Source organism: Arenibacter troitsensis (genome assembly GCF_900177645.1).
Lineage (GTDB): Bacteria > Bacteroidota > Bacteroidia > Flavobacteriales > Flavobacteriaceae > Arenibacter > Arenibacter troitsensis.
Window position 1 is genome coordinate 159716 of the sequence record NZ_FXAO01000007.1, and the last position, 57671, is coordinate 217386.

General features: G+C 39.9%; 50 protein-coding genes (1 of these 50 cut by a window edge). 30 read left to right on the forward strand and 20 right to left on the reverse strand.

Annotation, left to right across the window (positions count from 1 at the left end; genetic code table 11):
• Positions 1-11 precede the first annotated feature (11 nt).
• The 5 genes from B9Y87_RS16155 to hemA form a co-directional block, all read right to left on the reverse strand.
• Positions 12-761, reverse strand: a complete 750-nt coding sequence (locus B9Y87_RS16155; protein ID WP_085500010.1) for an EI24 domain-containing protein — start codon at positions 759-761, stop codon at positions 12-14.
• A 173-nt stretch (positions 762-934) separates the two neighbouring features.
• Entirely contained in the window at positions 935-1966 is a 1032-nt protein-coding gene (hemE, locus tag B9Y87_RS16160; protein ID WP_085500011.1) for a uroporphyrinogen decarboxylase, read from the reverse strand.
• An 84-nt stretch (positions 1967-2050) separates the two neighbouring features.
• Positions 2051-2728 (reverse strand): uroporphyrinogen-III synthase, encoded by a 678-nt coding sequence (locus tag B9Y87_RS16165; RefSeq protein ID WP_245808727.1) that lies wholly within the window; start codon positions 2726-2728, stop codon positions 2051-2053.
• Positions 2729-2759: 31 nt separating this feature from the next.
• Positions 2760-3671, reverse strand: a complete 912-nt coding sequence (gene hemC / locus B9Y87_RS16170) for a hydroxymethylbilane synthase (protein WP_085500013.1) — start codon at positions 3669-3671, stop codon at positions 2760-2762.
• Positions 3668-4924, reverse strand: a complete 1257-nt coding sequence (gene hemA / locus B9Y87_RS16175) for a glutamyl-tRNA reductase (RefSeq protein WP_085500014.1) — start codon at positions 4922-4924, stop codon at positions 3668-3670. The genes hemC and hemA overlap by 4 nt, the downstream gene beginning before the upstream one ends.
• Before the next feature lie 204 nt (positions 4925-5128).
• Here hemA and B9Y87_RS16180 point away from each other — a divergent pair, with 204 nt between their 5' ends.
• The 4 genes from B9Y87_RS16180 (at position 5129) to B9Y87_RS16195 (ending at position 9251) form a co-directional block, all read left to right on the forward strand.
• Positions 5129-6019: a helix-turn-helix domain-containing protein gene (locus B9Y87_RS16180; protein WP_085500015.1), complete on the forward strand. Its 891-nt coding sequence runs from the start codon at positions 5129-5131 to the stop codon at positions 6017-6019.
• Between the two features lie 218 nt (positions 6020-6237).
• Positions 6238-7047, forward strand: coding sequence for a ThuA domain-containing protein (locus B9Y87_RS16185; RefSeq protein ID WP_085500016.1), 810 nt, complete (start codon positions 6238-6240; stop codon positions 7045-7047).
• Between the two features lie 903 nt (positions 7048-7950).
• Complete coding sequence (locus B9Y87_RS16190) at positions 7951-8733, forward strand: glycoside hydrolase family 16 protein (RefSeq protein WP_085500017.1); 783 nt, start codon at positions 7951-7953, stop codon at positions 8731-8733.
• Between the two features lie 71 nt (positions 8734-8804).
• Complete coding sequence (locus B9Y87_RS16195) at positions 8805-9251, forward strand: GNAT family N-acetyltransferase (RefSeq protein WP_085500018.1); 447 nt, start codon at positions 8805-8807, stop codon at positions 9249-9251.
• Positions 9252-9267: 16 nt separating this feature from the next.
• Here the strand turns inward: B9Y87_RS16195 and B9Y87_RS22330 are convergent, their stop codons facing one another.
• A complete protein-coding gene (locus tag B9Y87_RS22330) occupies positions 9268-9396 on the reverse strand; it encodes a hypothetical protein (protein WP_262483186.1) in 129 nt (42 codons plus the stop codon).
• A 481-nt stretch (positions 9397-9877) separates the two neighbouring features.
• Between B9Y87_RS22330 and B9Y87_RS16205 the strand changes: the two genes are divergently transcribed.
• From B9Y87_RS16205 to B9Y87_RS16225, 4 genes are all read left to right on the forward strand, one after another.
• Positions 9878-11344 (forward strand): Gfo/Idh/MocA family protein, encoded by a 1467-nt coding sequence (locus B9Y87_RS16205; RefSeq protein ID WP_085500020.1) that lies wholly within the window; start codon positions 9878-9880, stop codon positions 11342-11344.
• Positions 11345-11501: 157 nt separating this feature from the next.
• Positions 11502-11951, forward strand: coding sequence for an FKBP-type peptidyl-prolyl cis-trans isomerase (locus B9Y87_RS16210; RefSeq protein WP_085500021.1), 450 nt, complete (start codon positions 11502-11504; stop codon positions 11949-11951).
• Positions 11952-12543: 592 nt separating this feature from the next.
• Complete coding sequence (locus B9Y87_RS16220) at positions 12544-13047, forward strand: GyrI-like domain-containing protein (RefSeq protein ID WP_085500023.1); 504 nt, start codon at positions 12544-12546, stop codon at positions 13045-13047.
• 6 nt (positions 13048-13053) lie between these two features.
• Positions 13054-14841 carry an SGNH/GDSL hydrolase family protein gene (locus B9Y87_RS16225; RefSeq protein WP_085500024.1) on the forward strand — a complete coding sequence of 596 codons (1788 nt, stop codon included), beginning with the start codon at positions 13054-13056 and terminating at the stop codon, positions 14839-14841.
• 123 nt (positions 14842-14964) lie between these two features.
• Here the strand turns inward: B9Y87_RS16225 and B9Y87_RS16230 are convergent, their stop codons facing one another.
• The 3 genes from B9Y87_RS16230 to B9Y87_RS16240 all read right to left on the reverse strand — a co-directional run bounded on the left by B9Y87_RS16230 (position 14965) and on the right by B9Y87_RS16240 (position 20761).
• Positions 14965-15807 (reverse strand): N-acetylmuramoyl-L-alanine amidase-like domain-containing protein, encoded by an 843-nt coding sequence (locus B9Y87_RS16230; RefSeq protein WP_085500025.1) that lies wholly within the window; start codon positions 15805-15807, stop codon positions 14965-14967.
• 223 nt (positions 15808-16030) lie between these two features.
• Complete coding sequence (locus B9Y87_RS16235) at positions 16031-19564, reverse strand: TraB/GumN family protein (protein ID WP_085500026.1); 3534 nt, start codon at positions 19562-19564, stop codon at positions 16031-16033.
• Between the two features lie 123 nt (positions 19565-19687).
• Positions 19688-20761 (reverse strand): mechanosensitive ion channel family protein, encoded by a 1074-nt coding sequence (locus B9Y87_RS16240; RefSeq protein WP_085500027.1) that lies wholly within the window; start codon positions 20759-20761, stop codon positions 19688-19690.
• Positions 20762-21078: 317 nt separating this feature from the next.
• Between B9Y87_RS16240 and hemH the strand changes: the two genes are divergently transcribed.
• The 6 genes from hemH to B9Y87_RS16270 all read left to right on the forward strand — a co-directional run bounded on the left by hemH (position 21079) and on the right by B9Y87_RS16270 (position 28131).
• Positions 21079-22110, forward strand: coding sequence for a ferrochelatase (gene hemH / locus B9Y87_RS16245; RefSeq protein WP_085500028.1), 1032 nt, complete (start codon positions 21079-21081; stop codon positions 22108-22110).
• Positions 22110-23504: an MATE family efflux transporter gene (locus B9Y87_RS16250; RefSeq protein WP_085500029.1), complete on the forward strand. Its 1395-nt coding sequence runs from the start codon at positions 22110-22112 to the stop codon at positions 23502-23504. Before hemH ends, B9Y87_RS16250 begins: the two co-directional genes overlap by 1 nt.
• Positions 23505-23599: 95 nt before the next feature.
• A complete protein-coding gene (locus B9Y87_RS16255) occupies positions 23600-24151 on the forward strand; it encodes a CopD family protein (protein WP_085500030.1) in 552 nt (183 codons plus the stop codon).
• A gap of 116 nt (positions 24152-24267) precedes the next feature.
• Positions 24268-25692 carry a sensor histidine kinase gene (locus tag B9Y87_RS16260; RefSeq protein WP_085500031.1) on the forward strand — a complete coding sequence of 475 codons (1425 nt, stop codon included), beginning with the start codon at positions 24268-24270 and terminating at the stop codon, positions 25690-25692.
• Between the two features lie 67 nt (positions 25693-25759).
• Entirely contained in the window at positions 25760-26542 is a 783-nt protein-coding gene (locus tag B9Y87_RS16265) for an enoyl-CoA hydratase/isomerase family protein (protein ID WP_085500032.1), read from the forward strand.
• Positions 26543-26565: 23 nt separating this feature from the next.
• A complete protein-coding gene (locus B9Y87_RS16270) occupies positions 26566-28131 on the forward strand; it encodes a hypothetical protein (protein WP_085500033.1) in 1566 nt (521 codons plus the stop codon).
• A gap of 39 nt (positions 28132-28170) precedes the next feature.
• Here the strand turns inward: B9Y87_RS16270 and B9Y87_RS16275 are convergent, their stop codons facing one another.
• On the reverse strand, positions 28171-28689 hold the full coding sequence (locus B9Y87_RS16275) for a hypothetical protein (RefSeq protein WP_085500034.1): 519 nt from the start codon (positions 28687-28689) through the stop codon (positions 28171-28173).
• A 152-nt stretch (positions 28690-28841) separates the two neighbouring features.
• Here B9Y87_RS16275 and B9Y87_RS16280 point away from each other — a divergent pair, with 152 nt between their 5' ends.
• The gene (locus B9Y87_RS16280) at positions 28842-29915 is read left to right on the forward strand and encodes a PA0069 family radical SAM protein (protein ID WP_085500169.1); all 1074 of its coding nucleotides are present in this window, start codon (positions 28842-28844) and stop codon (positions 29913-29915) included.
• 110 nt (positions 29916-30025) lie between these two features.
• Here B9Y87_RS16280 and B9Y87_RS16285 read toward each other — a convergent pair whose 3' ends face one another.
• The 3 genes from B9Y87_RS16285 to B9Y87_RS16295 all read right to left on the reverse strand — a co-directional run bounded on the left by B9Y87_RS16285 (position 30026) and on the right by B9Y87_RS16295 (position 32002).
• A complete protein-coding gene (locus B9Y87_RS16285; protein WP_085500035.1) occupies positions 30026-30682 on the reverse strand; it encodes an HD domain-containing protein in 657 nt (218 codons plus the stop codon).
• The gene (locus tag B9Y87_RS16290; RefSeq protein ID WP_085500036.1) at positions 30679-31416 is read right to left on the reverse strand and encodes a lysophospholipid acyltransferase family protein; all 738 of its coding nucleotides are present in this window, start codon (positions 31414-31416) and stop codon (positions 30679-30681) included. Before B9Y87_RS16290 ends, B9Y87_RS16285 begins: the two co-directional genes overlap by 4 nt.
• A gap of 175 nt (positions 31417-31591) precedes the next feature.
• On the reverse strand, positions 31592-32002 hold the full coding sequence (locus B9Y87_RS16295; protein ID WP_085500170.1) for a BrxA/BrxB family bacilliredoxin: 411 nt from the start codon (positions 32000-32002) through the stop codon (positions 31592-31594).
• 137 nt (positions 32003-32139) lie between these two features.
• On the opposite strand from B9Y87_RS16295, the gene B9Y87_RS16300 reads away from it, so the two are divergent.
• The 4 genes from B9Y87_RS16300 to B9Y87_RS16315 all read left to right on the forward strand — a co-directional run bounded on the left by B9Y87_RS16300 (position 32140) and on the right by B9Y87_RS16315 (position 35782).
• Positions 32140-32877, forward strand: a complete 738-nt coding sequence (locus B9Y87_RS16300) for a tellurite resistance TerB family protein (protein ID WP_085500037.1) — start codon at positions 32140-32142, stop codon at positions 32875-32877.
• A 35-nt stretch (positions 32878-32912) separates the two neighbouring features.
• Positions 32913-33497, forward strand: coding sequence for a HupE/UreJ family protein (locus B9Y87_RS16305; RefSeq protein WP_085500038.1), 585 nt, complete (start codon positions 32913-32915; stop codon positions 33495-33497).
• A 209-nt stretch (positions 33498-33706) separates the two neighbouring features.
• A complete protein-coding gene (locus B9Y87_RS16310) occupies positions 33707-34141 on the forward strand; it encodes a deoxycytidylate deaminase (RefSeq protein ID WP_085500039.1) in 435 nt (144 codons plus the stop codon).
• 15 nt (positions 34142-34156) lie between these two features.
• Complete coding sequence (locus B9Y87_RS16315) at positions 34157-35782, forward strand: S41 family peptidase (RefSeq protein ID WP_085500040.1); 1626 nt, start codon at positions 34157-34159, stop codon at positions 35780-35782.
• Here B9Y87_RS16315 and B9Y87_RS16320 read toward each other — a convergent pair.
• Complete coding sequence (locus tag B9Y87_RS16320) at positions 35779-35982, reverse strand: hypothetical protein (RefSeq protein ID WP_085500041.1); 204 nt, start codon at positions 35980-35982, stop codon at positions 35779-35781. The two genes, B9Y87_RS16315 and B9Y87_RS16320, sit on opposite strands and share 4 nt — an antisense overlap.
• A gap of 20 nt (positions 35983-36002) precedes the next feature.
• The gene (locus B9Y87_RS16325) at positions 36003-36581 is read right to left on the reverse strand and encodes a MarC family protein (protein WP_085500042.1); all 579 of its coding nucleotides are present in this window, start codon (positions 36579-36581) and stop codon (positions 36003-36005) included.
• A gap of 147 nt (positions 36582-36728) precedes the next feature.
• On the opposite strand from B9Y87_RS16325, the gene B9Y87_RS16330 reads away from it, so the two are divergent.
• Complete coding sequence (locus B9Y87_RS16330) at positions 36729-37301, forward strand: DUF3109 family protein (RefSeq protein WP_085500043.1); 573 nt, start codon at positions 36729-36731, stop codon at positions 37299-37301.
• Here B9Y87_RS16330 and B9Y87_RS16335 read toward each other — a convergent pair.
• Together B9Y87_RS16335 and B9Y87_RS16340 are read right to left on the reverse strand one after the other, a co-directional pair.
• Entirely contained in the window at positions 37291-39270 is a 1980-nt protein-coding gene (locus B9Y87_RS16335) for a tetratricopeptide repeat protein (protein ID WP_085500044.1), read from the reverse strand. The genes B9Y87_RS16330 and B9Y87_RS16335 overlap by 11 nt on opposite strands.
• A 9-nt stretch (positions 39271-39279) precedes the next feature.
• Positions 39280-40014: a LytR/AlgR family response regulator transcription factor gene (locus B9Y87_RS16340; RefSeq protein ID WP_072859978.1), complete on the reverse strand. Its 735-nt coding sequence runs from the start codon at positions 40012-40014 to the stop codon at positions 39280-39282.
• Between the two features lie 305 nt (positions 40015-40319).
• Between B9Y87_RS16340 and B9Y87_RS21980 the strand changes: the two genes are divergently transcribed.
• The 6 genes from B9Y87_RS21980 to B9Y87_RS16365 all read left to right on the forward strand — a co-directional run bounded on the left by B9Y87_RS21980 (position 40320) and on the right by B9Y87_RS16365 (position 50140).
• A complete protein-coding gene (locus B9Y87_RS21980) occupies positions 40320-40493 on the forward strand; it encodes a hypothetical protein (RefSeq protein ID WP_176225650.1) in 174 nt (57 codons plus the stop codon).
• Between the two features lie 442 nt (positions 40494-40935).
• The gene (locus B9Y87_RS16345) at positions 40936-44988 is read left to right on the forward strand and encodes a two-component regulator propeller domain-containing protein (protein WP_085500045.1); all 4053 of its coding nucleotides are present in this window, start codon (positions 40936-40938) and stop codon (positions 44986-44988) included.
• A 318-nt stretch (positions 44989-45306) separates the two neighbouring features.
• On the forward strand, positions 45307-45429 hold the full coding sequence (locus B9Y87_RS22335; RefSeq protein ID WP_262483187.1) for a hypothetical protein: 123 nt from the start codon (positions 45307-45309) through the stop codon (positions 45427-45429).
• Between the two features lie 3 nt (positions 45430-45432).
• Positions 45433-45708, forward strand: coding sequence for a hypothetical protein (locus B9Y87_RS16355; protein WP_085500047.1), 276 nt, complete (start codon positions 45433-45435; stop codon positions 45706-45708).
• An 846-nt stretch (positions 45709-46554) separates the two neighbouring features.
• Entirely contained in the window at positions 46555-47541 is a 987-nt protein-coding gene (locus B9Y87_RS16360) for a ribonucleotide-diphosphate reductase subunit beta (RefSeq protein ID WP_085500171.1), read from the forward strand.
• Between the two features lie 136 nt (positions 47542-47677).
• A complete protein-coding gene (locus tag B9Y87_RS16365; protein ID WP_085500048.1) occupies positions 47678-50140 on the forward strand; it encodes a ribonucleoside-diphosphate reductase subunit alpha in 2463 nt (820 codons plus the stop codon).
• Between the two features lie 489 nt (positions 50141-50629).
• Here the strand turns inward: B9Y87_RS16365 and B9Y87_RS16370 are convergent, their stop codons facing one another.
• From B9Y87_RS16370 to B9Y87_RS16380, 3 genes are all read right to left on the reverse strand, one after another.
• On the reverse strand, positions 50630-51544 hold the full coding sequence (locus B9Y87_RS16370; RefSeq protein WP_085500049.1) for a hydroxypyruvate isomerase family protein: 915 nt from the start codon (positions 51542-51544) through the stop codon (positions 50630-50632).
• A 107-nt stretch (positions 51545-51651) separates the two neighbouring features.
• Positions 51652-52299, reverse strand: coding sequence for a gluconate 2-dehydrogenase subunit 3 family protein (locus tag B9Y87_RS16375; protein ID WP_085500050.1), 648 nt, complete (start codon positions 52297-52299; stop codon positions 51652-51654).
• Complete coding sequence (locus B9Y87_RS16380; protein ID WP_085500051.1) at positions 52299-54011, reverse strand: GMC oxidoreductase; 1713 nt, start codon at positions 54009-54011, stop codon at positions 52299-52301. The genes B9Y87_RS16375 and B9Y87_RS16380 overlap by 1 nt, the downstream gene beginning before the upstream one ends.
• A gap of 136 nt (positions 54012-54147) precedes the next feature.
• Here B9Y87_RS16380 and B9Y87_RS16385 point away from each other — a divergent pair, with 136 nt between their 5' ends.
• The 4 genes in view from B9Y87_RS16385 to B9Y87_RS16400 are tightly spaced (at most 18 nt apart) and all read left to right on the forward strand, a layout consistent with a single transcriptional unit that may run on beyond the window.
• Entirely contained in the window at positions 54148-55137 is a 990-nt protein-coding gene (locus B9Y87_RS16385) for a sugar phosphate isomerase/epimerase family protein (protein WP_085500052.1), read from the forward strand.
• A gap of 11 nt (positions 55138-55148) precedes the next feature.
• The gene (locus tag B9Y87_RS16390) at positions 55149-55592 is read left to right on the forward strand and encodes a DinB family protein (RefSeq protein WP_085500053.1); all 444 of its coding nucleotides are present in this window, start codon (positions 55149-55151) and stop codon (positions 55590-55592) included.
• A 15-nt stretch (positions 55593-55607) separates the two neighbouring features.
• Positions 55608-56837 (forward strand): nucleoside permease, encoded by a 1230-nt coding sequence (locus B9Y87_RS16395; protein WP_085500054.1) that lies wholly within the window; start codon positions 55608-55610, stop codon positions 56835-56837.
• An 18-nt stretch (positions 56838-56855) separates the two neighbouring features.
• Positions 56856-57671: the 5' portion of a Gfo/Idh/MocA family protein gene (locus B9Y87_RS16400; protein ID WP_085500055.1), read on the forward strand. Its footprint extends 321 nt past the window's final position; only the first 816 of its 1137 coding nucleotides appear in the window; its start codon is at positions 56856-56858; its stop codon lies off the right edge, out of view.

Sequence of the window (57671 nt, forward strand, 5' to 3'; positions counted from 1 at the left end):
CAGGTCCTATGCTATCCAATTTCTTTTTCCACTTTCAATAGTTCTACTGTCCTTATGGTCGCAGCGGTAACCGATAGTGGCAGCACTAGAATTACACCAATTACCGGAATAAAAAGAAAGAACATAAAGACAATTCCGTTGCCTATGGCAATGCCTTTGTTCTTTCGAACAAAATTTAGACTTTCAGTGTATTTAAAATGTCGCTCCAAGGTATAGTCCATATTGCCAAAACCGGCATAATAGGCCTGTATTAAAAATATAAGCACAGTTGAAACCAATCCGATTACCGGAATCAAACCAATTAACAAAATTGGGATGGTCAACAAAATTTCCATCATCAGGTTTCTTAGATTGATGCGGATGCCACGCCAAAGTTGTTCCGTGAAATTAGTATCTCTATGGTCTACGTGCGTTTTTCCTAATAAGTGGGCTTCTATTTTTTCTGAAACAGGGCTCATAAAGGGTGCTGAGAGCGCCATGACAATATGTTTGTACAGCATAAAGCCAAATGCAATTATTAGAAGCCCGCCAAAGATTTCGCTGATCAGAATCACTGTTTGCTTTCCCCAGTCCCAAGTCCACCATTGTGAAAGAAATCCGCCAATATTGTCTGAAAGTCCATAAGCAGAGGTAAAAATTAAGACGGCGCTTACTACACTGATCAATATGGGAATCCAAAAATACCGCCAAAGCCCCAATTGGGAAATGATTTTAAAGGTGCCAAAATAGGCCTTAATACCGCTCAGTATATCTTTGGTCATACTTTTGGTTTTGCGTAAGCGATTGCAGTGACATCCTTTTATTTTTTGGAATTCTGTGTGCTGTGCCGTTTGTTTTTTAGATAATCAAGGCAACAGTTCCATAAAAATAAAAGATATAACGGAAAGCGCGACCCTTTTTTTCCGCTTTTCAAGGAAAAAAGGGATACGCCCTTCTAATTCTGTCGGTACTCCTTTACCGCATCTACAAAAGCTTTGGCGTTGTCCAGGGGTACATTGGGCAAAATACCGTGACCTAGGTTGACTACATATTTATCCTTTCCAAATTCATTGATCATTTGGGTGACCATTTTTTTGATTACCGCTGGGGGCGATAGCAATCTTGCAGGATCAAAATTACCCTGAAGGGTTATATTGCCCCCAGAAAGGTAGCGTGCATTTCTTGCAGAACAGGTCCAGTCCACTCCAAGGGCAGCAGCTCCAGATTTGGCCATATCGCCCAAGGCGAACCAGCATCCTTTACCAAAAACGATTACGGGAGCCTCGTCCTTAAGGGCATCTATAATCTGTTGTATATATTGGAACGAAAATTCTTGGTAATCCACTGGCGACAACATACCTCCCCAAGAATCGAAAACCTGAACGGCATTTACGCCTGCCTTTACTTTGGCTTTTAGATAGGCTATGGTTGTATCGGTGATTTTTTGAAGCAGTTGATGGGCCGCTACCGGATTGGTAAAACAAAACTCCTTGGCCTTATCAAAGGTCTTGCTGCCCTGTCCTTGCACCACATAGCAAAGAATGGTCCATGGGGAACCCGCAAATCCGATCAAGGGGATATCGTTATTCAACAGCTCCTTAGTGGCTTTTATGGCCTGCATAACATAATCCAGTTCTACGTTTACGTCAGGGACTATAACTTCATCCACTCCTTTTTGATCGTGTACAGGGTTTGGAAGATAGGGCCCAAAATTGGGTTTCATTTGTACCTCTATATTCATGGCTTGGGGAATCACCAAAATATCGCTAAACAGAATAGCGGCATCCATACCATACCTGCGTATGGGCTGTACCGTAATTTCACTGGCCAGTTCAGGGGTCCTACAACGGGTAAAGAAGTCATATTTCTCCCGAATGGCCATAAATTCCGGTAAATATCTTCCTGCTTGGCGCATCATCCAAACTGGGGGACGCTCTACGGTTTCTCCTTTTAATGCTCTTAAGAATAAATCGTTTTTAATACTCATAGTTTATAGCTGTATTATTGCCTAATTAGTTCATCGCATTCCCAACAATCAATTCGGCAGGGATGTCCGTTAAAGAGGCCATATTTAGTTCATTATTGTATTTCTATATTCTACCACCTTATCCAAGACACTTTCTATTGTAGGTTTTTCAGCAATGATAATCCTTTTGCTGTGCTTTTGCGCTTCGGTGGCGGTGGTGGTGCCAATGCAAAAAGCAACGCTATTTCTTATTGTATTCCGGGCTATAAAGCTAGCTATACCGCTGGGGCTAAAAAACAATACGCCATCAAAATCGGAGGTAAAGGTAATGGGATTTGGACTATTTTGATATACTATCTGTTCCTTAAAGACTACTTTATGTTTTGTTAGCCATGAGGGAATTTCATTCCGTCTTTTATCACCGCACAGGAATAAAAAAGATTCAGTTGGGTATTTATTTACCAATATCTTCGCCAATTCTGCTCCATAATGTGTCATTTCCATGACATTTATGGCATTTAATTCTAAAAGCGACTTTGTTTTTTCACCGACGCAAAAGGCTGTGTATTTATTGGTTGCAAGGTTTTGGGCCCCTACCATCTGTAGAAAAGCCTTTACGGTATTCTGGCTGGTGAAAATGATATTTTGGAAATTCTGGTCTATTTGGGTGGTTAGGTAGTCTATCTTGATGGCGTCATAATCTTCAACCGTGATGTTGGCCTTGGTTAGAATGGACTTTTGGGAGGAAGTCAGAATTTTGGTGGATAGAATGGTCATGCTCATTGTACTTTGGGTTCTAGTTGCCGAGCAGGGGTTACCCCAGTTTCTTTTTTATCTTTATCATCATTTCCTTGCCTCCGTCATTTAAAATTTCCTGGGCGCACAATTTTCCGAAGTCGGTATAATTTTGGGGGGAAATTGATTTTGTGATGGATAATTTTTGTGTCCCGTCCAAGGACAACAAAATTCCTTCAAAATGGAGCCTGTCCTTGTCTATTTTGGCCAAGGCGCCTATGGGTGCGGTGCATCCGCCTTCCAATACCTGCAAAAATTCCCTTTCCACATGGGTGCATATATCTGTATCGGAATCGTTCAGCTGGCGAACTGCATCCGTTGAAAACGTATCGTTTTCCATACTAACAACTACCATAGCACCTTGGGCCGGGGCCGGAACCATCCAATCCAAGTCTATATGGTTCTGGGGAAGTACTTCTATGCGTTCCAAACCTGCCTTTGCGAAAATAGCACCGTTCCAAGGATTGTCCTGAAGTTTTTGAAGTCGGGTGTTTACGTTGCCCCTAAGGTCTACCACCTTATGGGTAGGGTACTTATTTAACCACTGTGCCTGTCTACGTAAGCTTCCGGTGGCAATGGTACCGTTGGATTTTAAAAATTCCAAATCTTTATAGACCAAAATATCATGGGTATTGGCTCTTGGCAGAACAGCGCTTTGAACAATTCCCTTGGGAAGACGGGTGGGCACATCTTTCATGGAATGTACGGCAATGTCAACGGTGCCATTGATCATGGCTATATCCAAGGTTTTGGTAAATATTCCAGTGATGCCCAATTCGTATAAAGGCTTGTCCAAGAGTAGGTCCCCGGTAGATTTTACGGAAATTATTTCGGTTTTATAGCCAAGGGATTCCAATTGGTCCCGAACAGTATGTGCTTGCCAGAGGGCCAACTGACTATCACGGGTACCAATGCGTATTATTTTACTCATTTAGTCTCCAATTCTAGTTGAAAAACTCGTTGTATAAGCTCTAAACTGGTATCGGAATCTATTTCGGTATCTTTAAGGTGATTGGCGAATTGTTTGGTGATTTTCTGAATGATTCGCTCGGAGATAATATCGGCCTGTACGGAATTGAAATCTACAAGTTTCTTGCTTTGGAAATCCAATTCCTCATCCTTCATGGTCTTCAATTTCTTCTTAAGCGCCTTGATTACGGGAGCAAACTTTCTAGTTTCCAACCATTTTATAAATTCGTCCTTTACTTCTTCAATAATTGCTTCGGCCTGGGGTACGGATTCCTTCCTTTTCTCCAAGGTATCATCCGTCATTTGGGATAGATGATCTAGATGGATTACGGTAACATTCTCCAAATCCGTTACATTGTCGGATACATTTTTTGGAATGGAAAGATCCAAGATCAGCAAAGGCTTCTTGGTGTAGATCAATTCTTTGGAAATAGTGGGCGAGTGCGCACCGGTAGCTACGATAAGCACGTCGGTGTTTCTGATTTCGGTCTGTAAGTCCCCGTAATTTTTGACTATCAGATTAAATTTACCTGCTATTCGCTCAGCTTTGTCCTTGGTACGGTTGATAAGGGTGATGTGCGAATTTTTGGTATGCTTGATTAAATTTTCACAGGTATTTCTACCTATTTTTCCCGTACCGAACAACAATATGTTTTTTTCGGATATGTCGGGAATGTTATTTATGATATACTGTACCGAGGCAAAGGCTACCGATGTGGCGCCTGAAGAAATATCGGTTTCGTTTTTTATTCTTTTGCTGGCTTGGATTACGGAATTGCACAAACGCTCCAGGAATGGATTGGCCATTTGCTGCTTTTTTGAACGATTGAAGCTCTGACGTAATTGACTAATAATTTCAAAATCGCCTAAAATTTGACTATCCAATCCAGTACCCATCCTGAATAGATGATTAATGGAGTCGTTATTCTTATACACATAGGCTACCTCCTGGAACTCCTCTACGGTGCCATGAGTATTATCGCACAATAATTTTATTAACTGGTAGGGGTGCTGTGCAAATCCATGCAATTCGGTACGGTTACAGGTAGAAGTTACCAAGAGACCGTCCAGGCCTATCAGTTTGGCCTGTTCCAGTATGCGTTCTATGGCATGCTCATCCAGGCTAAATTTACCACGCACTTCGGCATCCGCCTTTTTGTAGTTAAGGCCAATGGTATAAAATGAATTATGTTTGGAAATATGATAATCTTTCATATGTACTCTTGAGAGCGCCACAAAAATAAGGGCATCAAACTTATAAAAATAACGCTAGAGGAACAATTAGTATCGTTTGTGGTTTTTTTACGCTGTTTTAGGTGTTAAAACTCTGGAAATAGTATATTTTAGCAGTGTTAAGGGAATTCTTGTCAATTGTAATTTAGAACGTTTCTAAATAGATATATTTAATTTAATGTCGACATGGAGGAAGAAAATATCGCTCAAGGGTCATTCGAGGAAGTGTTAATTGAAGACGGGTTCTACGTATTAAAAATCCAAAACGATGGTATTCATAACCAGACGGTTACCCGGGAAATTGACAGTTCCTTTATTCAGTTTCATTTCTGTCTGAAGGGCAGTGCCAAGTTTGTATTTAATGAAGGAAGGTATGTTCTGGAGGTCAATGAGGATAACTCCCTCCTCCTGTACAATACCCAGGTAGATTTACCGCTAAATTTGGTTTTGAATGCCAATTCCTGGATGGTCTCTATAATAATGACCATCCGGAAATTCCATTCCCTATTTTCCAAGGAGGCCGATTATATACCTTTTTTAAGTCCGGATAACAAAGATAAAAAGTACTATTCGCAAGAGGCCGTATCCCCTGCCATAGCAGTTGTTTTGAGTCAGGTAATGAATTATAACCTTCATCGTTCCATAAAGGGGCTGTATATAAAGGGGAAGGTATATGAATTAATTTCACTCTATTTTAATAAGAGTCAGGATGCCGATGTGGAACAATGCCCTTTTTTAGTGGACGAGGATAACGTTAAACGCATTAGGAAGGCCAAGGAAATAATTATTTCTAGAATGGCAGAACCACCTAGTTTACAGGACCTATCGGAAGAAATTGGGCTTAGCCTTAAGAAGTTGAAGGAAGGATTTAAGCAGATATATGGGGATTCTGTATATAGTTTTTTATTCGATTACAAAATGGAATATGCCCGTAAAATGTTGGAATCGGGCAAACACAATGTAAATGAGGTTGGACTAAAGGTGGGTTATAGCACTTCAAGTCATTTTATTGCGGCCTTCAAGAAAAAGTACAGTACCACACCAAAAAAATACCTCATGTCACTGGCCAGCGGATAGGTTGTATTGATGTTCGGTTTATTTTTTTCAGAATATTATTGGTTTTTTGATTTTGTGCCGTTCCCTCTGCTGCCTTTAAAGTTGGGGATTTTTATTTCTAACAAGAAGGAGTATAATTGTGAGAACTCTGGTATATTTTGGAAATAATGATAAATTTTGTGTTTTGTTGCCTTAAATTTTAGATATTTAGAACTTCAAATTGATAATCGAAAATTTTTATGCGCTTATTTAGATGTACTATTGCTTTGATTGCGCTAGTAACGGTGATTGGATGCGGTAGCACCAAAATACAGGAGGAAGTGACGCTAAACCCAAACCTTCACAATACGCCTGTTCAAATTCCAGAAAAAATAATATCTGCCAATGTATTGGCCAAAGATAGGGTTTTGGTTTTTTCCAAAACCAATGGTTTTCGCCATAAATCCATTGAAAAAGGGGTAGCTACCTTCGTAAAATTGGGCGTTGCCAATAATTTTGCCGTTTCCCATACCGAGGATTCCCTTCAATTTAATAGCGAAAATCTGAAAAAGTTTAAATTGGTGGTTTTTTTAAGCACTACTATGGACGTTTTGGGAGACGAGCAACAAGCGGCTTTTGAAAAATATATACAAGACGGCGGAAGTTTTATGGGGGTTCATGCTGCGGCGGATACAGAATATGAATGGCCTTGGTATAACAAATTGGTTGGGGCCTATTTTTTAAGTCACCCCAAACAACAAACGGCTACAATAAACGTAGTGGACCATAACCATCCAGCAACCAAACACTTGGCCGATATCTGGACCCATTTTGATGAATGGTACAATTACAAAAATATTAATCCAGACGTTAATGTACTCATGAAACTGGATGAAAGCTCATATGAAGGAGGTAAAAATGGTGATAACCACCCTATTGCCTGGTACCATGAGTATGATGGCGGACGCGCCTTTTACACTGGCTTGGGACATACGGAGGAAGCTTTTGACGACCTTAATTTCCGTCAGCATTTGGTGGGCGGAATCGAATATTGCCTGAAGAGGAATTAACCCATAGGCATGTACTAAACAAAGTTGACTGCCAATACTTTGTAATTTTAATAACCACCAACCTTTACTGTAGTCCTGCAAGGTTCTATCGACATCCAATCAACCAATACTAAAATTTATTTAGTGTGTCGGTAACAATCTCGCAGGACTTTTTTTATTTAATTCTATCTGGACCCTTTTTAATGTATGATTTTAGTTGCAGGGCATATGCCAATATAACATCCAAGCTGTTGAATATGCCGCCCAATGTGGTTTAAATTATATATTTATGGTAGTTAAATCTGTAGTATTTTAGGCCATAGATCAATTCTGAATTAAACTGTTTGGTCGGTTAGTTCTGTTTTAGGGCAATCAAACGATAAAATAGTCGTATTTCATAGATATTGTGGCGTTTTTTATCGAAGTATTATGTCTTATCGAGATGTCCGGACTTAACGGGAACCGACCAGTGGGTTGGATTGCCCAATTGTACTGTGTACTGGTGTGAGGGATAGCAGCGAAAAGCCCACAGGCCAGTAGCCGAGGACTTGAAGCGGAAAGCCCGGCCCGATAGGGACACACCCAAATACTTTACTTACAAACTGGGATTTGCATGTCCCGTAGCTTGCCCGAAATGTTAGCGGTGGCATTCTTCCGCTGTCTGGTGGGCATACATTTGTCCACAGAAAGGCATGTCCTTGGGTATTTGAATTAATGGTTAAAATTGTAGCAGTTTTTGATACAATCTGCCAGATAATCTTGCTTTAGGTGTGTTACCTTGCTATTGGTCCGAAGCGTAAACGAAATATTTTGTCCGCCAAAATTGGTCTTGTAAATTTTCCAAATAACTTGATTTGGCTTCAAGGTGCTATTAGCCAAAAATTTTTATATTGAACAAGCTCTGAAGTATACAAATCCATTCCTATGAAATTATCGCCTGTATTTTTATTCCTATTCGTTATAGGATTTGCCCTTGCACAACGCCCGGCCCAGGGACCTATGTCCAAAAAACGGTTTAATCCTGAAAAGCATGGTTATAAATTAGTGTGGGAAGATCAATTTAAGGGTAAAACTTTGGATACTTCTAAATGGGCAGTAAGAGGAGTGGGGCCTAGGGCCATAGCCTTTGTATCCGAGGAGGCTGTAAAAGTTGAAAATGGATATTTAAAATTATACGCCCTTAAAAAAGGAGATTCCCTTTTGGGCAGTGCCGTGGGTACCCAAGGTAAGTTTATGTCCAAATATGGTTATTATGAATGTAGGGCCAAATTACAGAAATCGCAGGGGGTATGGGCCGCATTTTGGCTGCAGTCGCCACAGATTAGCCAGGGGGAAGATCCGTCCAAATTTGGGGCTGAAATAGATATAATGGAGTTTTTTAAAAAATTGGGTACCGATAATGTATCCCATAATGTACATTGGGCCTACGGACCCAATCAACAATCTACGAAGGGAATGCAGAGTTACCGTAGAGGCGTAAGTTTAGGGTTTCATACTTTTGGATTGGAATGGTTTCCGGACAAATATATTTTTTATGTGGATGGTTATAAGTATTATGAGGTTACGGACGGTATATCCAATATAGAGGAGTATATGATTTTGAGTATGGAATATCCCAGCAACAAGGAAGAGATCTTAAAAACCATTTTCCCAGATGTTTTTATGGTCGACTATGTTAAGGTTTACCAAAAGAAGGAAGGATATTAAGCATGACCGAATAAGTTTAATTAAATTTGCAAATTAACATAACCCTAAGTTGGTAATATTAATAATAAGCCATGAAAATAGCCCTTCTGCAAGAGTCCCATATAAACGCTGATCTTGAGCAACAGTTGGCAGGATTGTTCCGCCAGTTGAATGCCGACATAAAGCAGATAAATCTTAAACAGGTGCTCGATCCGGAAAATCCTATTTGCCTGGTTTATTGTAAGGACGGTAACAAGGTGTTGGGAATGGCCTTAATGTGCACCTATACCGTAATATCCGGTGTTAAAGGCTGGGTTGAGGATGTGGTGGTAGATGTGGAACACCGTGGAAAGGGCATAGGGAGGAAACTAATGGAAAAATTGGTAGAATTGGGTAAGGATAAGGGCCTTACCGAAATCCTCCTTTTTAGCGCGGATAAGCGCATAGAAGCTATTAATCTATATAAAAGTTTGGGCTTTAAGGAAAAGGAAAGTCGCATTTATGTGCTTAAAACGGAAGCTCTGATTAAAAAGGACTAAACCTTTTAGCCATGCATTAATGTTGCGGCCTTACCTTTTGCTGCAGCTGAAATGGAATATCGTCGATTTCCTTTGCACTTGCCGATTCTGCCCGCTCAATTGTGAAGTATCCTGCCATTTCTGGATGTAAATTGGAAACTGGCATGGCAAATTTTACAATTGGATAGGGTTGGCCAGCTACTTAAGCAGTTTTTTTTAATTTCCTTACCTCTCCAGTCCAACATATACAAGGTTTTTTCCTAGGGTTAAAATTATAGTAGTTTTTGAGAGAATCTTAGACAAAATGTCTTTGAATATGTTTTATCTTGCTGTTTCCCAGTAGATTCTTAGAAGTGTTTAGTACAATTTGGAATGTTTGGTAGTTTGGTGCAATGTTGCTAAAGTTCGGCTTAAATCATAGGAAACTGTGGTAAGGGTTACTTGCCGAAAGAGAAATGGAGTTACAGAAGCCCTAGTAAGTCGTACACCAAAACTTTCGTTGGATTCTTTACCTTTAAAAGAATATTGTAATTGGGGAAGGTAGGTGTCAATACCTTTTATTTCGGCCTTTGGTGTACGTATGGGATGAAAGGGAATATACTTGCCTGGGAATGGATCAATAATGTAAACCGTAATAATCAACAACTATGAAGAAAAAAAAATCGAATAAATCTGTGGATTCACGCAGATCATTTATTAAGAAAGGGGCTTTGGCTTCCTCCATCTTTTTTGTGCCTAGGCATGTACTTGGAGGAGTTGGGTATACCGCTCCCAGTGACCGATTGAACATTGCGGCTATTGGTGCCGGGGGAAAAGGGGCCAGTGATATCCGTAATGCCTCTGTAGGAGGAAGGGAAAAAGTAGTAGCCTTGTGCGATGTGGATTTCTCCGGATCGGCTAAAAAATCAGTGGAACTCTTTCCAAAAGCAAAACTTTATGCAGATTTCAGGGAGATGTTGGACAAGGAAAAAGGGATCGATGCCGTTACCATTTCCACCCCTGATCACGTACATGGACCTGCCGCTGCCTATGCCATGGAACGCGGGGTACATGTATATGTGCAAAAACCAATGACACACAACATACGGGAGGCAAGAATGCTGACCGAGATGGCCAGAAGCAAGAAAATAGTGACCCAAATGGGGAACCAAGGAGGTTCCAATCCCTTATTGGGCATGGTTCAAAAATGGGTAGATTCTGGGGAACTTGGCAAGATATCAAAGGTGCAGGTATGGACCAATAGACCTGTTTGGCCTCAGGGTGGTGCGTTTCCCAAACCGGATCCAAGTGCAAAACCTAAGGACCTTAATTGGGACCTATGGTTAGGGCCATCGGAATTTAGACCTTATACTCCCAATTTGCACCCCTTTGGTTGGAGAGGTTGGTGGGAATACGGTACTGGGGCGTTGGGAGACGTAGGGTGTCACCTGATCGATATTCCTTTTAGGACCTTGGGACTTAAGTATCCTACAGATGCAGAATGTAGTGTAGGTGCAGTTTATACCAATATGTGGAATGCGGATTACCATCCGGAAGGTTGTCCGGCTTCATCATTCATCACCTTGCATTTTGGGGCTACGGATAAAAGTAAATCACCTATTGAGATGACTTGGAGCGATGGAGGTATAAGACCGGCCCATCCAGAAATTATCCCGGCAGATCACGAAATTGGTGGAAAAGGAAGTCAGAACGGGGTATTGATGATAGGGGAAAAGGGAATTATTTCAACCAATATCAACGATAGCTCCCCATTAATGCCAAAGTTGTATATGAACGATGGCTCAACGGATTTTGGTCCTGAAGTGGAACCCAATGATGAACCGGAATACGGACATCAACGCTTATGGATTGATGCCTGTAAGGCTGGGTTTGGTAGTAAGGAACACCTAGGACTAACTTCTTCCTTTGATTATGCCGGACCTATGACAGAAACTGTTCTTATGGGGAATCTTGCCATACGAAGCTATTTGTTGCAAAGAGAAAACGAGAAAGGAAAAATGGAGTTCTTTGCCCGTAAAAAATTACTTTGGGACGGGGAGAATATGCGCATTACCAATCTTGAGGAAGCAAATCAGTTTGTTACGAGAAATTACAGGCCAGGCTTTGTAGTCTAAAAATCTGGTAGATTTTAAAGCACCCTTAAAGGCTTTTTACTAAGTTTTTTAAGGGTGTTTTGTTTTAAACAATTAACTTAAATTTATTAGTCCACTGGAATTAAGGACTTAGTCTGCGTCGGGTATTTTGCTATATTTGGCGTTTAAAAAAATAAATATGAAGATTACAATTTTTGCAATGGCCTTTTTGCTTTTTATCTCTTGTGATACAGAGAAGGACATTGATTATGTTGCCAAGAACGAAGCGGATATCCAGGCATATGTTCAGGAGAACAATTTAACCGCCGTGCGGAGTAATTCGGGACTATATTATGTAATTGAAGAAGAAGGTTCGGGAACACAGGCAGAGGCCAATTCCAATGTAACGGTGGCCTATAAAGGATATTTTCTTAATGGATCGGTCTTCGATCAAAGTGATGCGGAAGGAATTACCTTTGGTTTAAACCAGGTTATAGCAGGTTGGACAGAGGGGATTACTTATTTTAAAGAAGGTGGGAGCGGAATATTATTGGTGCCCGCCCATCTGGGATATGGTAATAAGGATTATAACGGAATCCCTGGGGGGTCGGTACTTATTTTCGAGGTTTCTTTGCTTTCTGTGAATTAAGATCGCTTATCTTTTTTACTTGCCCTATGGCATTCGCCCAAAACTGAGAACAATCTCAAAAACCAACCACAAGGTTGGTTTTTACTTTTTGTCGAGTATGTAAAGTTGATAAAATATCGGATTTTGTGTTTTAATCGCCGACGAAGTGCTTTTTTACAAGCCTATATTTGGCCTAACAAGAAGTTCTACCGACCAACTAGTTTGAAAATAAATCATGGAATAGCAATACTTCTTTCTTAATTCGCTTCACAAAAGTGGAATCTTGCTTAAAATTCTTCTTCATAATACATCATGTCCTTATATTTAAGGTTTGGAAATAATTCCAGGAAAGTTATAGCCGTCCCAGTCTTAGTTGTTTGCCAAGGAGTGAAGCAGAAACAGAGAATGAAACAGATGATTTATCTGAATTTTATGAACCAGCCTTTTAGGTTCAATGCCTTTGGTTTCAGTTCCGCCTTTTTGTTGTGGGCCGTTCTGGGTTTGGTGGATGGATTTATTATTCCTTTATTTTTTGGCTCCGAGAATACCTTTTATTGGTTCCCAAATGGAAAATAATATCTAATTGTCTCCATAATATAAGTGAATAGGTCATATGGGTCTAGATTTGTTTAGAGGTATTGAAGTGATGGCGGAAAAAAAATTGATCGGTAAACGAATGGTAATGTCTTTGGCGGAAGATAGGACCAAAGAACTTTGGCAGGAATTTATGGGCAGAAGAAAGGAAATTGGGAATGCTTTGTCCAAAGACCTGATAAGTATGCAGGTATATATGAGTCTGCTTAACGTTAAAGAATTTAATTTAACTACCCAATTTGAGAAATGGGCGGCAGTTGAGGTGAAGGATTATACCAAAATACCCGAAGGAATGGTTTCCTATACCTTGTCTGGAGGTTTGTATGCCGTTTTTGTACATAGGGGGTTGCCCAGTTCATTTCCAAGGACGGCGCAATATATTTTTGGGGAATGGTTGCCAAAATCGGAATATCAATTGGATCATAGGGAGCATTTTGAGATTATGGGAGATAAATACAGGAACAACGACCCAAGTTCGGAAGAAGAGGTTTGGGTACCTATCAAAAGAAAAAATCAAAAATAAAAAGATATGAAAGGAAAGTCACTTTTAGGTTTATGGACAATAATCCTGTTATTTCAATATTCAACGGCCCAAGAGGATGTTGCTATATCTTGGTGGAATCCGGCAGAATCTAATTCCCTGGTCGTTGAAGGACAAGCTTGGCCCAGTCAGGTTGCTTCAACTTATCACCGTTTTCCAAAGCAGGCCGAGGGGGTAGTCCGGGAAGCGGTCTGGAACTTGTCCAAACATGCAGCAGGACTTTCCCTTAGGTTTAGAACTGATGCCAGATCCATTACCGTTAGGTACAAGGTTAAAGGGAACCATTCCATGCCCCATATGCCGGCAACCGGAGTAAGCGGGGTAGATCTTTATGCTAAGACCAGTGATGGGGATTGGAGATGGTTTAGAGGCAAATATTCCTTTGCCGATACCATTCAGTACAAATATTCCAACATCGATCCTAAAGAAAAATATCATGATAAGGGAAGAGAGTACCAGTTGTACCTGCCTCTTTACAATGAAGTGGAATGGTTGGAAATTGGTGTGCCGGAAAATGCGGTAATGGAACCTTTGCCCCGAAGGCAGGAGAAACCTATAGTGGTATACGGAACATCTATAGCCCAGGGGGCCTGTGCTTCGCGTCCAGGAATGGCGTGGACCTCTATTTTGGAAAGAAAATTGGAAAGGCCACTTATTAATTTGGCATTTTCAGGAAATGGCAGAATGGAAGAGGAGGTAATTAATTTTATTACGGAATTGGATGCTAAAATCTTTGTACTGGATTGTCTGCCAAATTTGAGTGCCACTAAAGATCGTTCCTTGGAGGATGTACGGCAGCTTATTATGTCTGGTGTTAAACAGATAAGAACAAAGCATCCCACAACACCAATTTTGTTGGTGGAGCACGGTGGTTATTCTGATGGTGCCGTGGATGCTGATCGTTACAAGACCTCTATGGATTTAAATAGAATTGTCAAGGAGGCCTTTGGGCAATTAAAGTCCGATGGGCTAAGGGATATTCATTTATTGACCAAGGCAGAACTGAATCTGTCCATGGAGAGTTTTGTGGATGGTACCCATCCAACAGATTTGGGAATGATGGAATATGCAGTGGCCTATGAAAAAGCCTTACGGGAGATATTAAAGGAGCCAATTGGAAGTGTTTCCACAACAATTCCGGTAACCCAGGCCAGGGAGCCAGAATTGTACCCTTGGGAGGGTCGTCATCAGGAATTGTTAAGAATGAATAGGGATAGTGCTCCCAAAATATGTTTTTTTGGAAATAGTATAACCCATTATTGGGGCGGTTCTCCAAAAGCAATTTTAAGCAGCGGGGCAGATTCCTGGAAGGCCAATTTGGACGAATTGGAGGTACGGAATTTTGGTTTTGGTTGGGATAGGGTGGAAAATGTGCTCTGGAGAATATATCACGATGAATTGGACGGCTTTGAGGCGGAGCAAATTGTCTTGATGATTGGTACCAACAACGAACACCTCAATACGGATGAAGAGATTCTCAGTGGATTGGAAATGGTGATCAATGCTATAAAAGAGAGACAGCCTAAAGCTAGACTATTGTTGCTTGGATTGTTTCCAAGAGTAGACAAGGAGGAGCGTATGCGTAATTTAAACACGGGAATAGCTGCATTGGCGACCTCTAAAAATGTGGATTATGCAGATATCGGTGGTGTGTTATTGGACAAGGGCAATAAAATTAATGCCAGTCTTTTCTCGGATGGTTTGCATCCCAATGCAAAAGGCTACCGAAAAGTGGGCAAGAAACTGAATGCGATCCTTAGGGAAGGTACTAAATAGAAGTTTCTTAAGTAAAATAGTATTGCCTTTAATAGTTTCCTATTTTTTGAACGGTGGATGTAAGAATAGAGTCATGGCCAAACCATTTAACAGAAGCCAATTCTTGGTCAAACGTTCAATAACCTATAAGGGTCGTGCTACCATTATCCCCGTATTGCTTTTTATGCCCTTTAGGTAATCGGCCAAGGGTTGTTTAGAGACTTCTACCTCCATCGACCCTGTGGAAGCATGTAGTAGATGTATTCTTCCGTCAGCTTCCCTTGTGGCAATTCCGGTATGCGTAATATCCAAGCCTTTTATGGAAGTGGTCAGGGCTATAATGTCGCCAGATTGTATCAAATGTTCATTTGCTTGGATCTGGTCCTGAGGAAGGATGCAGATGGACTGTGATTTAAGAAATTCTTCCGAAGCCTGAATTTTTGCATAGTTGTCGGCATCTTTGAGAAATGGATACAGTTCCCTATGTGTACTCATAAAATTAATGGCCTTTTGGCTTTCCACGCCTCCTATTTGGGAGGTCATATCCTTTAATAGACCCTTATGTTCATTGTTGGCGATCCATTCGGAAAAATAATGCAGTCGTGAGGCGTAACCATTGAGCTTTCCATCTTTATACCGAATGGTTTCTAGATAATCGGTAAAAGAGTCAAAATCTTTTTTGTTGTACTTTCGCATAAGGGAAAATGCCATAACATTTTCTACAAAAGTAGTGCAGTCCAATCCTTGTAAATTAATGACCAAGGATTCCTTTTCTCCAATTTCCAAAGTTTTGGCTACATAGGGAATTCCTATGAAGGTCTTCCCGACGGACACCATATTTTCACCAACCGTCTGTTTTTCCAAATTGGAAATGGCCTGCATCTTAATTTCAAAGGCATTCCTATCTTGAGGAGAACAAATTAGATTTTGGGCAAATCCGTTAGGGATAAGCGACAAAATAAGAATCGAAAAAAGGAAATGTTTCATAGAATTTTATTAAATGTTTATTTTATATAAACTAGTACAACTAAATGTAAATATGATGTTTAAATTTTACCATAAATAAATTTATTCCAAACGGTTTTTTATTCAATAGATTTATTTGGGCCCAACCTTGTCCATTTGTAGCAATTGGATTTTTTGCATGTATACCATTATTCATTAACTATCATTAATCTAAGGAATTATATTGGTTTTTCCGTTTCCATATTTAATGCATAAAGCCACTATAGATCGAAGGATTGTTAACTATGGCACGTTGCCTGTCTTTTAAATGATACTCTTCGGTCGTTAAGTGCAATACTTCTTCTTCAGTGTTGATGTCCGTTATATTGAACCCTTTGTTGATGTAGTAGGGCTTACTCTGAATATGATCAGAATCTTTGAACACTAACATGTACATTTTTAAATTGTTGGTATAGCTATCCTGATCTTTTACTTTAAAGTAGTAACCATGATAATTGGTGGATGGATAATACATTTTTTGGTCCTTGACGAATTCTATGGAATGCTGTTCAAGATCCAAATCGAGGTTCTTGTAGAGAATGGACTCTGCTATGGCTTTTTGGTTTCTATAATGGGAAGGGAAAAAATCCAATTGTCCAATTTGTTGCAATTTTTCAAAAAGCAACAAGCGGTTTTCTGCAGTTTCAGCCAGTGAATTTATGGAGTTTGCCGATATTTTATTGGGACCGAAAAATGGATTTTCTTCATTTTTCAGGCGAAGGGCCACATATGAGGCTTGTATTTGTGGGTCGTTTACGGTGGACAGGCGTTGAAAGAACAGGGCTACCTCACTTTCCTTGATAAAGGGGTATAGTAACACGGTATAGTTCTCCAATATGTCGTAATTATTATTGCTACTGCTACTGGCAATATCCTCGTTCAAAAGGTCCATGGTTAGGCCTAGTTGCCTCTTTAATTGGATCTTGGCATCGTTGAGAATCTGGTTTTTATATTTTTTGTAGCTCTTTGGCTTTATCAATCCGCGGGCCTTTAGCTTAGCCAGCATGGAAAATATAGGTGATTTATATTCTTCTATGGCACTGTAGTCCAATATTTCGGGGAACAGTTTGCGGGCCAAGGGCAGACTGTCCAGATAGGGCTGGAAAATATTCTGTATCTCCTGCTTGCTCGATACCAAGGGCAAGTCGGTGGACATTAGTCGTAAGAGTAGTTCTAATGACGTTTCATTTTGGTTTTTGCTAATGGCCTGTAATATTTTTGTTTGTGCCTTGGAGTTGTTGTAGGATCTGGCATAGTAGTTCTCAAAGAAACTTGTGGCATCAACGTCTGGCATTTCGGCCAATTTTTGGATTAAATTGGCCTGCAAATACTTCTGATTGTCTTTAAAGTCGAACTCCGATATATAGTATTTTAAGGAATCGGCGTGTTTTTTATTGAACTTTAAAAATGTATACCCATCATGGACTATACTGTCGTTTTGTCTAATGGCCCTAAAGAAATCTGAGGTTTTATCGCTTACTATAGAGGAACCCACTATGGTGTCTGTAGGTGTAAAATTGTTAAAGAAATCCTTGATGAATCTACTGGGGGCCTTAACGGTATCTATTAAGGCCTTCACTTCGTATAATAGCCCGCCCTTAACGATGTTCTTTATCAATATTCCCCTGGTACTGGCTGTATCTGTTAGGGTTAGGTTTATTTCATGATATTTTTCATGGTACTTTGGGCGTTCCTCCCTAATAATGTTAAAGGTATTCTGACGGTACAATTTTCTCCTAAGCTGCCAAACGGAATCGATATTGGGAAACATTAGAAAATCATGGGCCTTGTTTACGGTCACTAGGATGGCCTCATTATTTACGTTCTGGTAAATGGATTTTTTGGTGTAGGCACTATAGGGTTTGGGTTTCTTGTGTCGTTCGTAGTAATTATTACTGTTTTCAACAAATTTTGGTGGATCAACGGGGCTTAGGGTAGAAAAGAATAAAGCAGTATCCTGTATTTTTTTAAACTCTTCGGTATAATTTGGTTCCTTAATTTTGAAAGAATCGAAGTATTGCTGTGCTTCAGTACTGTCTTTAGTTACACTACCAAGAAGATAGTAGTTGTTTTCCCAAATAATGGTCTTTAAATAAAGTCGTTTTAGGCCAGTGGGGTCAAACTTTGCAGAAGAAGATAGGCTTTGACCATCGAACGGACCATATTCCGGTTCCAATTTTAGATCTTGATAAAATCTGGTTTGAATTTGTTTTAGCTCGAAGGTATCTTGCTCAATAAAATTAAAATCGTTTAGGGTGGCTTTCTTAAGAAAGAAATAGGAAGAGGTTTCTGGATCAACTGCCTCAATAAATCGATTGCCTTTTCTTTTGCGATTGGTAAAATTATAGAGGGAAGGCATTTCAATTTCAAAATCATGGAATTCCGAAAAAAGTACCGTTCGTTTTTTTTCTAATGACTTGAAGCTGATGCTGTTAAAAATGGTATCGGAATGCTTTACCACATAATCCCCTTGCCCGCTCATTTTAAAGATGAGTATTTCCAAAGGAGTGATGTAGATATGGTACCGTTGAAAATCGCCGTTTTTCAATTGATTTTTTATGTCCAAACCGGGATATGTCCCATTTTCTATTTTGGTCTTCTCAAGGATCTTTCCAGGAATATTCTCGAACAGTAATTTGTCCACATCATCCAATGAGTAGGTGTAGTCCTTTTTTAAGAAGGTAAAAGTGGGAATTCGATTCACCATTACGTAGCTACCATTGGCCAAGTCGGGCGAAATATAGGTGGTATTGGTATATTCCGCTATTGGATATAGCTTGTTGGGCAAAAGAAGGCTAAAATGCCCATCATCTGGAGTCCTGGTACTATATTCATTACTAAGGGTTTTGGATTCCAAGGAATCCTTTAAAGCGCGACCTTTGTATGTAAACCGGGAGGTAAGCGGTTTAACGTCGTACCCCATATTTCTAAGAAGTTGAATAACCCCTTTTTTCCCAGGGAGGTGGGCTGCTCCAATCCCAGCGAATACTTTTGCCGTAGGCATTAAGGAGTCCAAACGTGCCACCATGTTTTTGTTGCGGGCATAGAGCATGTTTTGCAAATAATGCTCGGTATACATGGCCTGGTCCAAAGAATCAATTAGATTGATATTGCGCTCCCTATAGGCATCCTGCAAAAGCGACATTACATCTTGGGTCTGCATCTTTTTTTGAAGCCATTCGTCCGGTTTGGGTTTCATGGCATTCATATTGGCCCTACCGACCAAGGCAGTGGATTCCTCCAAATCCTCCAAGGCCCTAATAGGCTTGGAATACTTTTTCCCTGCCTGATAAATGAACATGTCCAAATAGGTTTCTTCCTCAAAATTTTGGGAACTTTCATTGGTTCGGTAAAGGATATTGTTCACAAGCCGATCATCCAAGGAAAGGTAAGAAGAGACTATTTCCTTACTGGGGTTTTTAATGGCAAAAGGATAGATATAAAATCCTTTGGTTACAAATCCGGTTCCAAAGCCTATGCTACTACCGCGCATTTTGCCATAATCATCCAACCAAGTATCCGGATCAGATTCCAGGGCCACAATTTCACTTTTGTCCAAGGCTTCGTAAAAAACATCGTCCAACCTAAAGGCGATTTTTTGACTTACGTGCATGGTTCCGTACAAATAGGAGGATTTTTTCAGGTTATTCCCCGATATTTCCCAAAGAAGACTGTTCTCTTCTTGGGCAAAAAATCCCTGGGAAATCATTAGAAAAAGAAAACCTAAGTAAATGCGCATACCAAAATTCAAATTTTAGTTAAAAATGCTTCAAAATTTATTAGGAATAAAAGCTTAGGGCATAATTAACTTTTTATTTGGTTTAACGCTCCATTTTTCATGCCACACTTAATGTATGGTTGTCTATTTTTGGAAAGTTTTGGTTGTAAGTCCGTCTTTAAGGTACAAACGTGTATGAGGTAGGCTTTCCGGGTAATTTTCTTGTAAAAAACCAATCAGTTTTTCCCGTACCAAAACCCTTAAATCCCAGGCCGTGGGTGAGTCAACGGCACTCATTAGTGCCCTAATTTCTACACTTTGGGCTTTGGCATCCGTTACTTGAAGCACGTTCACTTTTCCATCCCATAGATCTGTGGACGACAATATCCTGGTGAGTTCCTCTCTAAGCTTATCGAAGGGAACCCGATAATCTGTATGTATAAAAACGGTTCCCATTAAATCTGCGGATGTTTTGGTCCAATTCTGAAACGGTTTTTCTATAAAATAGGTGGTTGGCACTATAAGTCTCCTTTTGTCCCAAATTTTAATCACAACATAAGTCAGTGTAATCTCCTCAATACGTCCCCATTCACCTTCCACTATCACCACGTCATCAAACTTTATGGGTTGGGTAAAGGCTATCTGTATGCCGGCCAGGATACTTCCAATTAGTTTTTGTGCGGAGAAACCAATGATTATACCCGCTACCCCTGCAGAGGCAAAAAGACTTACCCCTATTTCCCGTATACTTTCAAAACTCATCAAGGCTGCTCCCAAAGCCAATATTATGACCACTACAATAAAGATTCGTTCAAGAATATTAAATTGGGTATAAATTTTTCGAGCTTTTAAATTATCGGAAGTTCCAATATCATAGTTATTGATGATCAAATTTTTGGAAACCTTTAAAGCCACTAAAATCAACCAGGTAATTGAAAATATGATCAGCAGGGTACTTGATTTCTTAATGACAAAACTATAATCGTTCAGGTATAATAAAGTGTGAAGCGATTTTGAGCGTAATAAAAAGGACAGGAATAGTATAAAAAGTGGCATACTCACCCTTTTCATGACATCCTTGGGCACTAGATATTTAGGGTTACTCCCCAACTTAAGCAGGATAAAATAAGTGCTGATATATAGAATGGTCAAAAGGACAAAAGTACCTGAAGCGTATAGGAGGGACTGGTTGTCTATGTTTTCAAATATTTGCTCCATATAGGTCCGGCTTAGATTAATTATGACCTTAACTTAGTAAAATCCATTCAATATAAAAATTTCGGGTGGGTAAATTGTCTCGATTAACCTTTAAATCCCTCCAAATTCGCACTATATAAACCTGGAGGGTATAGATACTCAACAAAAATCGCCCGGAATCTTAAAATACTCAACGGTATTAATATAGTTAAGTTGTGTCTTTGGCCTTAAATTGGTGCTGTCTATGGGGTATAGATAAACTATTTAAAGGATTTAAATTATAGTTGGGCTGCAAGTGTTATTTTTGTCGTACAGGTAAATTGATAAAAAAAGGAAGAATGAAAGGAGTTTTGTTGGTTAACTTAGGTTCCCCGGATAGTCCCACACCTAAGGATGTTAAACCTTATTTGGATGAATTTTTAATGGACGAAAGAGTTATTGATGTCCCAAAATGGTTAAGGAATATAATAGTACGCGGGATTATTCTGCAAACCAGGCCCAAAAAATCGGCCGAAGCCTACAAAAAGATATGGTGGGAAGAGGGATCTCCCTTAATAGTAATCTCTGAGCGCTTTGCCGATAAGGTAAAAAAGCAAAGTGAAATTCCGGTAGCCTTGGGGATGCGTTATGGGAGTATGACGATAAAGAATGCCCTATCTGAGCTGTCCGGGAAAGGGGTGGACGAGGTGTTGTTGGTGCCTTTATATCCGCATTATGCCATGTCTTCCTATGAAACCGTGGTGGTAAAGACCATGGAGGTCAAGGATGAATTTTTTCCTAAGATCAAAATAACAACATTACCCGCGTTCTATAATAACAGAGATTATATTAAGGTACTTTCAGAAAGTATTGCGGCAGGATTAAAAGGGTTTGAATACGATCATATCCTATTCTCCTATCATGGTATTCCTGAACGACATATTAGAAAGTCGGATCCCACAAAATTTCATTGTAAGATAGATGAAAGTTGCTGTAAGACCAATTCGGTGGCACACCATACCTGCTATCGCCATCAGTGTTATGAAATGACAGAAAAAGTAAAGGAAAATCTGGGTCTTTCCAATGACAAGGTGAGCCTTTCCTTTCAGTCTAGATTGCCCAACGACCCTTGGTTAAAACCGTATACCGACTTTGAGTTTGAGCGTTTTGGAAATGAGGGTATAAAGCGTTTGGCAGTAATTACTCCGGCCTTTGTTGCGGATTGCCTGGAAACCCTGGAAGAGATCGCCATGGAAGGGAAACACCAGTTTCAGGAAGCAGGTGGTGAGGATTACAAGCATATTCCCTGTCTCAATGATAACGAGGCATGGGTAAATTTAATGGTAAAATGGATCGGGGATTGGCAGACTAAGGAAACACTACCAGTGTAATGGCCAAGGTTTCCTCAGAACAGTTGGGCCGTGAACCTATAGGGAAACTGTTGGTAAAACAGGCAGTTCCCGCCTCTATCGGAATTTTAGTGATGTCGCTGAACGTTCTGGTGGATTCTATTTTCGTCGGCAACTGGATAGGTTCCATAGCCATAGCGGCAATCAATGTAGTACTTCCGGTATCCTTTTTTATAGCAGCCCTGGGTATGGCCATTGGTATAGGGGGTTCTAGCATTATTTCCCGCGCTCTGGGAGAAAACAATAAGGAAAAGGCGTTAAGGACCTTTGGAAACCAAATTAGCCTAACACTTCTGGTCACCATTGTCATGGTGATATTGGGGCTGTATTATGTAAATAGTCTTATCCCTGCCTTTGGTGGCAAAGGGGATATTTTTGGACCAGCAAAGGTATATTATACCATTGTTCTGTACGGGGTGCCGTTTCTGGCCCTATGTATGATGGGAAATACGGTTATTAGGGCTGAGGGCAAACCAAGATTTGCCATGAACGCCATGATAATTCCTTCGGTAGGCAATCTTTTGATGGATTATATCTTCATCTACGTCTTAGACTGGGGAATGGAAGGGGCTGCTTGGGCAACCACCATTGGGTATGTTCTTTGTTTTGCCTACATCCTGTATTTTTTTCTTTCCAAAAATTCGGAACTAAAATTGAATTGGTCACATTTTGGATTGCATCGTCCAATCTTAAAGGAGATTGGGGCTTTGGGATTCGTTACCTTGTCCAGGCAGGCCGTAATTAGTTTAATTTATTTATTGATGAACAATATCCTCTTCGGTTTGGGAGGGGAGGCCATGATAGCGGTCTATGCCATAATTGCTCGGATGCTTATGTTTGCCCTGTTCCCTGTTTTTGGGGTAACCCAAGGTTTCCTGCCCATTGCGGGATTCAATTATGGGGCCAAAAAATACCAAAGGGTACGAGAATCGATCAATACCGCCATCCTCTATGCCGCAGGCTTGGCATTTATAGTATTTGTGGGACTCATGATTTTTCCGGCAGAGATTGCCGCCTTATTTTTGAGCAGCCAGCCTGATATGTCGGCCTTGGAACTGGCCATGAATACCTATGTTTTGGAACACACCCCCTCGGCCATGCGCTGGGTCTTTGCTGCGACACCGATCATTGCCGTTCAATTGATAGGAGCCGCCTATTTTCAGGCCATTGGCAAGGCCGTACCGGCACTACTGCTGACCTTGAGCCGGCAAGGCTTCTTTTTTATACCGCTCATTTTAATTTTGCCAAATTACTTGGGAGAACTGGGGGTTTGGATCTCTTTTCCCATTGCCGATGTACTGGCCACGCTGGTTACTGGTTATTTTTTAAGGAAAGAGGTGAGGTCGACTTTAGTCACAGCCAAGGATAGGCTTTAACTTGATAAGCCAATTTTGGAAAATTAAGTAGTCCCGATACTTATATTAGTTTTTCAGAAATCCGTCTACTATCTTTACGCAACAATAGAACTTTTATGACCGATTATTACAACTATATAAAAGCCTTGCACCTCATTTTTGTTGTTACTTGGTTTGCGGGCTTGTTCTATATACCCCGATTGTTTATCTACCATATCGAAGCGGATCAGAAACCGTCTCCGGAACGGGAGATTCTGAGCCATCAATTGAAATTGATGACCAAGAGATTGTGGTTTATCATAACTTGGCCTTCCGCCGTTTTAGCTACCTTCTTTGCTATATGGTTATTGTTTTTGTATCCGGCCTGGTTGCAACAACCTTGGATGCATATAAAACTTGCCTTTGTATTATTGCTGATAGCCTATCACTTAAAAAATCATCAGATATTTAAACAGTTGCAGCGCGATGAGGTGAAATACACTTCCAAATTTATGCGCATCTGGAACGAAGGGGCGACCTTAATTCTATTTGCAGTGGTTTTTTTGGTGATTTTAAAGGGCACCTTCAATTGGATTTTTGGTGTTGTCGGTATTATTGTGCTGGGAGTTCTATTAATGTTGGGCATAAGACTCTACAAACGTATCCGCGAAAAAAATCCGGAGGCCTAAGTACTACTTGACCTCATATGGATATCCGTTTTGGCGCGATAATTGTTACCTTTATGATTTAAAATCGATTTCAATTGTTGAGAAACATTTCCTTGCGTTCCCGAATTTTTATCTCCATGATTTTTTGGGTGGTAATTGCATTTGTTTTGATTGCATCGGTTACCATATACCAATACAGCGAGCAAAATAGGGATTACCATGCCGAACGTATGGAGCGTAAGGAGGAGCAGATCAAACAGAGTATAGATCTGGCACTTCAAAAGACTACTTTTCCCGTAACAACAGAGAACTTGGGCCATATTTTCCGTGATGAGATTTATGAGATTGCCCTAGTTCAGAATATTAATTTTAATATTTATGATCTCCAAGGCCAGCTAATTAAAAGTTCCAGGCCTAAATTTGAAGTGGATTCCATTTCTACCTGTTTGGATGCGGAAGTATTGAACCATTTGGCTTCCTCGCCCAACAAGAGATATGTGGAACAAAAATCGGCGGCAGGCTATAACTATCAGGCGTCCTATACCTACATAAGCGACAAAAGATTTAAGAATGTAGGAATATTAAACCTACCCTATTTTGAGGATAATTCATTTAATGACAAGGAGTTAAGGGAGATACTGTTAAGGCTAACAGGAGCTTATTTACTGTTGATGCTCTTGGCTATTGGCCTGGCCTATTTTATTTCCAAATATATCACTAGATCCTTGCAGACCATTTCGGAAAGGTTGAATCAGACCGACCTCACCAAAAGAAATGAAAAGATCATAGTGGAAAATCCCAGCGAGGAAATTGGGAAATTGATAACCTCTTACAACGAAATGATCGATGAACTGGAAATAAGCGCGGCAAAATTGGCAAAAGGGGAAAGGGAGCAAGCATGGCGCGAAATGGCAAAACAGGTGGCACATGAAATTAAGAATCCACTTACCCCTATGCGTTTAAGCGTGCAGAATTTTGAACGAAAGTTTAACCCTAATGATCCGGATATCGCAAAAAAGGTTTCTGAGTTTTCAAAAACATTGATTCAACAGATCGATACTATGAGCAGTATCGCTTCTGCTTTTTCCAATTTTGCCAATATGCCTGCCCAGCAAAACGAGACTTTAAATGTGGTGAAGATCGTAAAAATGGCCGTGGATATTTTTGATGAGAACTATATTCATTTTTTCTCCGAGGAAGAGGAAATAATAGCCAAATTAGATCGTACGCAATTGATTAGGGTGGTTACCAATCTGGTTAAAAATGCCACGCAGGCCATTGTAAATGTAGAGGCTCCCAAGGTTTTGGTAACCGTCTCCAGGGATGGGGATTTTGTAAAAATGACTGTGGAGGATAATGGTATGGGAATCTCAATGGAATCAAAGGAAAGGGTGTTCGAACCCAAGTTTACCACCAAGACCAGTGGTATGGGCCTTGGACTTGGGATGGTCAAGAATATTGTGGAAACTTACAAAGGAAGCATCAACTTTACTTCTGAACCTGGTAAAGGTACCGTTTTTACGGTGCGTTTTCCCATTGCTAATGAGGGCGTAAAAACATAGGCTCCTAGAGGCAAGTAGTGAATATTCAATATTTTAAGAATTTGAGAGGATAATTAATTTTAATGCTATGAAATACGAAAATTTACTTATTACTACAGACAAAGAGGTGGCCATTATTACCATAAATAGGCCTACCAAGTTAAATGCACTTAATAAGGCAACCATAGAAGAACTGCACCATGCCTTAAAGGATTTGGCGAAGGATAAGAAAGTGAAGGTGATTATTTTAACCGGATGCGGGGAGAAGGCGTTCGTGGCAGGGGCCGATATTTCCGAATTCGCCAATTTTTCCGAAAAGGAGGGCGCCAAATTGGCCGCTAAGGGCCAAAAACGATTGTTCAATTTTATAGAAAACCTCTCTACCCCGGTCATTGCGGCCATCAACGGATTTGCTTTGGGGGGAGGGTTGGAATTGGCCATGGCCTGTCATTTTAGGGTGGCCAGTCATAATGCCAGAATGGGCCTTCCCGAAGTTTCCCTAGGGGTTATACCAGGTTATGGGGGAACACAGAGATTACCACAGCTTATAGGTAGGGGCAGGGCCATGGAAATGATCTTAACGGCGGGCATGATCGATGCAGCCAAGGCATTGGAGTTCGGTTTGGTCAACTATGTGGTGGAACAGGAGCATCTCATGGATCTTTGTAAGAAATTTGCAGGTAAGATATCGAATAATTCACCTGTAGCGATCGGTTATGCAATAAAAGCCATAAATGCTGGTTTTAACAATAGTATTAACGGTTTCGAAGCGGAAATAGAGGCTTTTGGCAGTTGTTTTGGTACTTTGGATTTTAAGGAGGGAACCACTGCTTTTTTGGAAAAAAGAAAAGCCAATTTTCCGGGTGCTTAGAAAGATACCCTAAATAGTTTGTTATGAATATTGGGAAAAACCTTGTATTGCCGTGTTTCTTTTTATGCTTTTTTTTCCTTACACAGGCCCAGCAATTGCCTGTAAAATATAGTTTTGGAGAAAAATATAATGATAGGTATAAATATTCCAATTTGTTGGAAATTTCGGATGACGGAATGGGGGGCTCTATTTTGGTGCGTTCCTATTACACCGGTATAATCCTGAAGCCCAAAGGTTATTATATTGAGCATTACAATAAGGACTTGGAACTGGTAGGAGAGTATAATTACAAGCTAAAGGGGCTCGACTTTGTAAATGCATTTGTAAAGAACGGACAACTCAATATCCTGTTCTTGGATTATAATCTTGGCAAGGGTGCCTATGATTACGTGGTGCATAGAAGTCCATTGGACAATTTTAATTTTACCCAGGAAACCATTCTTTCCATACCCTCTCTGCCAGTAAACGATCCTCTGGACCATAATTACTATAGAAGGAATTTTTCATCAGGTTTTACTACAACGGCTTTTCTCAATGAGGATAAAACCGCAATCGCTATTAGTACCCATTATAAAAAAGGGAAAGAGGAAAAACACTTTGTATATCTTTTCAACAGTAGCTTGAACAAACTAATAGAATATGATTTTTCCGCAGAAATAGAAGAAAAGAACTATGCCTTTGAAAACATGGTTACTTCAAAAGATTTAAATCAAGTCTATCTGGTTGGTAAGGCGTATTATAAAAAGAAGCGTTTCGCGGCTACGGAACGCAAATTTCAATATGAATTATTGAAGGTTGCCAAGAACGGGGCCATTACACAGACTTTTGATGACCCTGGTAAATTTTCGGAAGCCTTAAAACCCATCATTGTAAACGATAAATTGATCTGCGTCGGATTTTATGCGGACAGAAAGGACAATAGATATAATGGCTTGGCCTATTTTGAACTGGATAGAAACTCCCTGGGCATCAAAACCAAAAAGTATAATGCCTTTTCCCAACAGTTTATGGAGGATAAGTTTGGTAGGGAAGACGACACGGAAATTAAAAATCTGGTCTTTAAGAATGTTAGCGTTACCAAGGATAATTCCATTCTTTTTAATGCGGAGGAATATTTTGTTACCTCCAGTGTGCAGCAGGACCCAACGGGTTCCAGGGTAAAAATAGAAAGGTTTCATTACAACGATATTGTCAGTGCCAAATTAAATTCGGAAGGAGATATTGTATGGGCAAGAAATATTAATAAGTCGGAGGTGACCCAAGGGGACGGGGCATATGCCTCCTACAGTTCCTGCGCCAGTGGAGATAATACCTATTATCTGATCAGCACGGCTGCAGAAAACCCACAATTGTTAAGTGGTGAAAGATTGGTTTTCAAACAGGGTCTTAGTCGTAACAGAAATGTATTTATGATCCAATTGGATAAGGAAGGTAAGATAAGTTATGAGAAGGTAATAGACGATCATGAAGCACGCCTTCCGTTAATGGTTTCCATGCCGTTGATAGACAAGGAAAACAGTAATATGCTTTATTATGCCAAAAGGGGGTCTAAAAAGCAATTGGTAAAAGTAGAGATCAACACCCCATAAAGACCCAGGGATCAGGATTGGCCTCCCGAATAGTATATGTTATGGTTCTTGCAGGGTCATTGGTTTATTGTCAAAACTGGAGTAACGCTTTGCGCCAGGGGGCAAGGGGCCTCTAACTTGTTGCCAATAATCTGTTCCGTATTCCTTATCTATGCCCAAGTATAAACTATCCAGTTGTTCTCCGGTAGGTTCAGTGGATCCGAGTTTTCTATAAAAATCACCAATCTTTTTTGCTATCTGTCCTTCTTGCGATTGCTGGTAAGTGGCCATTTCGGCGACCGACTTTTCAAATTCGGCTTTGGTCATGGGCATTAAGGGTGGTTGGGAAGGTCGATTGGCCAATTCAGGATTTGTGTCCATCAACGACGGAATTATGGAATCCCTTGGGTGTAATATAATGCTACCTTCCAATAAGTTGTATTTGTCAATAATAGCTTGTGCCTCTTCTATGCTAAAATTAATATCATTATTCCCATCCTTTTCTTGTTGGGCATATAAACCATAGGCTGTGGAAATAAATAATAATAATAGTATAAATCTGGTTGATCTAAAGTTCATCTGCACAAAATATATTACAACAATATAGCTATTATAATTTGCATATAGCAAGCGACTAATATTAAGAATTTCTTGCAGGATTAAATTTCATATCGAAGTGTATAGATTATTATTTGGATAATTTCCATAAATTTGGACAAAATCCATATATTGTGAAATCAAATGATTATATCAAGGGTCGAGGAGCCCAAAAAAACACGGACAATAGGTTTGCCCAATTCTCCAATGAATTAAGGGACGATTTTTTGGAATTCTGCCGTATTGAAGGGGAAATATCGGATCGCAATAAGACCCAGTATCTTCCCATCTTTCCAAAGACGATCGTAAACAAAGTAGATAGTCCCGATGTAGGTATGAATTATTCCCTCAATCCTTATCAGGGTTGCGAACATGGATGTATTTATTGTTATGCTAGAAATACCCACGAATATTGGGGTTATAGTGCTGGACTCGATTTTGAACGCAAGATTTTGGTCAAAAAGGACGCTCCGGCCTTATTGGAAGCTAAATTGAAAAGCCGAAGTTGGAAGGCGGCTACCATTGTACTCTCAGGGAATACGGACTGTTACCAACCTGCAGAACATCAATTTAAGATTACCAGGGCTTGTTTGGAAGTTTTTCTAAAGTACCGTCATCCTGTAGGTATAATTACCAAAAATGCACTGGTATTGAGGGATCTGGATATCCTGACTCCATTGGCGGCCGATAATTTGATAGGGGTAAATATTTCCGTAACCTCCTTGTCCGAAGAAACCCGGCGCATCCTGGAGCCTAGGACCGCAACTATTAAAAGGCGTTTGGAGACCATTCGCCATTTGTCCGAAAATCATATTCCCGTAAATGCCATGTTGGCGCCGATTATACCGGGTATCAACAGTCATGAAATTCTAAATTTGGCCAAAGCCGTATCCGATGCAGGTGCTCTTTCCTTTGGGTTTACCGTGGTTAGGCTCAATGGTGCCATAGGTCGGATATTTGAAGATTGGATAAGAAAGACTTTACCCGATAGGGCCAATAAGGTATTGCAACAGATAGCGGACTGCCATGGAGGTTCCCTAAACGACAGTCGATTTGGTATACGTAATAGAGGCGAAGGCAAAATTGCACAGCAAATTAAAGATATGGCTCATTTGGCGCGACAAAAATATTTTAAGGATAAAGTATTTCCAAAACTTAACACAGAGCTTTATGAAGCGCACAAGGGAGGTCAGTTGAAGTTATTTTAACACATGGACCTGGTTAACTTAGGAGCTGGTATGGACCATAAGCGTGCCTATAGGCCGATGTAAAATAAGTAGCAAGTTAAAATTATACCGAAAGGTATTTACATTGGTTGTCAGGCACTACCATTCCATTCCTTAAAGAATTGCTCCAAATAATCCATCATGAATTGATGTCTATTTTCTGCGAGTTTCTTGCCAGATTCAGTATTCATCTTGTCTTTTAGGAGCAGTAATTTTTCATAAAAATGATTTATGGAAGGGGCTTGGGATTTTTTGTACTCCTCCTTGCTCATTTGGAGGTTGGGGGCAATTTCAGGGTTATATATTTCCCTATTTTTATACCCACCGTAGTTAAAGGCACGGGCAATTCCAATGGCCCCGATGGCATCCAATCTATCGGCATCCTGTACTACCTGCAATTCTTTGGACGTAAATGAATTGTTAGGATCCAAACTGGACTTATAGGAAATGTTTTCAATTATTTTTACCACATGGTCTATGGCTTTTTTGTCTACCCCCAATGAGATTAAAAAATCCTTTGCCATCCGGGGGCCTACAGTTTCATCACCTCCATTAAACTTTGCATCTGCAATATCGTGTAGTAATGCACCTAGACTAACTACCAGTACATCTACCTTTTCATCTTTTGCTATAAGAAGGGTATTCTTAAAGACGCGTTGGATATGGAACCAATCGTGTCCTCCTTCGGCGCCCTTCAGTGTTTCTTTAACAAAGGTAATGGTTTCTTCAACGATTTGGGTATTGGTCATGTAGTTGTAATTACGGCCTTGGTTATGGTTTTTTCAATTTTTTCTATGAGCACTTCCACATCGCCTTTGTTTTCCAATGGTTTGTGCACCTCAAAGCTTAAGTGATTGCCAATTCCATAGGGAAACTTGCCATATTTTAGCATTTTCCAGGAATTGTTGATACTAATTGGTATAATTAGGGCTGAAGGCGCCTTCTTTAAAAGAACTTTTAATCCTGTAGTGTGAAATTTTTTCGGTTGTCCGTTCTTGCTTCTGGTGCCTTCCGGGAATATGACTGCGGAACGCTTGTATTTCTCAATATAACCGCCCAGTTTTGCTATTTCCGTTAAGGACTGCCTACTGTCCTTTCTGTTGATGAGTACCGAACCACCATGTCTTAGGTTATAGGATACACTGGGTATTCCTTTACCCAATTCCATCTTACTCACAAATTTGGGGTGATGTTTTCGCATGTACCAAATAATGGGGGGAATATCGTGCATACTTTGATGGTTGAGCACAATTATGGCCGGTCTATCTGTTGGTATATTATGTGGGTTGATAAAGGTGTATCGGGTGCCAAGAACATGGGTACAGCGTAGGAGGCAGAGGTTTAATAGGGCCACACTTTTTCTGTGCGCATTATAGCCGAACCCATTGAAGCAGACCCATTGAATGGGATGGAACAGGAGCAATGTTAGCCCAAATAATATGAGGTAAAGGGCAGACAATGGAAAAGCCAATACTTTTTGCATGGTACAAAAATAAAAAACCGCTCTTTTACAAAGCGGTTTCATTCAAGAATATTTACTCGATAATCGAGATTAAAATTCTCCGACGCTTAGGCCGAAATCTAAAATATGGGTTCTTTCAATGCTTCAGGGGCTTGCCCCGAGGTAGTTTACTGAGTATTAATGGGGTAAGGCCACATTAACAAAATTCATTGTAAGCTTCCATTAAATTCTCTGCAATTACTTCTGCAGGTCTACCTTCAATATGATGACGTTCTATCATATGTACCAATTCCCCGTCCTTGAACAGGGCCATACTTGGTGAAGATGGAGGAAAAGGAATCATCGCATTCCTTGCGGCATTAACGGCCTCAGTGTCTACACCAGCAAAAACAGTTACCAAATGGTTTGGTTTTTTTGAATTCTGAAGACTCATTTTGGCAGCAGGTCTTGCATTGGCAGCAGCACATCCGCAAACCGAATTGACCACTACCAGGGTAGTTCCTTCTTTACTGAGGGCACTTTTAACCTCATCGGCCGTATATAGTTCTTCAAAACCCGCTACTGCTAGGTCTTGTCTCATAGGTTTTACTAATTCTGCAGGATACATAGTATATATTTTTATTCGATTATTGATAAAGTTTTCAAAGATAACCATTTTAGAACATCCTCACTAAATACCTTAACTTTTCATTAGAGCTTCTTTTGTACCTTAAAATTATATCTTTGCCAAAATTTGAAATAAAGATGATTAAATGGTTTGCCGCAATTTTGGGGTATTATGTCTTTAGATTTCCCGGGGCTATCCTGGGATTTATTATTGGTAGCTTTTTCGATAATATGAAAAGCTCTGGCAGTGGGGGAGGGCGCTCAGTGTTTAGGGATATTACTCAACAGCATGTATCTCCAGCCGATTTCGAGATCAATTTACTTTCCCTCTGTTCCATTGTCATAAAGGCGGACGGTTCCGTTAGCCAGACCGAGATGGATTATGTACGCCGATATTTTGTAAGTACCTATGGTAAGGATAAGGCCAATGCTATCTTTAGGACCTTTAATGAGGTTGTTAAAAAAAGGGAGGTTTCCGCAGAACGTATATGCAACTTTTTAAATCAACGCACCAGATACGAAGTAAGGCTTCAGTTATTGCATTTTTTGTTTGGGATAGCCCAGGCCGATGGCACTTTGCGTCCAGCTGAAATCGATAAAATTTCGGAAATAGCACGATATTTTAGGGTGAGCAATATAGATTTTGAAAGTATTAAGGCCATGTTTATCAAATCGGCCGACAATGCCTACAAAATATTGGAAATTGAAAAATCGGCAACGGATGAGGAAGTTAAAAAGGCTTACAGGACCATGGCCAAAAAGTATCATCCGGATAGGGTAAATACCGAAAATGAAGCTATTAAGAAAGGGGCCGAAGAAAAGTTTAAGGAAGTTCAAAAAGCTTATGAGATAATTCAACAGGAAAGAGGTCTTTAGGGCACGTATTAATAATCTAAACGTTATTCTGGATAATGGGGAATTTTTGGTTTTACATTCAGATGGGATTGGAGCATGTATTGGATTTGGATGCTTATGACCATATTTTGTTCTTGGCAGCCCTAGCGGTTCCTTTTACCTTTGCCAACTGGAAAAAAATATTGGTGCTTGCCACTATTTTTACAATAACGCATTGCGCCTCCCTTGCCCTATCCGTTTATGGAATATTGTTGGTTGATGTTGGATTGATAGAGTTTCTAATTCCTATTACCATATTCTTTACCGCCATACATAATCTATTTCATGCCAAAAAATTAGCGGCGCATAGGAATATGGTCCTTTATAGTGTTGCAACAGGTTTCTTTGGTCTAGTTCATGGCTTTGGATTTTCCAATTATTTTAAAATGCTAATGGCCGGGGAAGAGGAAAAAATCTCTCCCTTATTGGGCTTTGCTACAGGGATAGAATTTTCCCAAATATTGATTCTGCTGGCAGTATTGAGTGCCAATTATATCGTTAGATCTTTATTTGCTGTAAAGCAGCACCTTTTTACCCAGGTAATGTCGATTATTATCCTGTTTATTACAATACCTATGTTGTTTGCAACGTTTCCTTGGTAGGCTTTGGCTAAATCTTAACCTTTAGGAATTGTATGGGTTGCGGGTAGCAGCTATCTTGCTAAGGAAAAGTGATTTATTCCCAATTGGCTAATATGTTCAATAAAAAGTTCCCGTACCTTTGTAAAAACGAACAATGGGTTTGGCACCAAGGGGGTTCATGAACATTTAAATGGGAGTTCGGCTCATGGATTAATGGGAAATATCAACGGATGAAGGAACGTAAACAGGAAAAGTACGATAAGGCTTATTTGCGAATGGCCAGTGAATGGGGCAAACTCTCGTATTGCAAGCGCAAACAAGTAGGGGCCATAATTGTAAGGGATAGGATGATTATTTCCGATGGATACAATGGAACCCCTACTGGCTTTGAAAATATTTGCGAGGACGAAGAAGGATATACCAAATGGTATGTACTTCATGCCGAAGCCAATGCCATATCCAAAGTAGCTTCTTCCACTCAGTCCTGTGAAGGTGCCACGTTGTACATAACATTGTCACCTTGCAAGGAATGTAGTAAACTAATACACCAATCTGGCATAAAACGTGTAGTATATCAGACGGCGTATAAAGATAGCTCAGGGTTGCAATTTCTTGAAAAGGCGGGAGTGCAGCTGGTTCATCTGCCCATAATTGAAAACGTTTAATTGCTATTTTGAATCATGAAAAGAAAAAATTCCTACTTATGGCCCACAATAATTGCCTTGGCATTGGCCGCAGGTATTTTCGTGGGTGGAAAATTGAATTTTAATGATTCACCTGAGAAGCTTTTTACTACCAATTCAAAAAAAGATAAGCTTAACAGATTAATAGATTATATAGACTACGAGTATGTAGACGACATTAACACGGATAGTATTGTAGATGTTACCGTAAATAATATATTGGAGAAATTGGATCCCCATTCGGTATATATACCCAAACAAGAGATGGATAAAGTCTCCGAGAATATGAAGGGCGATTTTGTAGGCATAGGAGTTAATTTCTATATGTACAAGGATACCATTTCCGTGATTAGAACCATTGAAGACGGACCAAGTTTTCTAAAGGGACTTCAACCTGGAGACAGGATTTTAATGGCGGATAATGATACTTTATATGGGGAGAACATCCCCAATAACCTGGTGGTGGAAAAACTAAAGGGCAAAAAGGGTACTCCGGTAAGATTGCAGGTTTACAGAAAGGATGACAATAAAACCTTTAGCGTAAACATTAAGCGGGATGTGGTTCCCATAAAAAGTGTAGAGGCCTACTATATGCTTACCAAGGATATGGGCTATATTAAGGTAAATCGTTTTGCAGAATCAACTTATAAAGAGTTTAAGACGGCCTTAAGGAAATTGGAGGCCCAAGGAGCTAAAAAATTAACCTTGGATCTAAGGGATAACCCAGGTGGATATCTGGGCATAGCCGAACAAATGGCAGATGAGTTTTTGGCAGACGGAAAATTGATCTTGTTCACCAAAAACAAAAAAGGTAAGATAGATAAGGTCTTTGCCACCAAAAAAGGCGATTTTGAGGATAAGCCCGTGTACGTTTTAATTAATGAGCGTTCCGCCTCTGCCAGTGAGATCATAGCCGGATCCTTACAGGATAATGATATAGGCACTATTGTTGGGCGCAGGTCTTTTGGAAAGGGTCTTGTGCAGCGCGAAATGGATTTGGGGGACGGTTCTGCCGTGCGCTTGACCGTATCCAGATATTATACCCCTACCGGACGTTCCATTCAGAAATCGTACGACAAGGGAAACAAGGATTATTATCAGAAATTTACCGATCGCTTCCACAGTGGGGAACTAATTTCTGTAGACAGTATAAAAGTAGCCGATTCCTTAAAGTTTAAAACCCCAAAAGGTAAGGTGGTTTATGGCGGGGGAGGTATTATCCCTGATGTATTTGTACCCATTGGTTCCAATGAATCGGAGTATTTTGAGAGTTTGGAAAATTTGGGATTCCTATCCTATTTTGTATTTGAGCATTTGGATGGCAACAGGGCCCAGTACAAAGGCTATTCCAAGGAGGAATTTGTTAATAATTTTAGGGTAGATGATATTCTGTTCGAGGTTTTTATAGATTATTGTCTGGCCAGAAATATTAAGATGGACTTCTACGCTTTCGAGGACAAGATAAAACTATATATCAAGGCTACCTTGGCAGAACAATTGTTCGACCCCAATGTCTATGCCCAAATAAAGAGTGGCGGGGACGACATGTTAAAGAAGGTGCTGGAATTGGATAAACCAACTATAAGCCAAAAAGAGGCAGATAGAATTGAATCCAACAACTAGTCCTGCTCAATTTTTTTCTGGATTTTCTTCGAAGTACTGTAAATCAGTAAAAGGGCTATGGCACATAGGGCGGCCAATATTCCTATAAGGGCTATTATGCTATTTCCCTGAAAAGGTTCCTTAAAATCCACCAAGGTCACGTTATAGGCTATTAATCCCAATCCCAATACAATGAGTACTACTATTACAATTTTGTTCATCAGATCAATTTCATTAAAGTTTAAAATAACTGGTTGATATTCGAGGTAAATAGCTTCACAGCGATGGCCAAAAGAATAACACCAAATATTTTTCGGATAACATTTAGTCCGTTTTTGCCTAAAATATGTTCTATTCGCCTAGAGGATTTCAGGACAAAGTATACAAAAATAACATTTATTATAATGGCCACAATGATATTCTCTACGTAGTATTCCGCCCTCAATGAGAGCAAGGTAGTAACCGTTCCGGCACCGGCAATCAAAGGAAAAGCGATAGGCACTATAGAAGCACTTTCGGGTTGATCGTCCCTGTAAAGTGTGATTCCCAAAATCATTTCTATGGCCAAAAAAAAGATTATAAAAGATCCGGCAACGGCAAAAGAATTCACATCGATTCCTATTAAATTCAGGATTTCTTCCCCAACAAACAAGAAGGCTACCATGATGCAGGCCGACACAACAGAGGCCTTGCCAGATTGGATATGTCCTACCTTGTTCCTTAAGGATATTATGATGGGAATGCTCCCAATGATATCTATTACTGCAAAAAGTACCATACTGGCAGTAACTATTTCCCGAAAATTAAAATTGAATTCCATAATAAAAAATAATCCTGGTTTCTAATATACGAGTTTCGCCTTTCCGCGCCAAGACGCGGCAAATTTACGTTTAATTGGGGGTATTTGGATTTATTTACAGGAAATTATATTCCTTAAAGAATTATATTTGTCGCCTAATAAAATGATATGTTCCAACTTGGAAAAACAATAGTGTCGGAGGAAATCATTGAGAACGATTTCGTTTGTAATTTGAATGCCTGTAAAGGTGCCTGTTGTGTTGATGGTGAGGCCGGAGCTCCCCTTGAAGATAAGGAAACAGAGATTTTGGTAGACATTTATAGTAGGGTAAAACCCTTTTTGCGGCCCGAAGGTATTGCTGAGATAGAAAAACAAGGAGCCTTTATTAGAGGTGAGGATGGTGAATGGGAAACGCCCTTGGTGAATGGCAGTGAATGTGCCTATGTAATTTTTGACGACAAAGGAATTACAAAATGTGGCCTGGAAGAGGCATATAATCAAGGCGCTACCAAGTGGAAAAAGCCTGTTTCATGCCATTTGTACCCCATCCGGGTAAGGGAATATTCGGAACTCACTGCTGTGAACTATCACAAATGGGAAATCTGCGATCCTGCTTGCTCCTTGGGTAATGAGCTTAAAGTGCCTATTTACAAATTTGTAAAGGAGGCCTTGATTCGAAAGTTCGGCAAAAAATGGTATTCGGAATTGGAACAAATTGCTTTAGAGCACACTAATGGGTAGGGATGTGTAGTACCACTTTGGTGCCTAAGGCCACCTTATTGGAATCATACAGATCAATTATTTCTACCTGAAATGAATTTTCGAAGTCTTTGGAGAAATTGGCCAACCTTTCCTTGGTAATATCGATGCCAATGGACTTTCGCTTTAAGAATTTGCTTTCCTTTATCCTTTCGGAGGCCTCCCGACCAACACCGTTGTCGGTAATGCTTATTTGAATAAACTTTTCATTTTCCCGGCTAACGTGCAGATGGATCTTTTTTTCTCCCTCTTTGGAGGAAAGCCCGTGCCAGAGCGCATTTTCCAGAAAGGGCTGTAGAATTAAAGAAGGAATCTTAACCGTATGCTCATCAATGGTTTCATCTACCCGCACTGTAAAGTTTATCTCGTGCGAAAATCTAATGTTTTCAATGTTCATGTATAGGTCAATGGTCTCCAATTCATCGGCCAGGGATATTTCTTTTAATGAGGAAGCTTCCAGAATTTTGCGGACCAGCTTAGAAAATTTATTAAGGTAGTGTACTGCATTTTTCTTTTCATTATTAATGATGTAAAGTTTTATGGAATTTAGGGAATTGAACAAAAAATGAGGGTTCATTTGGCTGCGCAACATACTTTGCTCCAGAGTTAGGATCTGTTTTTCATTTTTCAACTCTTTCTGCCTATATAATATGTAAAGGATAAAAGTTAGAAGGGCCATTCCCAAGGCTCCAATGATCAGGGTGTTTGTTTTTTTACGAAGCCGTAGGTTCATAAATTCGTTTTCCCTGGCCAAGGCCTCTATTTGATTGGTCTTTTTTTCGGTTTCATATTTTATGATCAAATCGTTGATATAACGGCGATTGACCTCACTATTAATGTCTTCGTTAAATTTTTCAGCCAGTTGGTAGTATTCCAAAGCATTTTGGTATTCGCCTTTATAGGTGTATAGTTTGGATAAGTAATTATAGGCATGGGCAATATAACTTGGTAATTGATGTTTTTTGGACATTTCCAGTCCGTTCACAAGGTATTTTTCCGATTCTGTATATTGTCTTAATTCCATTAGGGCCCAGCCCATATTGATGTTTATGGCTGCTATAACCGTCTTGTCCCCCAAGGCTTCAGCGGCCAATAGGTTGGGTTCAAGAATTTCCAACGCCTGTGTTAATTTGTTCTGCTTTATGTAGATTTGGGCTATACTATTCTTACAAATGACCCTGCCCTTATCACTGTCAATTTCATTATTGTAGTCCAAGGAGGTTCTGTAATAGTGCAGTGCTTCCTCCAACTCCCCTTTGTATTCCAGGCATTCCCCAATATTCTGATAATTAATGGCAAGTCCCAATTTATTGCCAAGCTCCTTTTCCAAAGCCATCGACTTCTTAAATTGAGCAATGGCTATATCGTATTGTTTTAGAATGGAATATAGGTTGCCTATACTATTTAGGGAAACGTTTATACTTCTTTTTAGTCCGTCTGAAGGATTGGCTTCCGACTCCGCCAATTCCAAAGCCTCTTGGTTGTAATCCAAGGCTATTTTAATAGCATCGCTCCTTCTGTAGACCACGCCCAACATATTTAAACTATAGACCCGGAATTCTAGATTGTTGGCGTCCAAAGCCGCTTGCAATGCCTGTTCATGGAGTGCAACAGCCTTTGTGTAATCTGAAATGTTCCTGTATTTCCTTCCAAGTTGATTTAGGGCATAGGACTGTCCTATGTAATATTTTTTTCGGGCAGATTCCATATCAAAAAAGCGCATATAGGTAGTATCACTTCTTTTGGGTTTTAAAATGGAATCCAATTCTTGATAGGTTACCGGTGCAGCCTTAATGAGGCTATCCGTAATCCTTTTAAATTCTTCTGAAACTTTCTGGGAATGGGCCGGGGAAAGTGAAAGGGAGGTAAAAACTAAAAAAAAAAAGAAGCGGCCTGTATTTAAGAATGAAAGTCGACAAAAGATGGATATAATTAAGGAGGGAAAATTCATAATGATAGATTATATTAAATCTAGAAAGTCGGACTTTTTCTGTCTTGACACAGGTATTTTATGGTTGGATTGCAAAATTACGTAACCATCTGTTTTAAGAAATTCCTTTATTTTATTGAGGTTGATGATAAAGGAATTATGAATTCTAAAAAAAGTATCCTTGGGCAATATCTGATTTACCTCCTTTAATTTTTTGGTAAGCAAAATCTTTTGTCCATCACTTAAAAACAAGGTGCTGTAATTGCCATCAGATTCTGCAAAAAGAATTTCATCGCTTTGTAAAAATAATAATTTCCCATCGGTATTAATAGTGATCTTTTTTTGAAGCGAATCGGAATTGAACTTCAAAAGTATCTTTTCCAACTTTTCCGCTGTATAATTTTTGCTGTTGAACTTTTTTATTTTGGCGATGGTGGCATTTAGATCATCTGTATCTATCGGTTTCAGAAGATAATCTATTGCTTCATTCTTCAGCGCTTTTATCGCATATTGGTTATAGGCAGTGGTGATAACTACCGGAAATTCCTTGTTCTGCAATTTCTGAATAAATTGAAATCCGTCCATTGTGGGCATTTCTATATCCAAGAATAAACAATCTGGAGGATACTGCTCCAAATATTTTAAAGCCTCAAAAGGGTCAGTGAAGGAGGCCACCACTTTAATTTCATCACTAAAGTTGGTTAGCTCCCAAGACAGACTCTGAAGGGCTTTAATTTCGTCGTCTACTAAAACTGCTTCTAACATAGTAAAGGAAAGATACTCAAAATTAGAAATATAGTTCGTTAAGCTTTTAATATTTTGTGTCAATGGAATTGAATTGAGTATAGTTGGTGCTTATTGGATTAAGATTGGGCCTTTTGGGAAGATATATGTATGAATAATTGGTTTTTGTGGGAAAGGTTTGTCTAACTGCTTAATTTTCCTAATGTCATTTATACAGGAAATTTTACCATTTACACAATTACGGATTGTGGGTACTAACATTTCGTATACATTTGATTCACCAATTATTTTCTTATTAAGGATATAGTGAAACCAAAACCCAGGAGATGAATAAATGTATAGCCTTTTTTATCGTTTTAGTTTTAGTCCTTGTTGTAGCTGTTCTTACGGACAATGAGCGTGCTACTTCCCATGAAAACAATTTTGTGGAACACAAAGTAGATACAAATAAGAGTGGTCCACTTGTAGACAATAAAGCGGTAGCAGGCCGGAGGTATTAAGGATTTAGTATGGAACATATAGTGGTAATCCATGAATAATAAATAACATTCAATGACCATAATTATTAACAATTAAAATTAACTGCCAAAAAAAGTGCGGTCCTGTAGGATTTTTTTAAACACGAACATGTCATTGTTGCAAAACTATCCGAAGGATGTGTATGTAAATTTGAAAAACACAATCAACTTGTAGGTTTTGGAATTCGCATAGTATTTAGGTTTCGGGGGAACTACCTAGAGCATGTGTTTCCGATTCTAGTAATTCATAAACTCATTGCATCGGTTGGATCGCACCAATTTGGTTTTTTTTACTTCTCCCAATCAATTTGGGGTCATGGGCAGATCCTCCCAGGTTGTGGTACTAAAGTGGCCTATATTCCTTAAAGAATAATTTCATTGATTACTTCCGGGATATATCTTATCTTGTATCTAACCAATCAGGATGGAACCCACCGTGGAAAAGATAAAATCAACAAATCATATCTTCATCTTATTTGTTGGCGCAATATGTTTTATATCTGCGCAATTTCTTTATTCCCAAGATCAAATCAAATTTAGACAGCTCTCTGTAAATGACGGACTTTCACAGAACAGCGCCGTATCCATTGCCCAGGACAGTATAGGGTTTATGTGGATAGCCACGCAGGATGGTCTTAACAAATACGATGGCAATACATTCAGTATTTACCCTTTTACGTTTGTTGATGTTACTAGGGCCACACATAGTTATTTAGGGAAGGTATATGTGGATAGGAAGGGTCATGTATGGGCCATACCCAATGATCGAATCCCTTATAAACTGGAAACCCAGTCCAATGTTTTTGTTCCTCTTCAAGGAATTAACGATGCAAGTTCCATTTTTATGGATGAGGATTATAATCTATGGATAGGTACTTACTCCAATGGACTGTTTGTAAAAAGAGCGGATAAGGAAGGGGTTAGTCAAATATTTTCATCCAACATTGCCGGGGGTACTATATATAATATAACCCAAAATGATATGGGGGCCCTTTTATTGAGCATGGACAATGAAATTGTGGAATATGATTACAACAAGTTGCGTCTGCGGAAATTAAAGGCCAAAACAGCAACTGGCAATCCGGTATATACCAATTATAGTGATATTGTAATAGATAAGCAGTCTAAGCAATGGATAGGTACCTTCGGCGCCGGACTTTATTTTAGGAATTCAGGGGAGGGAGTGTTTAGCCGTCTGGAGGATATGGACTTTAAGGACAGCCTGCCATCGGATTTGAACATAACCGACCTGCATCTGGATGCAATGGAAAGACTATGGGTTGCCACCTATGGGCAGGGGCTATACCTAGTTAATTTTGAGCAGCTATCCATTGCACATTTTAATACGGCCAAGCACAATCCTACGGCACTTCACTACAATGATATATTGAGTATCTATGAAGATTATTCAGGAACACTATGGTTTGGTACGGATGGGGCTGGGGTGAGTTATTACGATCAATATTTGGAAAAATTTAATTCTTTTACTGATTATCAGACACCAGAGAATATTAGTATAGATGTTGTTAGGTCTATAGTGGTAGATAGGGAGAATTCTGTTTGGATTGGGACTTCCGGTAAAGGACTAACCCAGTATATCCCAGAAGACGACCGTTGGAGGACCTTTAAGGCGGGAGCTAAAAATGAAAATACCATTTCTTCCGATCGTGTCATGAGTTTAATGATAGACAAAGAGGGTAATTTATGGATAGGAACCCAGGACGGCGGTCTTAATATGCGCGACCCCCAAGGGGAATTTTTACATTTTTCCGATTTTAATGAAAATGTTCTATCGGCGAATACCATTTGGTCTATTTATCAAGATGATGAGGATCGGATTTGGCTGGGCACCCGTGACGATGGCCTAATTCAGTTTGATAAGGTTAAGGGTGAAGTAAAAAGGTATGATTACGATCCCAATCTTCAAAACGGTATACCTAGTAATAATGTCAGGGTCGTTACCTCGGATGGTAAAGGAAATTTGTGGATTGGAACGGAGGGCCATGGAATTTCAAAGTTCAATATTAGGGAGGAGACCTTTACGAACCATCAATTTGCAACCACAGAAAACTCTTTATCAAGCAATAGGATAAAAAGCCTGTATTATGCACCCAATGATATACTTTGGATCGGCACCAATGGTTCAGGACTGAATGCATACGACATTGAAAATAACCTGTTTTATGAATATAGTGTAAGGGATGGTTTGGCCAATAATGTGATTTACGGAATATTGCCAGATAATGAAGGGTCCCTATGGCTAAGCTCCAATAAAGGTATAACCAAATTTACCCCTGCCGCTACTTTCGAAGCTGCGCCCAGTATTGTGAATTATAACAATTACGAAGGTTTGGCTACAGAATTTAATACCGGTGCGTATTTTAAGGATGGGAATGGCAATCTTTATTTTGGTGGATTGGATGGTTTCTATTGGTTTAAACCAAATAAGATTAAGGAAAATACCATAGTGCCAAAAATTGCGATCACTGGATTTGATGTGTATAATGCGGCTTTTCCAATTACCGAGGGGCTTGCTTTGAAAGCCAATCAGAACACACTATCCTTTAGCTTTTCCGGACTTCAATTTTCACTTCCTGAGAAGAACCAATATCAATATAGATTGGTGAACTTTGATAGTGATTGGGTGTATGCAGGGCAAAAGAACTTTGCACGTTATACACGTCTGCCCCCCGGTAATTACGAATTTCAAGTAAAGGCCAGTAATTATGATGGGGTTTGGAACAATGATCCGGTTGGATTTTCCTTTTCCATTATGTCGCCATGGTACTTGACACCTATGGCCAAATTTTCTTATGTAATCCTGTTTTTATTGCTGGCCTATGGCATATATAGTTACTTAAAATGGCAATGGCAATTACAATTGAACCTTCGTTTGAAAATGGAAGAGACCGAACGGTTTAAAAAATTAAATCGCTTTAAATCAAAGTTGTATACCGATATTTCCCATGAATTCCGAACTCCCCTCACCCTAATTTCTGGACCTGTGGATGCTAAATTATCCCGAGGTGGGCTGTCTGATATGGATTTTGCCAATTTTTCCATGATCAAGAGGAATATCAATCGTTTAATAGCCTTGGTGGATCAACTGCTGCATTTGGCAAAGTTGGAGAAAGGTAAATTAAAATTAAAAATTTCCAAGGGCGATATGGGCCTCTTTTTAGGAATGCTAACTACTTCTTTTAGGTATAGGGCCAGTATAAGGAAAGTAGATTATGTGGTGGAAATAGATGACTTAAGGTCTGTTTGGTTTGATGAGGATGCATTGGAAAAAATTATCATCAATCTTCTTTCCAATGCATTTAAATATGTAAGTGAAGGAGGAAATTGTCAGTTCATGGCCAGGAAGGATGGCGGAAATGTTCAGATCAGTGTAAAAAATACCGTGTCGCAATATTCAGAAGTGGATCTGGAAAATCTCTTTACCCGTTTCTATCAGCAGGATGAACATTCCGAAGGTGCCGGTGTGGGGCTAGCCGTGGTAAAGGAATTGGTGAATTTGTATCAAGGAACCGTTTCCGTGGAAATGGAGGAGCCAAAGTTGATCCACTTTACCGTGAATTTGCCCATAAGGAAATCCCATTTTAAAAACTTGGAAGTCGTGGAATTGTTGGACCCAGTGGCCGAGGCTGGATCAAACCCGGATTTCAATGGCCATGTTGTATCAATACCCAATGCCAGTAAAGTGAATGGGCCCAGTGAACTCCCTATTCTATTAATTGTTGATGATCATAAGGAGATACGGGAATTTCTGGATTCGGCTTGGAAGACTAGGTACAAGATTATAGGGGCGATCAATGGTTTGGAAGGAATCAAAACCGCTTTGGAAGTGGTTCCGGATATTATAATCTCGGATGTACGCATGCCCCTTGGGGATGGAATAGAACTATGTAATAAATTAAAGACCGATGAACGGACCAGTCATATCCCCATAATTTTGTTGACTGCCGGGGTAGGCGAAGAACAGGAGCTTCTTGGATTGGACTCCGGGGCAGATGATTTTATAACCAAGCCCTTTAAATTAAAGATATTACAAGCAAGGGTGGACAACCTTATTGCAAACCGAAAAATGTTGCGGAACCGATATAGCCATGAGTCAATTTTGGAGGCCAAGGACATAGCAATTACCCCAACGGATGAAGTGTTCTTAAATAAGTTGCAAAGCGTGTTGGATGATCATCTGTCGGATCCTAACTTTAATGCGGAGGCCTTTTGTGAAAAATTGACCATGAGCCGTATGCAGCTTCATAGGAAACTTTTGACCTACACCGGACTTTCTACAACTGCCTTTATAAGATCGCAACGCTTAAAACAGGCTGTTCATATCTTAAAAACCTCGGATGTGTCGATAAGTGAAATAGCCTATGCTGTTGGATTCAATACGCCTTCCTATTTTATTAAGTGCTTTAAAGAAATCTACAAAATGACCCCGGTGGAATATCTTCAAAATACCGACTAGTTGAGTTTCATTTTAAGTTAAAAATTTAATGACGTATTGAGAATTTAGCGTATTGTTTGTACGATCCAATTTTGAATTTTCAGTTTCTTGGGGGTTATAAAAATGCCCTGAAAGAGGTCAAAGTAAGAATTAGTAGCGGTGGGTTTGTTCTTGGAAAAATGGCCAATTGTCGGTGCCGTTTTATGGCCATTTTAAGCTTGATTCTCAAACTTTCCCTGCTTAGTTACATTTATGGCATACTTAGTTACAATGGAAATATTCTTATTTATGGTCAATAGATAGCTTAGCTGTGCTGAAATATGTAATAACGGCACAAGAATGAAAACACAACTAGCCGTAATTGGCTTGATATTGCTTTTGGGTAGCTCATGTACCAAGGAGGCAACAAATTTTGGAAAATCGGATTGTTATTGGAATATCAAAAATGAATTGGACCAATAGGATATGGAAAATCTAGCCGATATTATGAATTACGAGGATGAGGATGGGAATAGGTCATCCTATAAGGTCTGTTTGCATAGAAGGCAATATACGGAGGAATATTTAGGGAAACTTAAGTCGAAAAAAAGTTTGATTATTCGTGATTATTGTCACGAACTCACAGGAGAAGAAATATTGGAGTTGGATGCTGAGGTTACCAATAAAATTATTGACTTGGAAAAGGCTCTTGATCTCGAAGAGGGGGTGTATGATTGTGAAAATATGTACAATAATAAATAATGGGCTAGTGCTGCATAAAGGAAAAGAGGCCGGTGATCTATAGTTGTGTTCGGGTACATTTGGAAGGCGGGATAAGAGTTCTAAGTTAGGAAGCTGAACCTTGCGAACTGCTTACTACTACTGCCGGTGGAATACTTTTTTTGAGGTAGAAACCGTAACTTTTCTTCCTGCATGTTACATTTATTGCATACTTTGTTACATATTGGATATTCTTTTTGGGGGAATCAAGATATATTTGGAGTGTAGATGATTATATAGTACATCTGCCGGAATCAAGGCTTTAGGGACTTGTATTTAAATTGTTAGGATATACATGAACATTATAATTTCCATTTGGTTAAAACCTGGTGCGAAGTGTCAAAATACTATATTAACTCAAACTCCACTATTATGACAATTTCAAATATCAAAGCAGTAAGCTTAGTTTTTTTTGCAATGATTGCAATTTCGGTATTTATGATCTTGGCCGCATTGTCTCTATAATTTTTTGTACTACTATATCAATAGAGAAAGACCAATAACCGGATACCTGGCCATATAAACCAATGGTTGGTTTTAGGTAATGAGGAAGATAAACCAAAGAGTATGTTTTTATATACTTTTTGGTTTATTTTTTTGGGATATTTTTTTCATGGAAACCATTGGTATTTTTTTTGTTTCACTATATACTATAAAGGTAATGAACATCACTTGCGAGGCAACATTTCAACATTTTGTGTTAAAAACTTTGTGGTTAATAATGATTATTGGGCTTTAGTTATTGTTGGTATTTTGCAATCTTTGTTATCTCCTATCGAGGGCAAATTTTCGCCTAAGTTTAAGAAACCCTATAAATCTAAAAAAGATATGTCAGCAGCTATAGAGCCGATTCTGAAAGAAAACCTTAACCGATTTGTTATTTTTCCTATCAAGCACCATGATTTGTGGGATTGGTACAAGAAATGTGAGGCTAGTTTTTGGACTGCTGAAGAAATTGACCTGCATACGGATCTTAATGATTGGAACAACAAGTTGAATAGTGATGAGCGCTATTTCATTAAGCACATCCTTGCGTTTTTTGCCGCGTCTGATGGTATTGTAAATGAAAATCTAGCGGAAAATTTCGTAAGTGAAGTTCAATATGCCGAGGCAAAGTTCTTCTACGGTTTCCAGATAATGATGGAAAATATCCATTCTGAAACCTATTCCCTTTTGATTGATACCTATGTAAAGGATGAAAAGGAAAAGGATCTGCTTTTCAATGCCATTGAGAATTTTCCGGCAATAAAGAAAAAAGCGGATTGGGCATTGAAGTGGATAGAGTCACCAAGTTTTGCAGAGCGTTTAATTGCCTTTGCTGCGGTGGAAGGTATTTTCTTCTCTGGCGCATTCTGCTCTATTTTTTGGCTTAAGAAAAGAGGGTTGATGCCCGGACTTACGTTTTCCAATGAATTAATTTCCAGGGATGAGGGGATGCACTGTGATTATGCAGTTCATCTTCATAACAATCATCTTATAAACAAGGTTCCCAAAGCTAGGATTACCGAAATTTTGGTGAACGCCCTGGACATAGAAAGGGAATTCATTACAGAATCGCTGCCGGTGAGCTTAATAGGAATGAATTCCAAGTTGATGACTCAGTACCTTGAATTTGTAACGGACCGTTTGCTAGTGGAATTGGAATGTGATAAGGTATACAACTCTACCAATCCATTCGATTTTATGGACATGATTTCCCTACAGGGGAAAACCAATTTCTTTGAAAAAAGAGTGGCCGAATATCAAAAGGCCGGAGTCATGAACAAGGATAAGGATGACGATTCCCAGAAAATCAGTTTCGACGCGGATTTTTAAGAATTGGTATTTGAATAAATAAGAGTCCCCTTTGGGTTATAAGGGGATTTTTATGCGATGAATATGATATGTTAACGTTTTTAACATATTGGGCCATAACCCAAAATCAAGTATTGTTTAAATAAATTGTAGCAACATGTACGTAGTAAAAAGAGATGGAAGAAAAGAGCTGATGATGTTCGATAAGATCACGGCTAGAGTAAGAAAATTGTGTTATGGTCTTAATGATCTGGTGGACCCGCTCAAGGTTGCCATGCGGGTTATTGAAGGCCTGTATGACGGTGTAACAACCTCAGAGCTGGACAATCTGGCTGCCGAGATTGCGGCTACAATGACTACCTCCCATCCCGACTACGCTAAATTGGCGGCCCGTATTTCCGTTTCCAATTTGCATAAGAACACCAAAAAATCCTTTTCCGAGACGATGAAGGATCTTTATGAATATGTTAACCCAAGAACCGGAAAAAAGGCACCGTTGCTTTCCGATGAGGTTTATGAGGTTATTGCTGCGAATGCGGATAGGTTGGATTCTACCATTATTTATAACCGGGATTTTGGCTACGATTATTTCGGATTTAAGACTTTGGAACGTTCCTATCTTTTGAAACTAAATGGAAAGATTGCCGAAAGGCCACAGCATATGCTTATGAGGGTATCCATTGGGATTCACTTGAACGATTTGGATTCGGCCTTGGAGACCTATGAGTTGATGTCCAAAAAATACTTTACCCACGCTACACCTACCTTATTTAATTCAGGTACCCCAAAACCACAAATGTCTTCCTGTTTCCTTTTGGCGATGAAGGACGATAGTATTGATGGTATTTATGATACGCTTAAACAAACGGCAAAAATTTCCCAATCTGCCGGAGGTATAGGTCTTTCCATACACAATGTAAGGGCCACAGGTTCTTATATTGCCGGTACCAACGGAACGTCCAATGGTATTGTACCTATGCTACAGGTGTTTAACGATACCGCAAGGTACGTGGATCAAGGAGGGGGCAAGCGTAAAGGTAGTTTTGCGATCTATGTGGAACCATGGCATGCCGACATATACGACTTCTTGGATCTAAAGAAAAATCACGGTAAGGAAGAAATGAGGGCTAGAGACCTTTTTTACGCCATGTGGATTCCGGATTTGTTCATGAAACGGGTTGAGGCCAATGAAAATTGGACCCTATTGTGTCCCAATGAATGTCCAGGGCTTTTTAACCATCATAGTGAGGAATTTGAAAAGTTGTACACCAAATACGAAGCTGAAAATAAAGGGCGTAAAACCGTTAAGGCCCGTGAGCTTTGGGAGAAGATCTTGGAATCACAGATAGAGACCGGAACGCCCTATATGCTGTACAAGGATGCCGCCAATAGGAAGAGCAACCAACGGAATTTGGGAACTATTCGTTCGTCCAATCTTTGCACGGAAATACTTGAATATACTTCTCCGGATGAGGTAGCGGTATGTAACTTGGCTTCCATTGCACTTCCCATGTTTATTAAGAATGGAGAGTTTGATCATAAGGAGTTGTTTAGGGTAACAAAACGTGTTACCAAGAATTTAAATAGGGTAATAGATAGAAATTATTACCCCATTAAGGAAGCTGAGAATTCCAATATGCGCCACAGGCCTATTGGTTTGGGTGTCCAAGGTTTGGCAGATGCATTTATTCTATTGAGATTGCCATTTACCAGTGACGCAGCCAAGGAATTGAACCAAGAAATTTTTGAAACGCTATATTTTGCTGCGGTTACAGCTTCCATGGAAATGGCCAAAGAGGAAGGTGCTTACTCATCCTATGAAGGCTCCCCAATATCCAAAGGAGAATTCCAGCACAATTTGTGGGGTGTTAAGGATGAAGAGCTGTCCGGTAGATGGGATTGGGCAAAATTGCGCAAAGAAGTAAAAAAGAACGGGGTTCGTAATTCCTTGTTGGTAGCCCCAATGCCAACTGCTTCAACATCGCAAATCTTGGGCAACAATGAGTGCTTTGAGCCATATACCTCCAATATATATACCCGTAGGGTTTTGTCCGGGGAGTTCATTGTTGTGAATAAGCACCTTTTGGAAGATTTGGTTAATCTTGGCCTGTGGAACGAGAATATGAAGCAGGAACTAATGCGAGCCAATGGTTCTGTTCAGCACATAGAGAATATACCAACCGAGATTAAGGAATTGTACAAAACGGTTTGGGAATTAAGTATGAAGGATATTATCGATATGTCCAGACAACGGGGATATTTCATAGATCAGAGTCAGTCCCTGAACTTGTTCATGGAGAATGCCAACTATTCCAAATTGACTTCAATGCATTTCTATGCATGGAAGAGCGGACTTAAAACCGGTATGTACTACCTAAGGACCAAAGCGGCGGCAGATGCCATTAAGTTTACTTTGGATAACAGCAAAAAGCAGGAAGTTCCCGTAGTTGAGGCACCCATAGTGGCACCCGCTGTTGCCAAGACGATTAAGGTTGAGGCTACTTCGGCCAATCCACAGGAATTGGACGTTCAGCCTTTGACAGCCGCTGAGATGAAGGAATTGATAGCCAAGGCAAAAGAGGGTCAGGCAGACGACGATTGCTTAATGTGCGGCTCCTAAATGGCTTATAGGACATAGTTGAGAAACAAAAAGATCCCCGAAGTATTCTTCGGGGATCTTTTTGTTATATGGACAGGGAAAATATTGAACGATCATTCCCTTTATTTACTGATACGGTGTTCTTATTTATTGGATATATAGGGTTTTAGTATAAACGCACATAGGAACGCTATACAATAAATTACCAGTATAGTGATGTAATTATCCATTTTGCCCCGAATTAAAATAGCTTATTAATTAATATAATATACGATGCGAATTGAAAAATGGATCATAATTATCTCAAAAACAAGAATTTAACGCAATGCACCATGTTCATTTTTTAAAATGATGGTGATATATTATTCGCCCAAGGACAAACAATATTAAATAAATCGCTATGGTGTAAAAATAAAGTTCCATCTTGTTCCTTTGACGGGGAAACAAGATGGAAACTTTCTAAAAGCAAAGTTAAATTAGGGGCCTTAGAGTTCTAAAATGTAGTTTGCACTACAAAAAATTATCTTCAGATTTATAGGCATTGATTACGGCCATCTCACCTTCCTTGTCCGGTTTGGAATTACCGTGTTCCATACCCAAGACTCCCTTAAATCCTTTACTGTGTATATATTTGAATACATTTTTGTAATTGATTTCTCCTGTAGTAGGCTCCTTTCTACCTGGGTTGTCCCCTATTTGGATATAGTCGATCTCATCCCAGGTAAGTTCCATATTGTGGATCAAATGACCTTCAGTTTTCTGCATATGGTAGATGTCGAACAATATTTTACAGGAAGGACTGTCCACCCCTTTGCAGATCATATAGGTCTGATCGGAATTCTGTAAATATAGGTCGGGAGAGTCGGATAGCGGTTCCAATACCATGACCAGGCCGTGGGGTTCCAAAATCTCAGCACCCCTTTTCAAAGCTTCTATAACATTGCCATCCTGAATACCGATCGGCAGTTTTCTTTCAAATCCACCAGGCACAACGGTCATCCACTTGGCATTGACGCGTTTGGCCACCTCTACGGCTCTTTTGCATCCGTCCAAAAAGATGTCTATGTATTCCTGTTTTCCGGCGGCTAAGGTATTGGCCATGTTGCCTCCCTTGTCTATTACAAAAACACCCATGGTCATATTGCGTTTTGCCAAGGCTTCTCCAATTTTTGTTTGGGTTGCCACATCCCTGCCCATCATTCCGTTGTCTTCAAATGCGGTAAACCCTTGGTCGGCCATGAAATTTATTTGGTCAATAAGGTCATCCCCTGCAAGATTCTTGAACATTCCGAAGTGCGGGGCGTATTTTAGGTTGAACGTATGTTTTATATCTAAATTGGTATTGGCCCCATAGGCTAAAGAACCTCCTAAGGTAACCGCACTGCTGGTTAGGGCAGTTTTTTGTATAAAATCTCTTCTTTTCATTTTTTGGATATGGTTGGAATTTTATAATATAACAATGCTAAAAGAACAGTATGGCCATAGGCCATCCCGTCCTTTTAGCTTTTTTCAATTTGTGATGATCATACTTTTTACAGGGACCAAACTTTTCCGCCGCTCAGTTCCTGAAGGTCTCCACAGGCAATATATTCACCTGGAACAGGTAGATAAGGCAATACATTTTCACCTACAAACTCGGATGATTTATAGCCTAATATTACCAACCCCCTTAAATTATTGGCGAAGGAAAATCGTGATACCTCATCATCCATGGTGGCGGTTTTTCCAGCCTTTACGGCTTCGGTATACGTATTTATTACTTTAAAGTTTTTGGCTTGATCTTCTTTTGAAATTTTGAGGGCACTGGCCAAGACTGGTTCCAAATCTTCTGCGGTCAGGTCTGTGATTTCCTTCTTGCCGGAATCCTGCAAGGCCTTGTCCGTGAATTTCCCCATGCCCATCTTTAATAGATCTTGTTGTTCTTTTTCCATTACCTGATCGGCAAAACGGTCTATGAAGATATGGACCTGTACTTCGGAAGCTGAAGGCGTATCCGTCTTAGGCATAATAATATCTACCAAATGGGTTAAAACAACTCCTTCGTCAGAGGTTAGAAAATCCGGGGTCCATACAATTGCAGCATCCTTTTTGCAACTTTGTACTATACTGATCAAGGTGGGGGTGGCCACAGTGTATCCTAATGCCAGCCCCATATTTTTTAGTGCTTTTCTTCTATCCATTATATATTTCCTTTTTTTAATTCTTTAACCGCATGATCGGCGGCCCTAGCAGTAAAGGCCATATAGGTCAATGATGGGTTAACACAACTGGCAGAGGTCATAAATGCCCCATCTGTAACGTATACATTGGGTACATCGTGTATTTGGTTGTTCCCGTTTAGTACAGATGTTTTTCTGTTACGGCCCATTCTGGCAGTACCCATTTCGTGAATGCCCAGCCCTAAGCCCGTTGGGCCATCATGTCCTTTAACATCCCGTAATCCAGCTTTTTCCAGCATCTCTACTGCAGATTCCTGCATGTCCTTACGCATGTTGAATTCGTTTTCCTGTAAATCGGCATCAAAGGTTACCGTAGGCAGTCCCCAGTTATCCAATTTGTCGTAGTCCAAGGTCATTCTGTTGTCCTCATAGGGGAGTACCTCTCCAAAACCTCCAATTCCCATTCTCCAACCTCCAGGTTTAAGCATATTTTCCTTAAATTCCTTACCGTAGGAGAGCTCTGCAACCGTATCTTCCCAATTGCCCCTACTGGCGCCACCTTGATAACCGAAGCCACGCTTGTAGTCTTTTCTATCGGTAGCACCGCCGAGGTTCCTAAATCTGGGAATATATATCCCATTAGGTCTTCGGCCTTTATAGTATTTGTCCTCAAAGCCATCGAATTTACCCGAAGCACCTACCCCTAAATGGTGGTCCATAATATTACGGCCCAATTGATCCGAGTCGTTGCCCATACCATTTGGGAATCTGTCGGATTTGGATTGCATTAAAATGGCTGTAGATGCAATGGCAGAGGCGCATAGGAATATGACCTTTGCCTTAAATTCATGTGTTTCCTTGGTAAGCCTGTCTATTACCTTTACTCCTGTTGCCTTCTTGGTATCGGGGTCGTACATAACTTCATGGACTATGGAGTCTGTACGCAATGTCATATTTCCCGTTGCTTCCGCAGCAGGGAGGGTAGAGGACAGGCTGCTGAAGTAGCCCCCAAAAGGACATCCTCTGATACATCTATTTCTGTATTGACATTTGGTGCGTCCGTCAAAATTTTTGGTTCCTGTTATATGGGCAACCCGACCTATGGTTACGGCACGGTCTTCAAAGCCCTCGGTTACCTTGTTCTTAAAATGTTCTTCCACACAATTCATTTCCATGGCGGGCAGAAAATCACTATCGGGCAACTGAGGTAGGTTAAGTGCCTCACCACTAACACCAATAAAGTTTTCCACTTTTGAGTACCATGGCGCAATATCCTTATATCGAACTGGCCAATCAACGGCAATGCCCTCTCTTTGGTTGGCTGTAAAATCGATGTCGCTCCAACGGTAACTCTGACGACCCCATTGTAAGGACCGCCCACCCAAGTGGTAACCCCTCATCCAATCAAATCGTCGTATTTCATTGTATGGATGCTCCAAATCGTTAACAAACCACATTTTACTGGCTGCATTGGTGGTGTATCCCGTTCTGTTCTGTTTAGGTTGTTTTTCAATGTCTTCCCTTGTAGGTTCGCCAGCGTTGGGAAAATCCCAAGGATCTAGATTGGCAGTCTCGTAGTCTTCAATATGTTTTACCATTCTTCCGCGTTCCAGAACTAGGGTTTTAAGCCCTTTTTCACATAATTCCTTAGCGGCCCATCCTCCGCTAATGCCTGTGCCTACGACAATTGCATCATAAGAATCCTGCACTTCATTGTTATTGAAATTGCTCATTTATAAAATTGTTTATTTAATAAATTTATTAAATATAAAATTAATTTTTTACATTTAAACCCTATATATATTAATACTATGGCACTATAACGTTATAGTGTTTGTTAATTCTTGGATTTAATCACAAAACTTAAAAATGGAGCAAAAAAATTTGAAAATCAAAGGGATGAAGGTGTTATTGGTTGCCTTGTTAATGGGTGTGTTGTCTTGTAAGGAAGCCCCCAAGGAGCAACCCAAAGATGTGGAGACCGCTGAAGTATCCATGAAAGCATCAGAACCTTTTTTTAAATTATCATTGGCACAATGGTCAATGCATAGAATGGTACGTGAAGAGGGCGTGGATCCATATACTTTTGCTGAAAAGGCCAAGAATTGGGGCTTTACAGGTTTGGAGTATGTAAGTGGTTTATATTATAAGGAATTACAGGCTGCGAATTTTTCCAAGGAGGCTATGGCCGCTTTTGTTGAAAAATGTAATGCAGAGAGTAAAAAACATGGGATGCAAAATGTCTTGATCATGATCGATGGTCAAGGGGATCTTGCTACAACGGATGATCAAAAAAGAAAGGAAGCTGTTGAAAACCATTATAAATGGGTAGATGCCGCTGCCGATATGGGTTGCCATGCCATTAGGGTAAATCTTTCTGGGAGCAAGGTTCCCGATGAGTGGATGGCCAGTTCAGTAGATGGTTTAACCCAGTTGGCTACTTACGCCAAAGAAAAAAATATTGAAGTGTTGGTAGAAAACCATGGTGGCCTGTCGTCCAATGCGGCTATGTTGGCAGAGGTTATGAACAAGGTAAATATGGACAATTGCGGTACCCTGCCTGATTTTGGTAACTTTTGTATAGAAAGAACCAAGGATGGCTGCGCCGAGGAATATGACATTTATAAAGGAATTAGTGAACTAATGCCGCACGCCTTGGCCGTTAGTGCCAAGTCCTACGATTTTGACGCGGAGGGCAATGAAACCAAACTGGACTACCCTAGAATACTTAAAATAGTTAAGGATGCCGGTTATACAGGTTTTATTGGTGTGGAATACGAAGGTAGCGCACTAAGTGAAGAGCAAGGGATAATTGCTACCAGGGATTTATTGATAAAAGCCGGTAAGGAACTTAATTAGTAATATTTTATATGAAGGCTTTTTTCAATCAGCTATTCGATTATAACTTTTACTGCAATAAAAAATTGATTGAAGAGTGCCAAAAGCTGGAGAATGTTCCAGAGAGGACCACGGAACTCTTCAGTCATATATTAAATGCGCACCATATATGGAACGCCAGAATTCTGGGTAAAAAAGCAGAATACGGTGTATTTCAGTTGCAATTGTTAAAAGATTGGGGCGATTTGCATTATGAAAATCAAAGAAGTTCTTTTGAAATTATTACCAATGTGGATAGTTTTGAAAAGCGCTTGGATTATGAGAATTCCCAGGGGAGGTTGTTTACCAATACCATTCAGGATATGTTATTTCATATCATAAACCATTCAACCCACCACAGAGCTCAGATATCCGTTGATTTCAGAAACAATTCCATTGAACCCTTGGTCTTGGATTATGCAACCTATAAGCGATAAATATACCTCCTAAACGTGAATGTAAAGACCAAAGTTCAGTTGTCCTTAATGATGTTCCTCGAATTTTTTATTTGGGGAGGTTGGTTTGTAACATTGGGCACTTTTTTGGGACATAATCTTAAGGCTACAGGGGCAGAATCGGCTATGGCGTATTCCACCCAATCCTGGGGAGCCATAATTGCTCCTTTTATTATAGGTTTAATAGCCGATAGATATTTCAACGCCGAGCGCATTCTAGGAGTTTTGCATCTTCTTGGTGCGTTCATGATGTATCAAATGTATATGGCGGTGGACTTTGCGGGTTTCTACCCTTATGTACTGGGTTATATGATTCTTTATATGCCAACTTTGGCCTTGGTGAATTCCATCTCCTTTAGTCAAATGAAGAACCCTGCCAAGGAGTTTTCGTTTGTAAGGGTTTTTGGGACTATTGGTTGGATAGTTGCCGGACTAATAATTAGTTTTGTGTTCCTATGGGATTCCGAAACCTCTAGGGAAGAAGGCCTTTTGAAAAATACTTTTTTAATGGTGGCTATTGCATCCGCCTTTTTGGGGTTATTTAGTTTTACCCTGCCCAAAACTCCACCGAAGGTAAAAACGGATGAAAAGATATCTATTTCAGGTATTTTGGGGTTGGACGCCCTTAGGCTATTAAAGGATAGAAATTTCTTTATTTTCTTTCTTTCATCTATTTTGATTTGCATTCCTTTGGCCTTTTATTACCAAAATGCGAATCCATTTTTGTCAGAGATTGGTATGGAAAACCCTACTGGTAAAATGACCATTGGCCAAGGTTCGGAGGTTTTATTTATGTTGTTATTGCCCTATTTCTTTAAGAAATTTGGATTTAAAAATACCTTGATTGCCGGGATGCTGGCCTGGACCGTTAGATATTTTCTATTTGCCTACGGAAATGCCGGGGATTTGGCCTTTATGTTAATATTAGGTATAGCCCTTCATGGTATTTGCTATGATTTTTTCTTTGTATCCGGGCAGATTTATACGGATTCAAAGGCAGGTGACAAGTTTAAGAGTGCAGCCCAGGGATTGATTACCTTGGCAACCTATGGTGTTGGAATGTTGATCGGTTTTTGGGTGGCAGGAAAAATTACCGATAGCTATATAATGGGCGATGGAGTACACAGCTGGACGGATATCTGGACATTTCCTGCTATTTTTGCCTTAGGGGCAATGATATTGTTCGCTATATTTTTTAAGAACGAGGAAGTAGAATATAAAGAGTAACCTAGGAATAAATACATTATGAGCAAGAAAATTAGATTAGGAATTTTAGGGGGTGGAGGAGACTCCCTTATTGGGGTTTTGCACCGAGTTGCATCCCAAATTAATGACAATTACGAAATTGTTGGTGCAGTGTTTAACCCGGACTTTGAGGCCAATGTTGCTTTTGCCAAGGAAATAGATGTACCTACCAATAGGATATATAAGGATTTTGATACCTTGGTGGAAGAGGAATTAAAACTTCCAAAGGAAGAGCGTATTCAGGTATGTTCTGTACTAACCCCAAATTTTTTGCATTTTCCTATGGCCAAAAAGTTGTTGGAAAATGGGTTTCACGTAATATGTGAAAAACCTATGACCACCACTTACGAGGAGGCTAAAATATTGCAGGCTACCTTGGAAAAGGCCAAGACCGTTTTTGCGGTTACCCATACCTACACGGGATATCCTATGGTTAGGCAAATGAGGGAGATGATAAAGGCAGGTGCTATTGGGAAAATACATAAGGTGGATGCTGCCTATTATCAAGGTTGGATCAACTCCATTATCCACGACAAGGCCAAACGTTCAACAGTTTGGAGATTGGATCCCAAAAAAGCCGGTATCAGTTCCTGTATGGGGGATATAGGGGTGCATGCCTTTAATATGATTGAATATACTACCGGATTGACCATCAAATCCATTCTGGCCGATTTCAATTACTTGTACGAGGATAACCAAATGGATGTAGACGGTACGGTATTGATCCGTATGGACAAGCACGTGAAAGGGGTTATTCGTTCCAGCCAGGTGGCTACAGGAGAGGAAAACGGACTTACCATTGCTATTTATGGGGAG

Bases quoted from the DNA above. Each gene is read 5' to 3' on its own strand.
- B9Y87_RS16155 (WP_085500010.1), bottom strand. From the start codon at position 761: ATGACCAAAGATATACTGAGCGGTATTAAGGCCTATTTTGGCACCTTT.
- hemE (WP_085500011.1), bottom strand. From the start codon at position 1,966: ATGAGTATTAAAAACGATTTATTCTTAAGAGCATTAAAAGGAGAAACC.
- B9Y87_RS16165 (WP_245808727.1), bottom strand. From the start codon at position 2,728: ATGAGCATGACCATTCTATCCACCAAAATTCTGACTTCCTCCCAAAAG.
- hemC (WP_085500013.1), bottom strand. From the start codon at position 3,671: ATGAGTAAAATAATACGCATTGGTACCCGTGATAGTCAGTTGGCCCTC.
- hemA (WP_085500014.1), bottom strand. From the start codon at position 4,924: ATGAAAGATTATCATATTTCCAAACATAATTCATTTTATACCATTGGC.
- B9Y87_RS16180 (WP_085500015.1), top strand. From the start codon at position 5,129: ATGGAGGAAGAAAATATCGCTCAAGGGTCATTCGAGGAAGTGTTAATT.
- B9Y87_RS16185 (WP_085500016.1), top strand. From the start codon at position 6,238: ATGCGCTTATTTAGATGTACTATTGCTTTGATTGCGCTAGTAACGGTG.
- B9Y87_RS16190 (WP_085500017.1), top strand. From the start codon at position 7,951: ATGAAATTATCGCCTGTATTTTTATTCCTATTCGTTATAGGATTTGCC.
- B9Y87_RS16195 (WP_085500018.1), top strand. From the start codon at position 8,805: ATGAAAATAGCCCTTCTGCAAGAGTCCCATATAAACGCTGATCTTGAG.
- B9Y87_RS22330 (WP_262483186.1), bottom strand. From the start codon at position 9,396: ATGCCAGTTTCCAATTTACATCCAGAAATGGCAGGATACTTCACAATT.
- B9Y87_RS16205 (WP_085500020.1), top strand. From the start codon at position 9,878: ATGAAGAAAAAAAAATCGAATAAATCTGTGGATTCACGCAGATCATTT.
- B9Y87_RS16210 (WP_085500021.1), top strand. From the start codon at position 11,502: ATGAAGATTACAATTTTTGCAATGGCCTTTTTGCTTTTTATCTCTTGT.
- B9Y87_RS16220 (WP_085500023.1), top strand. From the start codon at position 12,544: ATGGGTCTAGATTTGTTTAGAGGTATTGAAGTGATGGCGGAAAAAAAA.
- B9Y87_RS16225 (WP_085500024.1), top strand. From the start codon at position 13,054: ATGAAAGGAAAGTCACTTTTAGGTTTATGGACAATAATCCTGTTATTT.
- B9Y87_RS16230 (WP_085500025.1), bottom strand. From the start codon at position 15,807: ATGAAACATTTCCTTTTTTCGATTCTTATTTTGTCGCTTATCCCTAAC.
- B9Y87_RS16235 (WP_085500026.1), bottom strand. From the start codon at position 19,564: ATGCGCATTTACTTAGGTTTTCTTTTTCTAATGATTTCCCAGGGATTT.
- B9Y87_RS16240 (WP_085500027.1), bottom strand. From the start codon at position 20,761: ATGGAGCAAATATTTGAAAACATAGACAACCAGTCCCTCCTATACGCT.
- hemH (WP_085500028.1), top strand. From the start codon at position 21,079: ATGAAAGGAGTTTTGTTGGTTAACTTAGGTTCCCCGGATAGTCCCACA.
- B9Y87_RS16250 (WP_085500029.1), top strand. From the start codon at position 22,110: ATGGCCAAGGTTTCCTCAGAACAGTTGGGCCGTGAACCTATAGGGAAA.
- B9Y87_RS16255 (WP_085500030.1), top strand. From the start codon at position 23,600: ATGACCGATTATTACAACTATATAAAAGCCTTGCACCTCATTTTTGTT.
- B9Y87_RS16260 (WP_085500031.1), top strand. From the start codon at position 24,268: ATGATTTTTTGGGTGGTAATTGCATTTGTTTTGATTGCATCGGTTACC.
- B9Y87_RS16265 (WP_085500032.1), top strand. From the start codon at position 25,760: ATGAAATACGAAAATTTACTTATTACTACAGACAAAGAGGTGGCCATT.
- B9Y87_RS16270 (WP_085500033.1), top strand. From the start codon at position 26,566: ATGAATATTGGGAAAAACCTTGTATTGCCGTGTTTCTTTTTATGCTTT.
- B9Y87_RS16275 (WP_085500034.1), bottom strand. From the start codon at position 28,689: ATGAACTTTAGATCAACCAGATTTATACTATTATTATTATTTATTTCC.
- B9Y87_RS16285 (WP_085500035.1), bottom strand. From the start codon at position 30,682: ATGACCAATACCCAAATCGTTGAAGAAACCATTACCTTTGTTAAAGAA.
- B9Y87_RS16290 (WP_085500036.1), bottom strand. From the start codon at position 31,416: ATGCAAAAAGTATTGGCTTTTCCATTGTCTGCCCTTTACCTCATATTA.
- B9Y87_RS16295 (WP_085500170.1), bottom strand. From the start codon at position 32,002: ATGTATCCTGCAGAATTAGTAAAACCTATGAGACAAGACCTAGCAGTA.
- B9Y87_RS16300 (WP_085500037.1), top strand. From the start codon at position 32,140: ATGATTAAATGGTTTGCCGCAATTTTGGGGTATTATGTCTTTAGATTT.
- B9Y87_RS16305 (WP_085500038.1), top strand. From the start codon at position 32,913: ATGGGGAATTTTTGGTTTTACATTCAGATGGGATTGGAGCATGTATTG.
- B9Y87_RS16310 (WP_085500039.1), top strand. From the start codon at position 33,707: ATGAAGGAACGTAAACAGGAAAAGTACGATAAGGCTTATTTGCGAATG.
- B9Y87_RS16315 (WP_085500040.1), top strand. From the start codon at position 34,157: ATGAAAAGAAAAAATTCCTACTTATGGCCCACAATAATTGCCTTGGCA.
- B9Y87_RS16320 (WP_085500041.1), bottom strand. From the start codon at position 35,982: ATGAACAAAATTGTAATAGTAGTACTCATTGTATTGGGATTGGGATTA.
- B9Y87_RS16325 (WP_085500042.1), bottom strand. From the start codon at position 36,581: ATGGAATTCAATTTTAATTTTCGGGAAATAGTTACTGCCAGTATGGTA.
- B9Y87_RS16330 (WP_085500043.1), top strand. From the start codon at position 36,729: ATGTTCCAACTTGGAAAAACAATAGTGTCGGAGGAAATCATTGAGAAC.
- B9Y87_RS16335 (WP_085500044.1), bottom strand. From the start codon at position 39,270: ATGAATTTTCCCTCCTTAATTATATCCATCTTTTGTCGACTTTCATTC.
- B9Y87_RS16340 (WP_072859978.1), bottom strand. From the start codon at position 40,014: ATGTTAGAAGCAGTTTTAGTAGACGACGAAATTAAAGCCCTTCAGAGT.
- B9Y87_RS21980 (WP_176225650.1), top strand. From the start codon at position 40,320: ATGAATAAATGTATAGCCTTTTTTATCGTTTTAGTTTTAGTCCTTGTT.
- B9Y87_RS16345 (WP_085500045.1), top strand. From the start codon at position 40,936: ATGGAACCCACCGTGGAAAAGATAAAATCAACAAATCATATCTTCATC.
- B9Y87_RS22335 (WP_262483187.1), top strand. From the start codon at position 45,307: ATGAAAACACAACTAGCCGTAATTGGCTTGATATTGCTTTTGGGTAGC.
- B9Y87_RS16355 (WP_085500047.1), top strand. From the start codon at position 45,433: ATGGAAAATCTAGCCGATATTATGAATTACGAGGATGAGGATGGGAAT.
- B9Y87_RS16360 (WP_085500171.1), top strand. From the start codon at position 46,555: ATGTCAGCAGCTATAGAGCCGATTCTGAAAGAAAACCTTAACCGATTT.
- B9Y87_RS16365 (WP_085500048.1), top strand. From the start codon at position 47,678: ATGTACGTAGTAAAAAGAGATGGAAGAAAAGAGCTGATGATGTTCGAT.
- B9Y87_RS16370 (WP_085500049.1), bottom strand. From the start codon at position 51,544: ATGAAAAGAAGAGATTTTATACAAAAAACTGCCCTAACCAGCAGTGCG.
- B9Y87_RS16375 (WP_085500050.1), bottom strand. From the start codon at position 52,299: ATGGATAGAAGAAAAGCACTAAAAAATATGGGGCTGGCATTAGGATAC.
- B9Y87_RS16380 (WP_085500051.1), bottom strand. From the start codon at position 54,011: ATGAGCAATTTCAATAACAATGAAGTGCAGGATTCTTATGATGCAATT.
- B9Y87_RS16385 (WP_085500052.1), top strand. From the start codon at position 54,148: ATGGAGCAAAAAAATTTGAAAATCAAAGGGATGAAGGTGTTATTGGTT.
- B9Y87_RS16390 (WP_085500053.1), top strand. From the start codon at position 55,149: ATGAAGGCTTTTTTCAATCAGCTATTCGATTATAACTTTTACTGCAAT.